The following is a 57671-nucleotide window of genomic DNA, read 5'->3' on the forward strand; positions in this document are numbered from 1 at the left end:
ATCACGCAATGTCTGGGCAGGCTGGGACTACCATGTCACGAAGAAGGTCGAACGACGCTGCTTCAGCGACGCTGAGCTGGCGCAGCTCAACGCGACGTCATGGGCGAGCCGCACGCCCTCTGCACGCACTGCAGCCGCAATCATCAATATCGCTGCCTATACAGGCATGAGACTGGGTGAGATCTGCAACCTGCGATGCGCCGATATCGAAATGATGGAAGGTGTCGCCTGTTTCCAGGTCCGCCCGCATAGCGAGACTGGTTGGTCCCCAAAGACACAGGCTGGCACACGCATCGTACCAATCCACCCTGAGCTGATTGCAAAGGGTATTCTGTCTTTCATGAAGCCCGATCAGGTCTGGCTGTTCCCGGATCTGGTCGTCACTAGGACGGGCGACCGCTCAGCGAGCTTCTCTCAGGCCTTTGCGCGCCTGCGAAGCAGAGCCGGACTCCCTAGGGCCTCACCTCCCGACGCCAGTTCGTGGCGACAGAATAAGCCTCATATCGTCTTCTATACTTTATCTCACCTAGGGAGGACGCTGTCGTCTTTTCCATATAGTCCGGATAAAAGCGCGCCGCCCCCTGGACAAATTGACTCTAGCTGTAAGGTTTTGAGCATGGCACAGGTGGTGGCCACGGCAGCGCTCAGAGTAGGTTTGAGAGTTGCCGCTTCGATTGTCGGAAGAATTGATAGCGAAGGCATCTGCACACAGGCCGAGGTAATGATCGCATCCGCCTCACGATAACGCAGATCCCGCACTATGCCCAATAGACGATCCGGATCATGACGGCCTACCGCGATATTATCCGGAATTTCGAGTGCCGCACAATCGACCACCTCGATGCCTTCCTGCTCGATATAATCTACAACGAGCTTCGTCAGGGGCTTCATGTAAGGCGCAACGAGAACGATTTTCTTTGCGCCCATCACATGCAGCGCATCGATCAACGCCCCCGCACTGGTCACCACGGCAGCAGGATGACCGTTCTCAACGGTGCGCTCCTGAAGACGCGCCTGTGAAACACGGTGATAGCCGGGGCCCATGGACATGGTTGCCACCAAACAGGCATAGCCGAGCACATCCAGTGCGGCATCGCTCAGTTCCAGCGCGCAGCGATCGGACTCACCATCCATTGCGCGCAGCTCGTCCTTATTGACCGTCTTCATGCGCATACGCGCTGAGTGGAACGTGAAACGCTCCGGTCTTATCAGCTCACGGCGCCTGAGCAGCGCAGGGATCTCCGTTTCCATCGTCACATTGGAACTCGGGACGATCTGACCAATGCGGTAGAGCATTCTCAGGCTCCTTCAGAGCTGGATGCGAGCACGGCTTCATAAAACCCCGCCTCATTATCCCAGGGGATCATGTGCCCGGCATCCTGAACATGCACAATCTCGATGGCGGGATTGAGCTGCAGGATTTCCTTTTCATCCTCAGCAGCGATCACGCCGCCTCTCGTCGCGACGACCAGACGCGTCGGCACGAGAAGATGTGGCAGATCCTGATGGATATCCTCTGTATGGAATTTTTCGAAGGTCACGCGCGTCGCCAGTTCATCGCAGGTATGCAGCCATTCCGCCCTCAACTGCCGTTGCTCCTGCGTCCAGGTCGGGCAGAAGATGCGCATGTCTTCCGCCGTCATGCCGCGCTGCGCCTGACGTATTGAATCGACATACCAGTCGAGTTTCGCCGGATACGCACGCCGCCCCGGACCACTGACCGGCGGATCGACAAGAATCAGACGCTGCAATGCCTCGGCAGAGTGCCGAGCCATCCGAATGGCGATACGGGCACCCATCGAATGCCCCAGCAGCACGACGTTCCTCAATCCAAGCCCGTCGATGAATCCACGAATATCAGCGGCATAAGTATCGAGGTCATACGCCAGATCGGCGCCCCCGGACGACAGCCCACGCCCCCGCACATCGAGCACATAGACATCATGATGGGCTGCGAGTGCCTCAGCTACAAAACCCCATGTGATCGCAGGGCTTGTGATGCCGGGAATCAGCACAAGCGGATCGCCCTTGCCCCCATAGCGCAGATAATGCTGCCTGATCCCGTTGGCAAAAAGATTGGCGCCGTAGAGTAGCCTTGTATCGGCCATGGTTCTGATCTCCGGGTCTCAGTCGTTGTGATTGGGCAGGCGGGACAGCAAAGAGTCGAAATCCATCACGTCACCGCATTTCTGCGCCATATCGAAGAGATTGGCCTCATGCGGACCGAGGGCGCGGTCGCCGACACAGTCAGAGATGATGACAGGGCGAAACCCGGCCTGCATCGCGTCGAGCACGCTCGCACGCACACAGCCAGACGTCACACAGCCTGCGATGACGATTGTCTGCACGCCATGACGGGTCAGCCATGCGGCCAACGGTGTGCCAGCAAAGGCAGAAGGCACGGTCTTGCGCACCACATATTCGCCTTCGAGCGGTGCCAGTTGCGGCACAATGGCAGAGGCCGGGTTATGCTCGGTCAATCCGAGCATCGTCGGCACCTTGAGCGAGAAGATATTGGCGTCTGAACCATCATCGGCAAAAACGATGCGTGTGTGGGCAATTTTCCAGCCCAGACGCCTCGCCGTGGCAAGAAGCGCCCTGCTGCGGTCGATGGCTTCGGGAATATTGCCACCGCCAAACGCCGCAGGATCGGCAAAACCATTGACGAAATCGATCAGCAGCAAGGCGATCCGCCCCTGGATACCGATCTCGTTGCCGAACCCCTGCTTGAGGTAACGCCCCTCATCGCGCTGTGCATCGCTCATGATCATACGGCCTCCACCAGTTTGCCACCGATCACGACGGGTGAGCCATCGAGCGCCACGGTGCAGTTGCGCATTGGAATATCGATATGGCACGCCGTGTCGCGTGTGCCGCCAGCCTCGTTATTCGGGCCGGTGGACCAGAGAAAATTGCCCGCGCAAGCTCGGGAATCCATACCGATACTGGCCTCGCGGTCATAAAAGCCGAGCACCGACCAATGGGCTCTCTTTTGCAGCCCCCAGCCGATATGCGAGATCGCATAGACCTCGGGGTCATTGAAGCTTTCCATGTAATCACGCAGATGATCCGCCTCGAACCCGCCCGAAATGGATGTCACGAAGCCATTTTCGATATCGAAGGTAATCGGCTGCTGCACATAGGCTTTCTGCGGCAGAAGAATATCCCCTGGCGCCAGAACGATCTTTCCCTGAGCGGAGCCTTCATTCGACCAGGTAGCCAGAAAGCCGCTAGGCCAATGGTCCCAGCGCCCCGGCTTGTCGACAAAGCCGTACTCCTCAAGCATCGGATATTGGCCAAGCGCGAAGGTGACATTCGTGCCGGCCTCCGATGTCACATGCATACTGCGTGCCGCCTGAAGCTTGCGAGAGGCCGCCAGCACAGTCTCGCGGTCTGCCAGTGTCGGCACCATGCGTACCAGCACTTCCGGCGGCTCGACCGCCAGAAGAATACGTCCCCCGGCCTCCAGAATGTCATGCTGCTCTGCCGAAAACAGCAAGGTCATCAGATCGAGCACGAGATCGCTCGCCTTAAGCATAGCAACGGCCGCAGGATTATTTGTGAGCGGCGTGGTACCGACAAAGGCCAGCGGGTCGCGGGACAGCGAGAGAGAGCCGTTTGTAGGCTGCACGTCCAGACGGTTGGCAACGGCACCTGCTTCTCTCACGGCAAGAATGGCGCAGCGTATAGTCTGTTCATTGCTATCCTGCGAGGTCAGGACAGTAACCGTCTGCCCCGGCCCGATTTCGCACAAGGCAAGAACCGATTTCCAAGCCTGGAACAGTTCATAATCACTTACGGGCATGAGAATATTCCTTCCTCAACGGGTGACTGGCTTTCTGTGGGGACGCGATGCGCCCTGCCGGGAGGGCACGCCTAGAAAGACGATTTCGCCCAGACCCGGCCATCAATGGCCCCCTGCCTTGCGAAGCTGGACGAGGCGTGCAGCGATGTTGCTCCAGGCTGGTTCTGCCGGTGCCATCGTCAGGCGCATCCAGGAGACGAGAGCAACGATCTGGCGATCGGACAGGATGGAGCCGAAACCCGGCATGGTGGTCGCCTGGGCGTGGGCAGGTTCGGCCACGCCATGCAGGATCACGCGCAGCAGATTATCCGGGTTCTGTGCATGGATATTGCTGTTCAGGGCCAGTTGCGGGCGCGTTCCGTACAGATGCGCGCCTTCGCCTTCATGGCAGCTGGCGCAGCTCCCACCGAAAACACGCGAACCTTCACCGCGCTCAAGTGCCTGAAGCGTGCGCGACTGCTCAAGTACCGCGTTGCGCCGCGCCTGTGCCCCCTCAGGAGCATTGCGCCCGTCAAAAGAGGCGATGTAATGGGCAATGGCCTGTACATCGGCGTCAGGCATCTCTCTCATTGCATGAACGACAGGCGCCATCGGACCTCCCGCCGGGCCGTGATTGGGGCTGTAACCGGTTCGGAGATAGGCAAATACATCGTCCTCGCTCCATGGGAGCGGCGATTTGGACAGGGTGCTCAGGGCTGGTGCTGTCCAGCCTTCTGCATCGCCTCCTGCCAGATAGGCTGACTTCCAGCGCTCGGCGCCCAGGATATTCCGGGGCGTATGACATGCCGAGCAATGGCCGAGCCCCTCGGCGAGATACGCCCCGCGATTCCATAGTTCCGATCTGGCCGGATCAGGGCTGAACGGCGCGGGGTCATGGAACATCATGTTCCACCCGGCGAGCGAGAAACGAAAATTATAAGGAAAGGCCAGCTTCGTCTCGGGCACTTTCTGTCGCACCGGCGCCTGCGCCATCAGATAGGCGTAGAGATCGCGCATGTCCTGATCGCTGGTTTTGGCGAAGGCTGTATAGGGAAATGCGGGATAGAGATGGTGTCCATCGCGGCTGATTCCGTGCCGCATTGCCCGATCAAACGCCTCGAACGACCAGCTGCCGAGCCCGGTTTCGGGATCGGGCGTCAGGTTGGTCGTGTAGATGATGCCAAACGGCGTCTCGAGCGGAAAGGCGCCCGCATTGCGTATGCCACCCGGCGCGGTATGACACACGGCACAATCGCCAGCAGCCGCCACCCTGGCGCCACGCTCGATCGCGGCAGCCGAGAAAAAGCCCGCCTCGGGAGGAGAAACCGGCGCAATCGCCGGTCTCCAAGGCAGCAATGTGACAGCAAGACTGCCCAGAGCCGCAGCCACTGCCGGCAGCGCACCGCGGCGCAAAAGAGAACTCAGACGAGACCGTGACTGGGCAGGTGCGGCCGTCTTTGCGCTTGCGAGCAGCTCCGGCATCAAAGGGACAGGCCCACCATCGAACGGACCAAGTTCTGCGTCGAGACGGGCCTTGACCTTCTCGGGTGTAAAAGGCACGTCCCGAAAACGAACCCCGGTTGCGGCATAAAGCGCATTGGCAATAGCCGCCGCGCTTGGAACGGAGGCAGACTCACCCGCGCCCAGGGGCGGCTGGTCCTGACGCTCCATCAACAGGGGTTGAATGACTGGCAGCTCTGTAAAGCCGAGAAGGGGGTAGCTGCCCCAGTCACGGCTCTCTACACCCGATTCATTAAACGTGACCTGCTCACGCAAAATGCGGCTGGTCGACTGGATGACATTGCCCTGAAGCTGATGTCTCACCCCGTCGGGATTGACCATCATGCCGGTATCCTGCCCGACCACCACACGGGTCACACTCACAGCACCCGAGGCCCGATCCACCTCGATATCAGCCACCCAGGCCGACCATGCCGCCGCTGTGCCGGGAAAGGTGCCATGCACATACTGGGCATAGGCTAGCCCCCTGCCCCGCAGGATACGTGCGGTCGGATCGGGCATCTCGATAGAAGGCCGATGCTGCCAGTCGGCGCGTCTGGCAGTTGCGTTCAGAAGCTCGGCTGCCCTTTCATCCTTGAGATAACGCAGCCGGTATTCGAGAGGATCGACACCCGCCTCTGCGGCAAGTTCGTCAATATAGCTGTCATGCGCGAAGCTGTTTGGCAGCGCAGAAACCCCGCGAAACCACGAGGCCCGCGCAATGGGCGGCATATCGAGTACGGTGACGCGCGCACTCGGATAGGCATAGGGCGGCACAGAGGTGCGATCGCCCATCTGTGCCGTGACCGGAATTTCGGCCGGAACCACGCCGGTCAGTACCAGCGCCAGAAGCGGTGAGACGTTGGACGGGTAGCTGGTATCCAGATCATAGGCGCGCGGTGCCCCGCTCTCATCCAGCCCGCCACGAACCCTGACAAGCTGGGCAGCGCCTTTCGGCTCCCACACATGCTCCTGCTCTCGAGAAAGCTGCACTCGTACCGGGCGCCCGACCGCGCGCGACAGCAAAGCTGCGTCGCCCCCGACATCGTCCGCACAATTGCGCCCATAGCAGCCGGCGGCCTCATGACGGATGATCTCGACATCCGACTGGGGCACATCCATGAGCAAGGCAATATCCGCCCGGAGCATGTGCGGGTTCTGCGTGCCCGACCAGAGCGTCAGACGCCCCTCCTCCCAGGAGGCGACCGAACAGGACGGCCCTATCGATCCATGCATCTGATAGGGCCAGAAATACTCCCGCTCGAGAACCACATGAGCCGCGGATAGCTCATCCTCGACGGCGCCGCGTTCGAGCACCACGCGTGGCGTCGAGGGATTCTGCCGCAGGGCTTCCGCCGGATCTGTCAGGTCCGGCAGGGCGACAGGCGCCCAGACGACTTTCAACGTGTGCGCGGCTTCCACGGCCTGCTCTTCGCGATCGGCCACCACACCGACAAAATCGCCCTGCACCACCACCTGCACATGACCGGGAAGATGGGCAACAGAGTCGCAATCGACAGAGAGCAGCGCGCGTCCGAGGTAGGGCCCGTGATCAAACCCCTCATAAGGGGGACGTATGACTCGCCCGTGCAGCATGCCCTCAACGCGCACATCATGCACATAGACCGCCCGACCCGTCACCTTGTCGGGAATATCGACCCGCTTCATGCTGGTGCCGACCAGGCGGTAATTCTCGCGTTTCTTGACGGCAATGGTTTCGTCCAGCGCGACCGTCAGGGATATGCCCGCAACAAGCTCTCCGAACCCGTACTCCTGATTGAGCATAGCCGTCAGGCTTGTCAGCCTGCCCGCCTCAAACCCGAGTTCTTCTACGTCATGCCCGGTAAGATCATGAGCCCGTTGAAGCAGCAGACCACGCGCCTGGGCTGCCGCCTGACGCAAAGGCCGGGCTGTAACCTGAATCGTCTCGCTCGCAATGGTCGCACCCTGATCAGGCGTCTGCCCGGTATGACCGAGCACCATCTCGACCTGATCCGGGCGAGCGTCGAGTTCCTCAGCCACGATCTGCGCGAGAGAGGTCGCAATACCCGTCCCGAGATCGACATGGCCGCAATAGGCGAAGACACGCCCCTCGCAAGTGATGCGCAGGAAAGTCTCATCCCGGGGAATGAACCCGCCGCGTGCAGCCAGCCCTTTGGGCGGCTGGGCCGCCCGAATGATGACGAGACAACCCGCTTCCGGCGCCGCGCTCAAGACTCCATTTCCTCAAGACCAGCCGCGAGACAGGCCGCCCGAAGAATTTCAACATGCGTGCCGCAGCGACAGAGATTGAACTGAAGCGCCTCCTTGAGCGCCCTGAAATCGGGATTCGGGCTGGCGTCCAGAAAAGCCCTGATCGTCATGACCATGCCATTGAGGCAATAGCCGCATTGCGCGGCCTGCGCGGCGACAAACGCCTGCTGCACGGGGTCCAGACCGTTTGCCGCCAGACCCTCGAGCGTGACGATCGCGCTGCTTCTGGCTGCCGTATCGAGACGTATGACGCAGCTGCGCGCTGCCTTGCCATCAATTAGCACTGTGCAGGCGCCGCACTCACCAAGACCGCACCCGAATTTCGGGCCATTGAGGGCCAGATCATTGCGCAGGATGGTCAATAGCGGCGTGTCATGGGCGGCCTGAGTTTCATGCCGCCTGCCATTGACCGAAAGAACCAGCCCTGTCGCCATGACGATTGCCCCTCGTATCAGGAAGTCAGTTCGATATCGTAAACATTATCGCCGTAGCACCAATAGGGGTCTTCGGGCTGGCGCAGCCATGTATTGGCATTCGAGATCGTCTGCACTCGCGTAGCGCGAGCCTTGCGACAATCGTAATAGGCACTGAAACTCCGTTCGAGATCGTCAAACCCGATCTCTGACAGACAGCGCGCCAGAACTGCCGCATCCTCGACAGCCATCGCAGCACCCTGGGCCATATGTGGCTTCATGGGATGGCAGGCATCACCAAGCAGAACCACGCGGCCGGCGTGCCAGCGAGAGAGCGGTTCACGCGTCTTGAGCGGCCATTTCGTCACTGTCTCGGCAGCATCGATATAACCCTGAACCATCGGGTGATAATCGGCGAAAGAAGCCTTGAAGGCCTCGCGCGTGGACGGAAGCTGACCCGAGGCGCTGGTCCATTCGGCAGGCTCGCCTGTCACGAGATAGAATTCGCTCTTTGCCTTGTCGAGATAATAGCAGACGATGTGCCGGTCATGGCTCCACCATTTGGCATTGACATCGGCCCCGAGAGACTGCGCTACCGCACCCGGAATAATGGCCCGGTGGGCAATCCAGCCCGTATAGACAGGGGCCTCATAGCCAAACAGTTTTTCGCGTATGACGGAGTTGATACCGTCAGCCGCAACCAGAACATCGACCTTGTCGGTGCGGCCATCTGCAAATTCGAGAGAGACGGAGGCTCCGTCATCATCGAAGTTCACAAGACGCGCGCCCCATTTCACCCGTTCGGGGTCGATCCGGTCGAGCATGGCCTGCTGCAGGTCACCACGATGAATGGTGATGTAAGGGGCACCATAACGCTGACGCTCGGCATTGAGGGGGATCTCGGCAAGAACCGTTCCATCATGGCCATTGCGGCTGACCCAGTAATCGGGGAGGCAGGAAATGGCCTCCAGCGACTGATCGAGCCCGTCGAGCCTTGCCAGAACCTTCATGACATTGGGGCCGAACTGGATGCCTGCACCGAGACGACTGAAGCCGGGTGCCTGATCATAAAGCACCACATCATGCCCCTCACGCTGCAGGAGACCTGCGGCAACGAGCCCGCCCATGCCGGCACCTACTATACCAATACGCGCTTTGCGTGACATCGCAGCTCCTCATTTCCTCCCGCAAAACAGAAAGCGAGGGAAACTCAATTTATTATGTGTACGCTATAATTTTATAAGCGGCGGTTTTTTCTGCCGTCAAGAAAATTGTGCCGATATCGATATGAGTGAGCGGCCGGGACACACGCGCCAGCACAGCAATTCCCGCCATCCCAGGATTGCATAAGCGTCTATGAGATCTAGACCCTCGAGAAGATCCGTTACGAATCGGCTGAATTAGATATTGCGCGAGACACCGGGCTAGGCGCTTATATATCGCGTATGCGCCATTAATAGAACCATGCAGGAGCCAGATGTGATCTCTCACACAGGGGCAACACGAGCCACCGTCACGGATTATGTTCCGTTTCCGTATCGTTCCATATCGATCAGGATCATCCCGTTTCTCACCCTCGGCTTTCTCGCGGCCTATATTGACCGTGTAAACGTCGGCTTCGCCAAGCTGCAGATGGCTCATGACCTGCATATGTCAGACAGCAGTTTCGGTCTGGCCGCAGGGTTGTTCTTCATCGGCTATGTACTCTGCGAAATCCCGAGCAGCCTCATCCTTGCGCGTGTCGGAGCAAGGCGCTGGCTCAGCCGCATTCTCATCAGCTGGGGCGTACTCTCAATGCTGGGGGGTCTCGTCACCAATGAAGCCGAGTTTCTTGTCTCACGTATCGCCCTTGGCGTTGCCGAAGCCGGATTCATGCCCGGCGCGCTTTTCACGCTCGCGGAGTGGATTCCCGGCGCCAGACGCTCGCGTGCTGTCGCCGCTTTCATGTTCGGCATCCCTGCAGCGAGCATCGTCGGCGCACCGCTGTCAGGCCTTATTCTCACCCATTTGAGTGGATTTCATGGCCTTTCCGGGTGGCGCTGGCTGTTCATTCTCGAGGGATTGCCGCCTGTATGCCTCGGTCTCTGGGGGTGGCTCGCCCTGCCGGACTCCCTCAGTTCGGCGGCCTGGCTGACGCCTGAAGCACGACAAGCAGCGCATGAAATCCTTGCGAACGAAGCCTCACGACAGGAGCGGGATGCAGGCGCTGCGGCGGCCTTTCGGAACCCTGCGATCTGGCTGATAGGTGCCATTGACGGGACCATTCTTCTGGGTCTCTACACAATCGCCTTCTGGCTTCCGAGCTTTCTGAAGGAACGGCTTCACGATGCGCCCGGTATCTCCTTCAGCATGGTCGGTCTGATGGTCGCCATTCCGCATATTGTGGGTGCGCTCGCCATGTTGCTGGTTGGGTGGAGCGCCGACCGCCAGCAGGAAAGACGCTGGCATCTTTTTCTGCCCCTGCTCGCCGGTGGGATCGCGCTGGCCCTCTATGCCATGCCCCTTCATGGCGTTACATGGCTGCTCGTAACAGCGTCCTGCGCCAATGCCGGGCTCCTCTCGGGCCTTCCCTCGCTCTGGGCGCTGCCATCCGGCTTCCTGAAGGGGCGCGCCGCCGCAACCGGGCTTGCCACAGCCTGTTCCTTTGCCAATCTGGCAGGCTTTGTTGCGACGAGCTTCCTGGGTGTGGCTATCGTCCATTTTGGCGGTGCGCAATCTATCATCTGGATATTTGCCCTGACCGCCATTCTTGGCGGCGCTTCGGTCTTTCTTCTTCCAGTGCCAAACAGGACAGTGCAGGCAAAGAGCCGATGCGGTGATGGTTCCGGTCATCCATCGGGAATCCTTTCCTGACCTCTACCGGAGATCTCCCATGCGCCAGAAAGAATTTCTCCTGTTGTCTGCTGCAGGCTTCGTCATGACAACGCTCTCTTTTTCTCTCCTTTCCTTACCGGCATTTGCCACCCCCTGCAGTCCCGCGCTCTTTCAGAAAATCGCGCCAAAGGGGCTGCATGTTCTTTCGGCCAACAGGGCAAGAGATCGTTGCGAAATCGAGGGGACGCTGCTTACCTCAGGGCAAGGCGCCGCCCAGGGAGAGGCGCGATTTCGTGCGCATTTTCCAGATCAATGGAACGCCGCTTTCATCATGTTCGGTGTCGGTGGTTTTGGCGGTACGCTCACCCCATCTGCAAACCCCGCGGATATGCAGCGGGCCGATCATGAAGGCTATGTGACCGCCATTACCGACACCGGCCATCTGTCGACCCAGCCCGTTCCTGCAGTGGATGGCAGTTTTGCGACACCACAACGCGGCACCGAGGCAACCGCAGCCCGGGTCGATTATGCCTGGCGGGCGACACATCAGGTCGCGATAGCGCTCAAATCGATGAGCAGCTCCTTCTACCAAAAACCGATCCAACACGCGATTTTCGATGGCTGCTCGAATGGCGGGCGACAGGGGTTGCTGGAAGCCGCGCGCTTTCCCCAGGATTTCGACGGCATCATAGCCGGTGCGCCGTTCTTCACCCTCAGGCTCATGCTGGGTGACCTGAAAGTCCAGCAGGCGTCGCTTCGGGCTCCGGGGGCACAACTCAATGCCCAGGATCTTTCACTCGCTGACAGCTTTGCCCTGCATGAATGCAGGCCACCAGGCCAGGCGGAGAAAGAGGCGCTCGACACGCGCAGCTGTCACCCGCACTGGGCAAAGCTGGCCTGCAAGGGCGAAACGTCGACCAAGGAGGCCAGAACATGCCTGCCTTCGGCAAAAATCGACACGCTTCAGGCTTTTTTCACAGACACGCTCGACCCCCACGGTGCGCTGGTCTATCCGGGTTTTCTACCGGGATATCTTGCGGTCACGCATGCGCTCGAGCTCCAATTTGCGGACCCTCAGGCCACGCCAGCGATATCGTCGCAGGGATGGTCTCTGCATCATGGCCCGATCGAGTACCAGTTCGACGAACAGGTTTTCCGTTTCTTCATCCCCGGCGATCCTGAGCGCCCCTTCCTGAGCCCGGCCTGGTCAAGTCAGGGTGTCGTCCCGTCGGGCAGTCTCGCTGCCTATGATGAAGCCACCGCAGATGCCACCCTTCAAGACCCCGCGACAGTGCGGTACTACCTCGCGCATGGCGGCCATCTCCTGCTGTATCATGGCCTAGGCGATCCTGCGATTTCCCCTCGCAGCACGATGGCGCTCTATGACGCGGTTGGGGCAAGTGACCACATGCGGCTCTTTCTCATACCCGGCATGGGTCATTGCGGCGGCGGTGCAGGACCACGGTCGCTCGATATCCTGGGCAGTCTGGAAAGCTGGATGACGAGCGAACGAGCCCCTAAGGCCCTGACAGAGCCTGACACAGCATCCATAGCCGCCTCACCCTGAACTACCAGCAACCTCTCTTACTTCTTCGCCCCGGAGGCTCTCTTCGAAGGTTTCCGACCCGGGGCGTTAGATGGCCATTCGACATTACGTGACGACTTGAGCATCCCTGAGAAAACATTGCAGCGCCGCATCTGAAAGACGAAAAAGCCTCATCCCTGATTATAAATCGCGTATGCGCTACTTTTACGTTGCTTTTGCGGAACGTTACGATTTAGCTTTCGAATCGAGCAGAGGGTGATGTGTCACCTTCCTAGCGCCCCTTTCCTTGCAATCCGGCCCGAACTGGAGATGGATATGAACAAGCGTCTCTTTCTCGCCTCGCTTCTTTCATCCACACTTACGCCCATTTGTAGCGCATACGCGGCAAATGCCCATCATGCCAAAACCCACCAGAGCACTGCCGGAACCTCAGGGGGACAGCCGCAAGCGCCGCACGCGACACCGCGCAGAAAAGCGGCATCTCATCAGGCCCCTTCGCGACCGGAGGAAATGAGCATTATCGGTCACGGCTCGACACGTCAGGTTCAGACCCTGTCTGCCTCGATGATGAGCCAGGCCGTTCCGGGCACGAGCCCGCTGAAACTCGTTGGCGCCTTGCCGGGTATCGCTTTCAACTCCGGCGATCCACTGGGTATCGATCTGTGGTCTCAGAGCCTGTACATGCGCGGCTTCTTCTCGAACCAGCTCGGCTTCACGCTGGATGGGATGCCGCTCGGTATCCAGACCTATGGAAGCCCCCAGGGCCTGAATGTGATGAATGCCATTTCTCAGCAGAATATCCGCAAGGTGGATGTCTCGCAGGGGGCCGGTTCGGTCGACACGCCGTCTTCCAGCAATCTTGGCGGTGTGCTCCAGTTCTCCTCGATCGACCCTTCGGATCGGCGCGGCGGCAAAACCTCGCAGACTTTTGGCAGTAATGACAGCTTCATGACGTTTATCCGGCTTGAGAGTGGCAAGCTCAACCGGACCGGAACCAAGTTCTACGTCTCGTATAACCGCGGAGAAGAGAGCAAATGGAAGGGTTCGGGAAGCCAGTTCATCCAGCAGGTCAACGCAAAACTGGTGCAGCCTCTGGGCGAAAAGACCACTTTGAAGGCTTTCTTCAATTGGGACCAGGTATCAGCTGACACCTATGGCGATCTCTCTCTCGACGGATTGCACAAGCTCGGCTCCCGCCTCGATTACTACAAACCCAATTACGCTGCGGCCTATCGCACCGCGCTCTATGCGGCGGGCTTGCCTGGAGGCGCGCTGCCTGCGGGTTATAGCGTCCTCAACGACCCGGTCGACGCATCCTATTATGACGGTCCGGCCACAAGCCATGACTATTTCGGCGGGGCCTCTCTCGACACGCATCTCACCTCGCAACTCGACTGGAAAACGACCCTTTACGGGCACGGCAAGGGTTTCAATGCGTATTGGACCAATGCCTATGTCCCATCGCCCAGCGGCGCGCCGCTTGCCGAGCAGAATGAAGGCAGCGTATCGCAGCGCGGCGGTTTGACCTCAGCCATGACCTACAAGATCGCGCACCATGTCATCAACGCGGGCATCTGGTACGAATATGGTGAATACACGCCTTTTTACGATTTCTATAACGAGCCCGTGCTCGGACAGGGAGCGCCCCTCGACCCCAAAAAATCGCTCCCGGCTCCTTTTGCCGAGGCCTGGCGCCTGCATTACAACAACAACACGATACAGACCCATCTGCAGGATACGTACAGCATTCTGCCCAATCTCAAGATCAATGCCGGTTTCCGCTCCCTGTTCTTCAAGGGCAGCAACACGGTTCTTAGCAATAATCCGGAATATTCCGGTGGCACTCCGCCCTCGGGCACGATGCGCAATGACGCAGCTTTTCTGCCTCAGTTCAGCATCAACTATCAGATCACCCACAGAAACGAGCTCTTCTTCGATTTCTCGAAAAACATGCGCATCTTCCCTGAATCAGGCTATAATCAGGCCTCTCCCTGGGGTGTCGCCACCCAGGCCCTGTTCGAAAACGAGAAGCAGACTCTCAAACCTGAGACCGACTATGTTTTCGAAGGCGGCTACCGTTATAACTCGCCTCGTATCACCGGATTGCTGACAGCCTATCATACCGATTTCCGCAACAGGCTCGCGACTCTGACGGAAGGTAATCTGGTTGATGCCGAGAGCGTTCTCGCCAATGTCGGCAATGTCGATATGAATGGTGTCGATGCCCAGCTTGTCATACGGCCAATCGATGGACTCAGCCTGAGCAATAACGTCAGCTATAACAGCTCTAAATATCAGTCCAACCTGACACAGGAAGGCGTGCTTTATACGCTCAAGGGCAAGCAGGAGGTCAACTACCCGAAATTCATGTGGAAGACCAATCTCTCATATGAATACAAAGGGGCTTTTGCCCATATCGACGTGATGTATATGGGGAAGCGCTATCTCAGCTATAATAACGACACGAAGCTCCCGGGCTATTGGCTTGCCAATTTCGGATCTGGCTATCATTTCGGCAATCTCAGCGTGCTTCGCGATGTCACGGTCAGCTTCAATATCTATAATCTCTTCAACACGACCTATATTTCCAACTCCGGTGAATCCGGCAATCCTCTTTCGGGCGACTACCAATCCTTCCAGATCGGCGCGCCCCGTCAATTCTTTGGCACGATCAGCGCCGGTTTCTGACGCACCCTTCTGATCGGCGCACCTTTGACCATGTCGGTCGAGGCGGTGCCGGTCTTCACAAACGACACGCCTGATCACAGAGAAACCGGAAAGAGAAAAAGCCATGCCCCCCATCGTTCTCGTCCATGGCTCGTGGCATTGGGCAGGATGCTTCACCAAACTGCAGAACGAGCTTCACGCACGTGGCCATAAAAGCCTTGCTGTGGATAACGCGTCGCATGGAGAAAGCACGATATCCTGGTCTTCCATCGCGACGATGGAAGATTATGCCCGTCCGGTCATGGATCTGCTTCAGGCGCAGGACGAGGCAGTCATCCTTGTCGGGCATTCGATGGGCGGGGCGACCTTGTCCTATCTGGCGGAAATCATGCCAGAGCGTATCGCTGCCCTGGTCTACCTTTCGGGTTTCATGACCGGCGACGGGGTATCGGCCATGGACCAGATCGGCAAATACCATGCCCACGAAGCCTGTGCTCCGCTTTTTGAGGCAACGGCAATCCTGCCTGAGTCAACAGGCATCAAATTGCATCTGGACCGACAGCAATCGATCCGCGACGCATTCTATGGCGACTGTACGGAGGAGGATATCGCCTTTGCCAGTCATCATGTCTGCGAAATCAATACGATCGTCCCCAATCTCTACACTCCCAGGGCCAACCGCGAACTTGAGCGGCATTACATCACGTGCTCGCAGGACCGCGCCATTCCTCTTGCCTCGCAGCAGGACATGATCGCCCGTTTTCCCAGTACCGTCACTCACCGGCTCGAGACGTCGCATTCACCCTATTTTTCGGCAGCCTCTGCACTGGCGGATATTCTTGCTGCCATCACTTCAAGGCCACGCGAATACGCCTCATGACAGGCATTTCCACCCTCTGAATGCATAATAACGCGTCTTTGGAACGACACTTTCCCTACCGCCCTTTTTTGCGATAGAATTAGGGCGGAAGGGCAGTAACAATGAGCAAATCAACAGGTCGACCCGGTGGTTCTGCCAAGTCAGCCAAGCATAAGGTGGCTCTGGTCGAGGACAAGCCGGATGAGTATGTCCTTTCTGAGCAGATCGGCCATTTGTTACGCAGGGCCTATCAGCGCCATACGTCCATTTTTCAGGTGGCAATACCTGATGAAAAGCTGACATCGGTCCAGTTCGCCGTACTCACGACCGTGCGCGATAATCCGAATTCTCCCCTCGTCCATATCGGTCGGCTTACCGCCATCGATCATGCAACGCTTCGCGACATTGTCTCCCGACTCAAAAGGCGGGGTCTTGTCACGATGAAGACAGGAGCGGAGGACAAGCGTCAGCGGATCGTTTCGCTGACCGCTGAGGGGGAAGAGCTGGTGCGGGACATCATACCCGAAGCCAGAAACATCACCGAGCTTACGCTCAAGAATCTCGATGCCTGCGAGCGTGTTGCCGCGCTCGCCATTCTGAAAAAACTCTCACAGGACTGAACAAGGAGAGCGGGGCCGCTGACCCCGCATCCCCTGTCCAGTTCGCCAGGTGCTCGCGATCTTCAAGGAACATCATGGCACCGTTTCGTGCCAGAGCCTGGGTTGGCGCGCTGGTATTGCCGCTGACCGGCTCGGGCATGATCGAGGCATCAATCACGCGCAGGCCTGTCACGCCCCTCACGCGCAGGCGTCCATCCACTACTGAATGCTCGTCATCGCCCATGCGGCATGTTCCGACGGGATGCCACATGGTGTTCACGACCTTCTTTATCCAGGCAGCGATTTCCTCATCCGATTGCTGATCTGCACCGGGTTCCAGTTCCTCCTCGATCACCGCTCTGAAAGCAGGCTGCTGCAGGATGCTCCTTCCCGCCCTGACGGCCTCGACAGCAAGGGCGAGATCGTCTTCATGGCCCATGAAATTCGGGTTAATCAGAGGCATGGCTGCAGGATCCTTGCCAGCAAGCCTGACCCAGCCCCGGCTTTTGGGCTGAAGCAGAACCAGTTCGAGCGTCACTCCAGACCGGGACCCGGTGGGCACGAGGCCATCTTCGGAAATTACCGGCACATGGTAGCACTGCACTGTTGGGCGCCCGGCGAGATCCCTGGGGTCCCAGTGCGAAACGGTTTCGATGCAGTTGCCTGCGGCAGGACCGTCCTTTGTCAGCAGGTAGCGTAAACCGATCCGGGCGGCACCAAGCCCTTTTGATATTTTCTGGTAACCCAGATCGCCTTTGACATAGGCGCGCAGACAGAAAATAGGGTGATCCTGCAGGTTCTCTCCGACTTCTTCAGATGCCACTTTGACCGGAATGTCATTCGAACGCAGCGCATCGGCAGGCCCTATCCCCGAATGCATCAGAATTCTCGGAGATTGAATTGCCCCGGCACTCAGGATCACCTCATCTGCATGAAGCGTGAGCGTGTTGCCCGCTCTCTGCACCTCAACGCCTGAAGCCCTGCTTCCCTCGAAAAGCACCTTCGTGGCGAAGGCATTGGTGATCAGGGTAACCCGCCCAGAGCGGATATGCTCGCGCAGATAGGCATCTACGGCGCTGCATCGACGCCCGTCATGAATATTGACCTGCACAGGCGATACGCCGCGTTGCGACGCGCCATTGTAATCATCGTTGAATGGCAGGCCGTATTCCTGAAAAGCGCGAACGCATAAAGCGTTCAGATCGCTGATCATCGGCGTGAGCCGCGTTTTCAGGGGGCCTTCGGTACCATGGTATGGCCCGCCACGCAGGTCATTCCCTTCCTGCGCCAGGAAATGAGGCAGCATATCGCGATACGACCATGCCGCCTCCTTTCCCGCGACAGCCTGCCATGCGTCATAATCTTCTGGCTGGCCGCGCACATAACACATGGCGTTGACGGAGGTGCCACCCCCGAGGATCTTGCCCGAGCGATAGGCGCGTCGTGCGCCATGGACAGGCACTGTCTCGTATCGCCACATGAATTTGTCGTGCTGAAGAATTTTTGCAAACCCAGCGGGAAGCTTGACCAGCGGATTGCCATCCATGCCACCTGCCTCGATCAGCGCGACACGCAGGGCGCTGTTTTCAGCAATATGCGAGGCGACAACGCATCCTGCAGCCCCTGAGCCGACCACAATGACATCGTAACGCGTCTGGTCCTGAGCAATCTTCTTCATTCTTTCCTCGACAAATCCAGTCCCGCTGAGGCTCTGCAGGTCAATGACCGAGCCAGGGCGGAGACGTCACAGTGCTTTTACGCGAAGAAAACAGAGCAGAATCAGGCTCAGAGTGCCGCGCAGACCGACTTGATCTCGGTGAACATCCGGATGGCCTCGAACCCACCTTCGCGCCCCCAGCCGGATTGCTTCATGCCCCCGAAAGGTAACGATGGATCGAACAGGTTATGGGTATTGATCCAGACATTGCCGGCTTTGAGACGCTTCGCCAGACGATGGGCGAGGCTGAGATCTCAGGTCCAGATACTGGCTGCCAGACCGAACTCTGTTGCGTTGGCTGCTGCACAGACGCTGTCGAGATCGTTGTCGGGATAGCGCATCACCGTCAGGACGGGTCCGAAGATTTCTTCCCTGACGCAGGACATTGCCGGATCGACATCGGCAAGGATCGTGGGCGCCATGAAAAACCCGTCACTGCCGACCCTGTGACCGCCCGTAACGACACGCGCGCCCTGCTGACGCGCCTCCTCTACATAGCCCATGACACGATCAAGCTGGGCCTTTGAAACGAGCGGCCCCAATGACGTTCCCTCGGCAAGCCCATGCCCGATGACCAAAGCCTCTACAGCTGGCACCAAAGCCTCCAGAACCCGGTCATGCAGCGATTCAGGCAGATAAAGACGAGAACCTGCCGTGCATACCTGCCCTTGATGGAAGAAGATGCCGCGTATGATCCCGGTAACCAGTTGGTCAATATCGACGTCTGGCAGGACGATCATCGGTGACTTGCCGCCAAGCTCAAGGGTGACCCTTTTGAAATTGCCTTGTGCTGCCGCGCAGGCAATCAGACGCCCAACCGGGGTCGACCCTGTGAAAGCGATCTTGTCGACATCCGGATGATCCACCAGAGCCGCGCCAGCTTCGGTACCGTAGCCTGTCACGACATTGATGACCCCGTCAGGGATACCGCTTTCCTTGGCAATCTGTGCCAGTCTGAGCGTGCTGAGTGACGTATTCTCGGCAGGTTTGATCACGACCGTGCATCCGGCAGCGAGTGCCGGCGCGAGCTTGTAGGCCAGCAGCACCATAGGGAAATTCCACGGCACGATCAGACCAGCTACGCCAACAGGCTCTCTCACTGTATAGGCAAGAGTATCGACATGACCGACAAGGGGTGCAGACTCACCCGCAATCCGGGTCGTCCAGCCTACCATGTAGTGATATGTATTTGATGTAAGCACCATATCGGCGTGGCGGGCATAAGCCAGAGGCTTGCCAGCATCCACCGCTTCGATCTCGGCCAGTTCGTCCGCACACGCCTCGATCATGGCTGAAAACCGAAACAGCAGACGGGAGCGCTCGACAGGCGATAGACTGCCCCAGGGGCCAATTGCCAGAGCTTCTCGTGCAGCTTTCACCGCCCTGTCGATATCGGCTTCAGTTGCTGCAGCCAAAGTGCTGATAACCTGACCTGTTCCGGGGTCCACCACCTCTATCCGGCTCTGCCCGGATGCTTCGCACTCACTGCCAGCAATCCAGAGTCCGTGTTTTCGCGCGAAAAATGCACTTAACTTATCCGAATATGAAGCCAACATTGGAGACCCTCAAATTGCCCTGAGTCCGTGCATCGCCCATACGGCTTCCACACAGGTTGCGTGCAACGAACCAGCCCAAACATTCCGATTCTGTTCCTATATCGTATCGACCGATCGTTCCGGTCGCAATTAAAATGATGTATGCACGACAATATTGCGCTCAGGGCTATTGCTCCCGATATCGCCGATCGCTCGGTCCCTCGGGACTGGCTGGCCCGAAACCAACGCCTCTCTCACTGGTGCAGTCTGGTAAAATACGACCAGCCCAGCAATAGAACCCGAATTTGCGAACCTATAGATCGGTCATGAGGGTGACTGGTGTAACCCGGCCTTAAACTTTCCCAATCTTGGCACTTATCCGTGTTTTTGCGAATGATTTGCATGTAGTGACGCCGCGAATTGACGCTGCGGCCTTGCCTTCACCCTTCGCACAAGAGGCGTAAAGGCCGCACGGCGTCTCGTGCGGAGTGTCATGAAAAAATACTGTTTCCCCTTGCTCTCTCTGGGCACCATGCCTTTTGCCGTCATGGCAGCGCCCCTGGCATATGAGCCTCCCAAGACCGCAAAAGCCGCGGCCGCGCCGGTCCGCCAGCAGAGCGCCCCGGCCCCGGCACACGCCTCCCCAGTTCCGACACAGCAAAAACCGGATGAGCTGATTACCGTCACAGGGCGTGCGACACCCCCGCCGGAAATTACCGACACACGCTATCTTCCGACGCCCGACGCATCGACCCTGCGCACGACCACATCGGTGCTGAATATTCCTCAGGTGGTCAATATCGTGTCGCAGCAGGTGATCCGCGATCAGGAACCGCGCAATCTCGATGATGCCCTCATCAACGTCAGCGGCATCACCCAGGGCAATACGCTGGCCGGCACGCAGGACACCATCATGAAGCGTGGCTTTGGCGGCAATCGTGACGGCTCGATCATGCATAACGGCATGCCGCTGGTACAGGGTCGCGGTTTCAACGCCGCGGCGAATAGTGTGGAGGTGCTTAAAGGCCCGTCTTCCCTGCTCTACGGCATCATGGATCCGGGCGGGGTGATCAACATCGTCAGCAAGAAGCCGCGTCTTCAGGCCAGGACCATCGCTTCGGTCATGGGCTCGACCTATGGACGAGGCAAGGACGGCTTTGAAGGCATGCTCGACTCAACCGGACCGATCGGCAAGGGCAAGCTGGCCTATCGTCTGGTGCTCGACCGTATTGCCGAAGATTACTGGCGCAATTTCGGTATGCATCAGGAAACACTCATTGCGCCATCGCTGGCATGGCTCGGTAAAAAGACCCAGATTACCGCCTGGTATGAGTTTCGCGATTTTCTTTACCCCTTTGACCGCGGTACTGCGCTTGATCCGCGCACCGGACGCCCGCTTGCCATTCCGGCCACCCGCCGTCTGGACGAAAACTTCAATCGCATGACCGGTCAGAGCCATCTGGGCCAGATATCGCTCGATCATCGCTTCGGCGCCGGTTGGTCGGCCCATGTCAATTTCAGCTATAATCAGGAAACCTATGACGCCAATCAGCTGCGGGTTACAGGCGTCAACGTGACCAAAGGCACGTTGAGCCGCAGCAATGACGCCACCCATGGTGCTTTCAGTTCGGACACCTATGGCACGGCCTATCTCGACGGCCCGATCAGGATCGGCAATTTCAAGCAAACGATCCAGATCGGTATGGATGGCGAATACCGGCTGATTTACCGCAAGGATCTGCTGCGTCAGTCGAGCAAATATACATTCAGCTATCTCAAGCCGGTTTACGGGCTGGAGAACCCGTCATCCACCGTGTCGGCAAGCGACAGCGATCAGACCGATAATCTGCATGATTATTCCGGTTTTCTGCGCGATACATTCAAGCTCGGCGAGCGCTGGGTCGTGGTCGGTGGTGTGCGTTATCTCAGCTATCGTCAGATTGCCGGTCGCGGGCGCCCCTTCAAGGCGAATACCGATATCGGCGACGGCGCCTTTCTTCCTCAGGCAGGGCTGGTTTATCGTGTTGCGCCTGCGTGGTCGCTCTATGCCAGCTATACGCAGTCGCTCAAACCGGCCTCGACCATCGCCCCTCTCTCCAGCGGTCTTGTGCTGGGCTCAGGCTTCCAGCCGGAAAAAGGCCGCTCCTACGAGTTCGGTGCAAAAATGGCGCTGCATGATCGCCTGACTGGCACGCTTGCCTTTTACGACATCCACAAGCGCGATGTGCTCGTTTCGCAATATAACGATGCCACCAAGCAGACCGATTATCGTACGGCCGGCGCCGCACGCTCGCGAGGCATAGAACTCGATCTGGCCGGTCGGGTCACGAAGCGCCTGAGCATGATCGGCAGCTATGCCTATCTCGACGGGGCCACCACCAAGGACCCGCTCTACGCCGGCAAGCAACTCTGGAATGCAGCGCGCCATACCGCCTCTATGGGGCTGGCCTATGATCTCGGCCCGGTCTTTGGCGAAGACAAGCTGCGCTTTGGCGGCGACGCGCATTATGTCGGACGCAGGGCGGGCGACTCAGCCAACAGCTTCTTCCTGCCCGGTTATGTTACCGGCGATCTGTTTGCCACCTATGACAGCGTGATCGCGCGACACGATGTCAATTTCCAGTTCAACATCAAGAACCTCTCGAATGCCGTCTATTATCCGTCTGCCGTGAACAGCTATTTCGTCTCACTTGGCGAAGCACGACGCTTCTCCCTGCGCACCATGGTGGCCTTCTGATGAAGATCTCAGTCGTTTTCCCTCTGGCCTTGGGCATCCTGACAATCGTGACGCCACGGCCTGCCCAGGCAGCAGCCCTGAAAAGCATTGCCTATCTCTGCAAGCTGGAAGGGCCCAATCGCGCGGTCGATGATGCCGCCATCGCCCATATCACCAGCCTTGGTTATAGCGTCCATGCGCTCGGCGAGGCGACCCGACCGGAAGAGGTAAAAGAGGATATGGTCGTTCTTTCCTCAACTGTTTCGGGCAAGAACGTCAGTCCTGCCTGGCGCTTTGCCCCCAAACCGCTTCTGACCTGGGAGAACGACAGTCTCGATGACCTTGCCATGACTGGCAAACGTCATGATGTCGATTTCGGCGAAACGGAGAAAGAACGCTATCTCTGGCTCGTCAACGCCCCTCACCCCATGAGCGGCGGCCTTCCGCCCGGCATTGCGAATGTCTATGCAAAGCAGAACCCGATGAGCTGGGGCAAGCCGGGGCTCGGCGCAACCATTATCGCTACGGTCTATGGACAGCCTGAAAAAGCCGCGATTTTCGGCTACGAAAAAGGGGCAACCATGGATTATGAATCTCTCGCACCGGCGCGACGAACCATGGTCTTTCTCGATAACGCGACTTTCAACGCGCTCTCACCCCAGGGCCTCTGCCTTTTCGACTCTGCCCTTCTCTGGACAGGATACCGGACCGAGCAGGCGGCCTCATGCGTCATCAGTCAGAACAGCGGCGCCAGACATCCCTGATCTCATCCTCACGAAACTGTAGCGTCGCACCACGGCAGAAAGTCGGCACGCTTATCGAACCGTCGCAATACCGAGGGCCATGCCTGTAGCATACAGGCGTGGTATCGGACGATTCCCAAATAAGAAGCCTTCCGGAAACAGGATTCTACTACTGGAAAATGCTCTTCTCTCTCGGCTGCGCAAGATTCTTTACCGCGCAGAGTGCGCAAAAATACTCCTCCTCCTTCATTTCAAATTAAGCTTTCCCAATCTTGGTGCTAATCATTTGCTCGGAAACAGAAAGACACATAGCAATTGCGACGCGTTCTCACCATGTAGGTTGCCATGCTATCCGTTTCCCGCCCGGTATTTTTCGTTACCCGATCCTTCGTCGCGCTTTGTTTGATCACGACGGCGCTTTCACCATCAGTCCATGCCGCGGCCGCATTGGCAGACATGACTTCTCAGCCCGCGAGCAAGCCGAAAAACGGGGGTGCAGCGAAAGCCCAGCAAGGCGCGAAGGCTGCCAATTACGAAGCCGGGAAAGAAAAAGCCGGTCAGGAGCATCTTACCGTCATCGGGAAATCGCATCCCCTCCTCACGGGGCCTTCCCCAAACCGTAAATTCACGGCCTCGCTGCTCGACACACCCCGCTCGGTTTCGGTTGTGACCAAAGAGCAGATGAAGCTGGTCAATGCGACCTCATTCGAAGACGCCATGCGCACCGTGCCAGGGGTCAGTTTTCGTGGCGGCGATGCCTATGCCATTCCAGGCGGCAATTACCCTGTCATTCGCGGCTTTGGCTCATACAGCAACATGTTCATCGATGGGCTGCGCGATAGTGGCGTGAGCCAGCGTGAAGTCTTTGATGTTGAAGAGATGGAGGTGCTCAAGGGACCGGGCTCAGTCTATGGCGGTCGCGGCGGTCTGGGTGGGCAGATCAATATCACCAGCAAGAAGGCCCAGCTTGGCAATCTGACCTCTGGGCAGATCGGCTTCGGCACAGCCGCCTACAAGCGTGGCACGATCGACATCAACCGCCAGATCGGTTCATCAACCGCGTTTCGTCTCAATGCGATGGGTGCCGATGGTGACACGGCGGGACGTGCGCCGATCGGCGGGCATAAATGGGGCGTTTCCCCCTCACTCGCTTTCGGCCTTGGCACGAAGACGCGCCTGACACTTGGCTATTACCATCTCTATTCTTTCGACATGCCGGACTATTCCGCGCCCTATAGCAAGATCACCCATGAGCCGCTGAAAATTCCCCGCAGCACTGTTCTCGGGCTGGAAGATCGCGATTTTGAGCGCAGCACCACCGATCTCGGCCAGATCATCCTCGAACGCGACCTGTTCAAGGACTTCGTGTTCAGGAACACGCTGCAATGGACCAGCACGCAATACGATTATATCGCCACCAACCCGCAATGGCAGAGCACAGCCGTCAACAACCAGACCATCCTTCTCGAAGCCAAATCCGGAAAGTTCCATACGGATAATTTTCAGGAACAGGCGATGGTCTCAGGCACAGTCGACACGGGGCCGATCCATCATGCCATCAATACCGGCATTGAACTCTCGCGCGAACGTCTCACACGCAATGAATATTATGTGGTCGATTCAGGCGGGCATAATCTGCGCAATGGGGGCCCCTGCGCCATCGCCTATAATTGTATCTCAGCCACCAGTCTCGGCAGCTGGAGCGCCCATAACCCCTGGCTCGGCTCCTATACGCTTGGCGAACCGGGCATTGCGCCGCTCAACACGAACGTCACCACCGGCTCGGCCTATGCCTTTGATACGATGAGCATGTTGCGCGACCATCTGCTCATCAATGGCGGCGTGCGTTTCGACCGGTTCATGACCTCTGCGGTTCAGGGCAATGTCGGGCTCAGCAATAACCAGAGCTTCATCAATTATCAGGCGGGCGCGGTCTATAAGCCGATCAAGCCGGTCAGCCTGTATTTTTCCTATGCCACAGCCTCCAATCCCGTCGGGGTGGATGCCGGGGCCGATGGCCAGATCGCGCTCTCGACCGCAAACAACAAACTCGCCCCGCAAAATGGCAAGAATATCGAGGTGGGCGCCAAGGCCGATCTGTTCAACGGGCGCTTTTCCATCACCGGTTCTCTGTTCGACGGCAAGATGACCAATGCACAGGTGTCGGATGGCTATGGCAACCAGATCGATGCTGGAACGCAGCGTGTTCGTGGTGCTGAAATCAACGTTGCGGGCAGCATCACCCCGAAATGGGAGATGTTCGGTGGCTGGACCTATCTAGACAGCACCGTCATCAATGGCGGCCCGACCAGGGCCAATGTCGGCAAGCGCTTTCCCTATACACCGGGCAATTCAATTGCGTTGTGGAGCACTTACAAGATCCTGCCACGCCTCAAGGCAGGTGGCGGCCTGACCTATATGAGCAAGCGCTACACCAATGTGAACAACCAGACCTGGGTGCCTGGCTATGTCCGGCTCGACATGGTGGCCGATTATCAAATCACGCGAACACTCGATCTGCAGGCAAATCTGCAGAACCTGACCAATAAACGCTATTACGACCGTGTGTACGTGAATTACTCACGTATTGCGGCCGGTCGCGCCGTGACCTTCCAGTTGACGCTCAGGATGTAGGCTGCAGCGGCAGACGCACCACGCATCGCAGACCGGGGCCATTATCCTCCAGCGTAATTGCCCCGCCATGCAGTTGCGCCACCGCACGCACAAGACTCAGACCAATCCCGTTGCCAGGCACATGCCGACTGGCATCAAGACGCAGCATTTTTTCGAAGACACGTTCTCGATCTTCTGGTGCAATGCCCGGCCCCGTATCGCTGACCAGAATAACGGCCTCGTCGCCCTCCGGAGCCGCTGAGAGCGTAATGCAGCTTCCAACCGGCGCGTGCAGCATGGCGTTTTCGAGCAGATTGGAGACCATCTGCGTCAGCAACACCCGATTGCCATGAACCCTCATCGGCTGACCGGCCAGGGAATGACGCCAGATCTGGCCGTTCTGCTCGATTGTCGGGCCATAAAGCCCGGCAAGCATGTGCAGGACCTGCGCCAGATCGACCAACTGCCCATCAGGGATCTGTCTGTAAGCCTCGAGCTGCGCTAGTTTGAGCAGTGACGCGAAAATCTCCAGCGCCTCATCGAGGCTGGCACGGGCCAGATCGAGCGCTGCCCCTGCTTCCGGCACCGTTACCGCCGCTTGCGCCACGTCGAGATGGCGTCCCAGATGCGCCAGAGGACGGCGCATGTCATGCGCGATGTCATCCGTCACCTGTCTCACACGCGCTACAAGGGCCTCGTTGCGGTCGAGCATGGCATTGAGACTGGCTGACAGATGATTGAACTCGTCATCCATCTCGGTCAGGGGAAGGCGCCGGGAAAGATCGCCCTGCATGATCTCGCGCGCCGTGTGGCTGATCAGGTCGATCCGTCGCAGCAGCAAGCGGCTCATCGCAAAGCCGCCTGCCACGCCGATGACCAGAAACCCCGTGCCGCACCAGAGCAGCGTCATGAAAAACCCATGGCGCAGGGTCTGAAGCGGTGTGCCCTCCATCCCGACGAAAAGATAGCCGCCATCGTCGAGCAAGGTGCCGTAGCCAAGCACAGGGCGGCGATCGGGGGGCGAGGTGCGATGCGTCCATGAGAGCATGCGCCATCCCGGATGCGGCCGCAGATGGAACATGTTCCCTACAGCCACGCCCTGCTTCGCATCCTGAAGAAGGTAATAGAACCCCGGCTCGCTTTGTACGAAATCACGCATGACCGGCACGAGATGCGGCACATCCTGATGCCTGGCATCGGCCAGCGCCTCGTTACGCTCGTTCATCACGGTCTCTCGCATCTGCCGGTCAAGTTGGCTGATGCCACGCGTGCCCGACCAGATCACCCCGGCGAGACCGCAGACAACCAGGCACCCGGCAAAGGAGGCAATGATACGAAAGGACGAGCTTTTCAGAACCGAAAGCGGCCTGTGCCCCGGCTCGGGCTTGCCGGGTTCAGCCATGCCCGCGCAGGACATAACCCTGCCCCTTCACCGTATGAAGCAATGCGGGCGCCTCACGCCCCAGTCGTTCACGCAGCCGGCTGACATGAGTCTCGACGAGATTGGTATGCACCGGAAAATCAATGCCCCAGACATGCTGCAACAGCATGGCACGGGAGATGACGATCAAGGGATGCCGCATGAAATATTCCAGAAGCCTCAGCTCCTGTGACTGGATGTAGAGCTTCACACCACGACGGAAGACCTCGCGCCTGACCAGATCCAGCTCCAGATCGGCAAAAATGAGCCGCGCCGTGTTGAGCGGCTGCTCGGCACGACGCAGAAGGGTCTCTATGCGGGCTTTGAGTTCGGGAAGGGCGAAAGGCTTGACCAGATAGTCATCGGCCCCGCTGCGCAGGCCCTCGACCCTGTCTCTCACCCCATCCATGGTGGTGAGAAACAGGACCGGACACTCGAGCCCTGACAGCCTGATCTCTTTCAGAATGGACAGACCGTCGACCCCGGGAAGGCGCCGATCGAGCACGATGCAATCCCACCCGCCTTCGAGCGCCAGCGCCTTGCCTCTGAGCCCCTCTTCAGCACACGTCACCTGCAGCCCCCAGCCAGCCATCGCCTCACTGGCATAGATGGCCAGAGCCCTGTCATCCTCGGCAAACAGGACACGCCTTGCAGGAGAGGCACCTTGTAGAGACGATGCGCAGGGGGGCTGAGACAAGGCTTCACTCACTTGATGACAACGCGCTGCCAGTAAAGGACAAAACCAGACAGGGCAGCGAGGCGATCTTACCTCTTCTTCCGGGGTCATACCTAGAAGTCATGGCAAGTTCGAACAAAGAGTTACCTCGCCGTTACGTGCCCTTGTCGTCTGGCGATTGTCAGCCGGGTGATGGCAGCTTGCCCGCACGCATCGCAGCGATAACCCCGCCATCGATCAGCAGATCGCTACCTGTGATGAATCCGGCATCATACCCAAGAAGAAAGCTCGCCGCTATGGCGATTTCATCGGGTGGTGCCATGCGCCCTGAAGGCGATGCAGCCACCATGGCGCGATAGATATCGCCGGTAGGCGAGGCAAGCTCGTGCGCGGCCAGAGGGGTAACGATAATGCCTGGGCTGATCGCGTTCACACGTGCACCGCGTGCCCCCCAGTGAACCGCTTCGGTCTGTACGCGCAGGATATTGGCGCGCTTGGAAACCATATAGGCCACCATCGGGTCACCCACCGCCTCTTTCTGCAGGCAGGGCAACGCCAAAAGCGCGTCTGCAGGCATCAGGGCCAACTGGCGCTCGTCCTCCTCCGGCAGGGGACGCATCATGTGACCGGCCATGCTGGACACGAGCAGACCGGATCCGCCCCGCGCCATGACATGACGAAACACCTCGAATACTACTGCAGAACCGTAGAGATCGATCTCGAGAATTTTCTCGACCGGGGCCATGTTGGGTGACACGCCAGCCGTATTGGCCAGTTGCATGACCGGCCCCAAAGCGAGCGCCGCCTCGGCCAGCGCCTGAACCGAGGCACGCGAGGCAACATCGACATGACGCGTCTCGACCGTATAGCTGGCAGCACGCAGCGTCTCCGCCGCCTCATTCATTGTTTTATCGTTATAATCCGCCAGAAGAATGGTTTTACCGATCCCCTGACGGCGGGCGATGGCCTGACCTATCCCTCCGGCCCCTATAACGACAATGACTTCAGAAACCATTGAAATGCCCCTTATTGAATCAGGCGTTAACGGGCAAAGCAAACCCGAACATCCATCATACCGGGGCAGCGCATCAGGATTAGCCGCTCAGTTGCATATGAACCTATGCCGGAAATTCATGAGTAGGAGTGACTGGGGCCGAACATCCTCCAAAATCGGGAAAAGACGAAACGGATCACCCTTCCCGGTCGTACACCTTCACAAATTCGTCGAGGGACAGGATCTTGGTATCGAGGTCATAACAGGTCGCGTTTACGTCCTCCGTCATGGCCATGTTGTCGCCCGCTACTTTGTTGATTGATGAGATCGTCCGGTTGATATCCTCAATATGGTCGACCTGCTTTATGGTCGTGGAGTGAATCCGGGTGATCAGACTGTCTACAGCGCTGACCTGAGTAGCAATTTTCTCGAGACCGCCTTCAACATCCTCGACCAGCTGGACTCCTCGTTTCATCGACACACTGGACTCAGTGACCAGATTGCCGATGATTTTCGCAGCCTCTGACGAACGCACCGCCAGAGACCGTATCTCGTCAGCCACCACCCCGAAGCCTTTCCCCTCCTGCCCCGCATGGGCGGCTTCAACAGCCGCGTTGAAGGAGAGAAGCCGCGTCTGAAGGCTGATATCCTGAATCACGCCGAGGCTCTCGACCATTTCCTGATAGCTCGAAACAATACCCGAAATGGCTTCGACTGTGCTCGTGACGACAAGTTTGAAGCTGTTGGCGTCTTCATTGACTTCCGCAACGAGATCTCTGGCCCGTTCCACATTCTTTGCCGTGTCGGAAACGGCAGTGTTGATCTCCTCCACGCTTGCCGCAGCCTCGACGATATCGCGCGCCTGTGCCTGGGTTCTGCCTGAGAGGGCAATGCTTCCGTCCCGGATCGTTGCTGAAACCTGGCAGACAGCATCGACATTCGACGAGATTTCCGAAATGACCTTTTTGAGATTTTCGGTCGTCTTGTGAGCCTGCTGCGCCGCGGCCTCGCTCTGCTGCCGCGCTGCCCGCACGAGAGACAATGTCGACCCGGCGCCGATATAGCGACCGTCACGGGTGATCAGAAAACCACGATAGAGATCATTCGTGTCCTTGCTGAGAATGTTCTGCGTGAAATCAGCGATCAGCATATCATGGGGAACAATGATCGGAGCCTGCTGGATCAGAAGCCGGACAGGGCGTCTGGTATAGAGCGCACGCCCGAACCGCCCGGCCATCAGGCCGAAAAAGAACTGCCTGTCTACCAGGCCCTGGGGCCGCTGCTGCTCATCGACGATCGCAATCATCATGATGTTCGCATCACGCGAGAAGAGCTCGTGGACACTTGCCCCTACATCATGGGGTAAAAGGCTAGGGATCGTGTCTGCAATATCTTCCATGATCACAGGAATATTCTCATGAATATCCTGCAAACAATCCTCACGGATTTCTGCAACCTCAACTGCTGCCATCAGTGAATAGCCTCTGATAATATGACATTTTTATTACACAAAGCGTAAAAAATAGGATCATCTATCTGAGAGAGACTATGCCGTTGTTGTAACCACCTCAAGCGCTTCGGGGAAAAGCGTTCATTAAATCTTCGGTCATGTACGATCGCAGGTGCTTTCAGGCAGTCAACATGCGGCGATGTGTTTTCCCCTGACCGATTATCGTGCGGTCAGGGGAAAGATGTCAGTGTTCTAGTTTAAACAAAGCGACACGTTCCCTGAGAACGGAAGCCGCCTTGTCGAGAGAGGCAATCGCTGCGGTATTTTCTTCAACCATCGCCGCATTCTGCTGCGTCGATTTAGTCATTTCACCAACCGCAAGATTGATTTCCTGAATTGCCGAGAACTGCCCTGTGGCCGACTGAGCAATTTCAGCGACGAGCTTGTCGATTTCGGAGACTTGCCCGAGGATGATGCCAAGAGCACCACCAGCCTCACGCACCAGACGCACACCATCCGTCACATAATCGCTCGAACTCGACACCATTTCCTTGACGCGGCGCGCCCCTTCGGTAGAGCGCTGGGCCAGGGTGCGCACCTCTGTTGCCACCACGGCGAAACCCCTGCCAGCATCTCCAGCACGCGCCGCCTCGATCCCTGCATTCAGTGCCAGCAAATTGGTCTGGAAGGCAATTTCGTCAATGAGGCCGATAACCTGACTGATCTGGGAGAAACTGCTCTCGATCTGGCTCATCGCGCTGACCGCCTTATGCACCATAGACCCGGATTTTTCCGCACCGGTGCGTGTTTCATCGGTCACCGTTGCCGCCTTGCGCGCACTATCCGCCGAGTCACGCAACATGCTCACCACGCGTTCGATAGCCGCCGAGGATTGCTCGATACTCGCCGCCTGCTGTTCGGTGCGGCGTGACATATCGTTGGAAGCGACCGAAATTTCGCCGGTTCCTGAGCCAATCGCCATGACACTCTGCTGAATCACGGCAAAAGTCTGATTGAGGCGTTCGAATGAATCATTGAAATCCGTCTTCATGACCTGAAGACGCTGCGGTAGCTGCGCCTCGATACGATAGACAAGATTGCCATCCGACGCTGCAGCGAGCCCTTTGCGAATGGCTTCGACGGCGCGCGATTCCTCCTCAAGTTCCCTGGCAACACGCTCGGCATTGGCGGCACGTTCCTTGGCAACCACTTCGCGTTCGGCAGCCTGCTCCGCCTCCAGAAGACGTGCTTTCTGCAAACCGCTCTGGATCGTACTGAGCGCTTTGGCCATATCGCCCACCTCGTCGCCGCGCTCGACACAGGGAATGGTGCCGTCAAGAGCGCCTTCGGCAATACCCAGCATACGGTCGCGCACCAAAAGTAGGGGCGCCACAATCGTTCTCTGGCTCATGATCAGGGTCGCGACAAGAATAAGGATCTGAACGATGATTAAACCGATGACACAGTTGCGGATCGAGGCATTGGCGGCATCAGCCTGCTTTTTTGCGGCGTTCGCGACATGGGTGATTCTCTGACCGGTGATCGCGCCAATATCGATCGCCAAATGAACACCATCCTGATCAGATGCCTGCATGATGGTACGCATATGCGGCACGTCACCCTTGTTCAGGGCGGTCAGTATTTCATTGAGCTGACCTTCGAACCTGTCGTATCGCGTCAGTAGCGGCACCAATATCGCCTCCAGACGGGGATCTGTCCGATTTGCCTCCGAGAACAGATCGCGAGTACCCCGCATATCCTTCTGGAAGCGTGTGACGACCTCTCCCACAAACGGGCTCTGAGCCTGATCGGTCAGAAGATGAGAGGCATAAAGAAGCGCATTCAACTTGTCGGAGATACGCGCAAGAATAATCGTGCCATGATCATCCTGGTTGATGAAAGCACGATAGCGGGCATCTGTCGCGATCTGGTTCTGAACCAGAAACGCCGTGCCAATGAACGTCACCAGTGTCAAAGTGATTGCAACAAGCGCAATCTTGGTCTTGAAACGAAGAACACTAAACATGGAAGGGAGAGCCTTATCTCAAGGTGCCCCCAAATGGTCAGAGATAAACATTAAAAAATCATCTCTAAGCACCACCGCTCGTTACGGAGGAAAAAAGGTAACACCCGTCCTCCATACTTGGAAGCAATAGCGAAAAATTTACTTTACATATTATTTTTACTTATTGGACCGAAAACAGCAAAGATGAAAGAACGCGCAGGCAATACGACTAGGAGGATTTATCCTGATGACTAGCATGCTGGCGCTTAACCCTCAAAACGAGGTAGGTCATCAAGCCACAAATAATAAGGAAGACCGAAATCATCGCTCCCAGATCACATATGGCCGCCCCGGATGAAAAATCACCAAGTAACACCCCCTGATCCGAGAGCCATTCGCCGGTTGCCGACAAAATGTGAGAGAATATCGTCTCGATCAGGCCGAGAACTGCGAGTACGAATATTATTTTCGCTATCATAATACCTATCTGGTCTGCTACCCCGAAAACAGGCCCGAGCCTAGGCACCAAACATTAAGAGAAAATTCGCCCTCTCGGGGAAAATCGATTAAAAATGAATGAATTATGCGCTTTATATCGCTTTGAGGCGTTCGTGGATGGTCACCCCGCCCAAAAGCCTCCTCATAAGACGAAGTACCGCCTCTTCTGCCTCCCGAAGGGGAGGCACATCACGAAAAAAATCCGCATAAAAACCACAAAGCAATAGCGGTTCACACTATTGGCACGCGAAGATTTTTTATTCAATCAATACACGCGTAATCGAGATAGAATTTACATAGACAGGAAATGCAAACAGTTCATCAACACTGTATGGAGACCCGATTTCCGAGATCAGAAGGGCAGCACGCTATCCATGATCTGCTGCCCATAACGTGCAGACTGCACCTTGGTCAGCTGACCACGACCGCCATAGGAAATACGCGCTTCCGCGATGCGGTCATGAGTAACGATGTTGCCTTCGGTGATGTCCTGCGGACGTACGACACCGCTGACCATCAACTGACGCAACTCACCATTCACGCGTACCTCCTGTCTCGCAACGATCACGAAATTACCGTTCGGAAGCACCTGAGTGATTGTTCCTGCAAGAGCAAGCGTGACGATTTCATTGCGACGTATGATACCGCTTCCAGTATTCGCGCTTGCACTACTTGTATCGAGCGCACTCGAACTTGAGAGTATCTTTCCCTGCGCCCCAAAGAAGCTTGGTATACCGAAGGTCTGAGACCCGCTCCCTGCAACGGTCGTGTTGTCGTTGACGGCAGCGTTGTCGGAAATATTGACGTTGATTGTGATGAGGTCGCCAACCTGCGAGGCACGCTGGTCCTTGAAAAACGCTCTGCTCCCCGGACGCCACAAGCTGCCCACTTCGGTTGGCGGCGGCTGAAGGGGTGGCATAGGCATGGTGATTGGCCGATAATCGGGAGCCTGGGTCGGGTCAGAGGTCTGTGTCATCCGCGGTGGATGACCCATTTCCGTAAGATCGGCGAGCGAGGTACAGGCGCTCAATGACGTCAGCAAGGCCAGAGAACCGATCAGAAAAGGGCGTTTCATCGTCCTGACCTTTGAAGTGAATCGAGAGCAGATCATGGCATCGTGCTACGCGTCGACATTGCCAGACGTCTGGCCGTATTGGGGTCGGAAGGAACCGGATGGCTGCTGAGTTCAACCGAGATATTGGAACCATCCATAACCCGACCGCTCACGATCATGCCGCTGGCCTCGTTCAGCGCCCTGATCTGCTGCCTGACACCACCATCTTCCATCGCACGCCCTGCAATAGTGAGCCTCAGCCCCGGAGCCTCGTAGCTTATCATTACCGGATCGCCCTTATGCATGACGACCGTGCGCTGAAGATCCTGCGCCATGACGGCAGCCCCCGCCACAACACCACGACTGACACTCAACCCGTCGATTTCGCTCTCATTGACGACAGCCTTGGCAGGAAGATGGCCCGAATAGGAGTCGTCCGTCCGTACATCTGCGGCACTGATGACGCTGCCAGCCGGAAGCGCGCGCGTGTAAACAAGTACACGCTGGGTCGCGTGGATAATGCCCGTCAGCATGAAGGAATCGGAAGCCAGATCGCCGGTCGGATGAGCGCGATAGACAGTCGACGAAAACCAGCCGCTGCGCTGATCCCATTTGACATCGGAGAGAACAACCGGCTCAGGCTCATCGGTCGAGACGGTCAGCGGATGAAAATCACGCAGGGCAATGGAAATCGGCCCCTCACCAAGTTCAGGCAGATTTTTCCGGATCAAGGCATCGAAATAGGCTTCATCGAGAATACGACCAGCCCGCATGATCGTCATGGAGGCAGAAGCCGATTGATCTTCCCATTCGACGCCGTATTGATCGGCAATGGCAATCAATTGCTGTCCGCTGACTTCGATCATCCCTCCCGGCGCGGGTCCCGGCCCAAGAATACGATCCTGCCCCTGCTCCAGCCCCGAAAAGATATCGGAAAGGCGTACGCTGTCAGAGGAGACCGTCGTGGCATGGCGCAGGGTCGCTGCACTTGCTGTTGACGAGCTGACTATCAGTGCAAGCGCGGTCGAAAGAGCCGGAAGGAGCCAGCGCATAAGGACATTACCGTAGATTGGTGAGCGTCTGAAGCATCTCGTTGGAAGCTGTAATGACCTTGCTGTTCATCTCATAAGCACGCTGGGCCGTAATCAGCGACGTGATTTCAGTCACGACATTTACAGAAGATTCCTCAACAAATCCTTGACGCACGGAGCCATATCCCTCGCTTTGCGGAGTGCTGAGATTGGCTGTGCCCGAAGAGGTCGTCTCGGTGAAGAGATTCTGCCCCATGGCGGCAAGACCGTTTTCGTTCTGGAATGTTGCCAGCTGCATCTGCCCTGCCACCTGCGCCGTGGTCTGGCCGGAGAGCGTATACTGAACCTGTCCGGACTGATCGATCGTTATGTTTTCAGCATTATTCGGCACGGCAATATTCGGTGAAAGCGGATAGCCATCAGCCGAGACAATGGTGCCATCCTGCGAGAGAGAAAAAGTACCGTCGCGAGTGTAGGCATATTCGCCGGAAGGAAGGGTCACGCGAAAATAGCCACGCCCTTCGATGGCCAGGTCGAGCGAATTGCCCGTCTGCTCCAGCGTGCCTTGCTCATTGATACGGTAAATGCCTGCCGTACGAACACCGAGACCGACCTGTGCACCTGCCGGTACAAGATCACCGGTGTCCGAGCTCATGGTCCCGGCGCGGCGCAGATCCTGATAGATAAGATCCTGAAATTCTGCACGACGACGCTTGTAACCGGTCGTCGTCATGTTAGCGATATTATTGGAGATCGTCTCGACATTTGTCGTCTGAGCCTGCATGCCCGTATTCGCAATATCAAGCGATCGCATCATTTTAAGACGTGCTCCTGATGCTCAGAATCAAAGCATCTCTTTTTGAATGGTGTAACAGTGCAGAAATCACAGCAGATCGCGAGCGCGTCCCGCATCGTGTCAAATAGCAGTAGTGATAATTCCTTTTGGAAGCGTAAATCGCCGGACGGCTTTGGCACCGCCTCGCGTGATCACGAACCGGTTACAGCCTACAACGTTCCGTTTCACAATGCGAGCATCGTATCGGGAACTTTTCCAGATTTTTTCAAACAGCTTCTGCCTGGGCCTGCATGTGCTCTTCGCGGAACACGGCAAGAGCTTCCTTTATGGAGAGAACCGGCCCGCTCCAGTCGAGCGGCGCGCTCTGCTGGAAGATCCTCACTGACTCATACCAGGGAGACTCCGTGCGCCCCGATAACCATCGCCAGCACTGATCATAGCGGGAGAGAAGCCAGGTCGGCTTGCCGAGCGCCGCGGCAACATGACAGGTCGAGGTATCGACGGCAATAACCAGATCGAGCTCTCCGACCAGCGCTGCAGTATCGCTGAAATCATGCAGGAAACCTGTATGATCAATCAGGCGCATACCAGCAGGTGGGGTGCTCGCCTGAGACGCTTTTTCGCCGACCTGGAGGCTATAGAACACGACGTCTGGTATCGACGCCAGAGTCCCGAAGGTCGACAGATCGGTCGAACGTCGCCTGTCAGCCAGAAAGGCCGCCTGTATCTCCGGATGAGGCGCCCCGGCCCAGACGAGGCCGACGCGCAGGCATTTACCCTCACCTTGCAGCCTATCGTCAGCAAGTTTCTGCTTCCAGAATGCCTGCTTATCAGGATCGAGAACGAGATAGCCCTCGGCGTGCGGAATTGTCTCAAGTGTTGTCCCCAGTGCCATGGGAAGGCTGAGCACCGGACATTCCAGATCATGCGCCGGGATCGCGTCGTCTTCGCTTGAAACCGTGTGGTCCGGGAAGGAAGCCTGAAGAAGCGACACCAGTTCCGGCCGAACGTGCAGGATGACACGGCCCACACGTTGGGCTGCCTGGTCGATAAATCGCGAAAACTGGATGACGTCGCCGAATCCGCCCTCTGTGGATATCAGCAGAGTCTGCTCTGGCGCTGATGACCCTGTCCAGCGCGGTTTTTTCAGATCGAAGCTTCGATGATTCTGGGCGGTCCAGCGGTGTTCATATTCCCTGAAACCTTCCAGATACTGACCACTCTGCAGGAGAGAGACGGCAAGATTGGTTCGGCTATAGGCGTTCTCAGGCGCAGCTGTGATTGCGAGACGATGAAATTGAAGCGCCAGCGCATGATCGCCCCTATGATCAAGGGCGACACCCATATTGCTCAGCGCCAGAGCATGGGCGCAGTCAAGCTGGATGCTGTTGCGGTAGCACGCAATCGCGTTCTCATACTGACTGAGATGCAGAAAGCTGTTACCCAGGTTGGACCAGCCATCAGCAAGATCAGGATCGATCTGAACTGCTCGTGTCAGAAAGGCCGTCGCCTCGTTGAAACGGTTCAGGAGATTCAGAAGACCACCATAATTGCACAGGGTTTTCGAATCGCTGGGATCGGCCTTTATCCGTGCTTCATAAGCGTGCCGTGCTTCGTCCAGACGACCGGCTAGTTGCAGGGACTCAGCACTTCCTTCCGGATGCACGATCAAAGGTAATCCGCCAGCGTCATGCCCTTCATGTTCGAAATGAGTATGTAAGACGCGTTGAGGCTCGTTTTGATATTCGATGCGTTCGTCGCAACGGTCGCCATATCGGCATTGCGCGCGTTACCAAGCTGTGTCTCAAGCATAGTATTGACCCCATTCAGCAACGTCGTCTGGGCTGTCAAGCTGTTTTGCGTGCCGCCCACGGCGCCTTCCTGCTCGGTCAATTGGCTGATGGTCGTGCCAAGTGACGTATAAATCTGTTTGGCAAGATCGGAAAATCCAGGCGTCTCGGACGACATTCCATTCATGGCAGACACCGCCATAAGGTCACGCATGAGATCGCGTATGGGCGAGCCGGTCGAGGTGGAAGACGCAGCCGAAGTTGTCGACGCTTGCGTGGCGACCATCCCGATAGACGTCGGGCTGTTTGTGCCAGTCATGATGGAACGCTGTCCGCTCACAGCCTGAGAAGCCGAAACAGAAAGTGCAGAAGAGAAAACCGAGACTGAGGGATCGTTTGAAGCCGCCAGGCCAGTAATCTGCGTGAGGACGCTGCTCGCCCCTGTGCTGGACACCGATTTGACGCTGGCAGCAATCTGCTGAGCCAGGGACGTATCAGAAAGCGCCGTCTGCCCTTTCACGGGCGAAGTCGTCGAATCGGTGCCGGCAAACACGTAATTGGTGCCATCGCTCGTGTTCAGAAGCGTCTTCATGCTCGCCAGCGCAGCTTGCGCTGCAGCCGACGCCGCAGCAACCTGGCTCGTGGTTGCTGTACCCGAAACCCCGAGCAGGTTCGTCGACAGGGTCTGAGCCTGGGAGACCAGCTGGTTCAGCGACGTGGCGGTCACAGAGAGCGTTGTCTGCGCATTCGAGATGTTCGACTGCCAGGACTGCACCTGGGTGATCTTGGGCGTGAGGTCCAGAACTGTGGCCCGGGACGAGCCAAGATCGGCATAGGTTGCCGCGACGATCCCGGTGCTGCTCTGCCAGGTCGCCGTTTCCTGCTGCGCGGTCAACTCCTTCACACCCGCTTCGAGAATGAGCGAGAGAGCGGACCCACCATATTGATTTATCGCGTTGCTCATCGCTCGCTCCGGGAGAAATTACTGAATCGCGCTCAGAAGCGCATTGAACATGGTCTGCACAGTCGAGATGACCTTTGCATTGGCCGTGTAAGCGTTCTGAAGCGCTACGGTCTTGGCCATCTCGTCATTGACATTCACCCCGGACACGTCGGCAACCTTTGTCTGGAGCAGGGTCAGCACAGCGGAACTCGAGGTCACTCCCGAACTTGCGGCAGCGATCGTCGCGCCCTGATTGGACGTCAGCGCCGTGGAAAGTGCCAGCAATCCCTGCCCACCGGTATACCCCGTAGAGAGCATGCCATTCGCACCCAAACCCGACGATGGCGCCGAAAGTGCGCCGCTCACATCGTCAGGGTCTGAGCCGAACCCGACTGAAAGCACATTGCTGATGACACTCGTATCGCCCGAATTGGTCGTGCCGTCACTATTGGTCGTGGTTGTCAGAAGCGACGGAGTGGCCTTGTATGTGGCGCTTACGCTCAGGCTTGATGACAGACCGACGATCCCGTCAGGGACGGGCTTCGTGAAATCGGACGACTGCAGATTGCTCGACCCGCCCGCACTGGTCGTGAAAAGAGAGAGCCCGGCACTGCTGAAACGATTCATGACTGTGTACGATAACGAGTCGAGCTGCGCCTGCATCTGCGGATAAACGGTATCGCGCAGTGCAATATTGGCGCCGAGATTACCTCCCGTCAGACTTCCCGTAATATCCTGCCCCGCAAGAGTGATCGCCGGAATAGACGTATCGCTGTCCTGAGGGCTATAGTAGGAGCTGCTGGAGAGCGTGACACTGGATGTCGTCAGAGGCCAAGTTTCACTTGGCAGGGTCTGTGTGCTGTTATCAAGCCCCATCTGATCGGGCCGCGTCGGCAACTGGGTGCCATTCGCTGTGCGCACAACCATGTCGCCATTGCTGCTGGTGGTGAAAGAGACATCCAGACTGCTGGACAGATCGGCCATCACGCCCAGACGCTGATTCTCAAGGTCAGCCGTATTTTGCCCCAACCCCTTAAATTTCATGATCTGCTGGGAAAGTGCGCCGATCTGCGTCAGATCCGAATTGACAGACGAAACGGTTGAAACAACGCTATCCGCAGCGCCCTGCCGCTGTGTGGCATAGGTCGATGCGAGAGTGTGAATCGTGTCCGTCAAAGCGGATGCCTTGTTCACCACCGCAGTCTGCGACGCACTTTGCGACGGCGTAGACGTGAGCGAGATCAGGGCGCTCTGCAAATTGCCGAGTTGATCAGTGAGCGTCGCGGTGCTGCCCGAATCAGCCGACGTCGATCCCTGCACCGCAGAGAGCGCCGCCAGTGAGTTGCTCATTGTCGTATAGGAAGACGACGCTGCGTTCTGTCGATAGAGCGACGATTGAAGAGCCTGGTTGATTGAGAGCTGAGTGCCGCCCAGCCGCACTCCGGCTCCGATCCCACCCGCAACGGAGGAGAGGGTTGCAACCGTCTCTTTCACATAACCGGTCGTGCTGGCGTTGGCGACATTATTGGCCGTGACGGCGTATTGCGCCTCGATAACGTTCAGACTGCCAGACGCTATGGAGAGAGAAGCCAGCAGGTTCATCTTTATCCGTTCCGCATGAAAATACGACCGCGCACGGCCAGATCGACTGGTAGGCCTGCCTTACCGAACAGGATGAAGCGGGCTTACCGATCGGCTCTAATGTGAAATGGTTTCGGAAAGGTTTCGCTGGCAGCCCCCTTCGGGAGAGTCGTACCCTCCCTTTTTCTCGCCACCATGCGGCAGGGCGTCACGCCTTTAATGCAATGACAGCTCGGCGGACATCAGTTCATTGGAGAGAGTGAATTCCCCTACGAGCCCCCTGAGACGCCCGGCTTCGCCTTCAAGGCTGTTCGCAGCCGCCGTTGCCTCTTCCACCATCGCCGCATTCTGCTGTGTCACACGGTCCAACTGGCCGACTGCCTCATTGACCCGGCCCAGACCCTCGGCCTGCTCGACCGAGCCATGAGCAATCTCGGAGAGAACCGTATCGATATCGGAAATCTGCCCAACGATGCCGGATAATGCGCTTCCGGCATCGACAATCAACTGAGCGCCCCGATCTGAATGCGCCGTCCCTTCAGCAATCAGTACACGGATCTCCTTCGAGGCCTTTGCGGAGCGCTCAGCCAACGCACGCACTTCAGTTGCAACGACGGAAAACCCGCGACCAGCCTCACCGGCACGGGCTGCCTCGACAGCCGCATTGAGAGCGAGAAGATTGGTTTGAAAAGCGATCTGCTCGATCATGCCCGTAATCTGCGAGATCGCCTTGGAACCCTCTTTCATCTTTTCCATTGCCGCTACGGCTTCATTGACGACTTCATGGGCCTTGAGCGCATCGACCCGGGCCATTGATGCAGAGTGAGCGGCATTTTTGGCACTCCCTGCGCTGCGAGCGACACGCGCCGTAATGTCGTCTAGAGTCGCTGCTGTACGCTCGAGGTTGCCCGCCTGCAATTCCGTGCGCTGAGCCAGGTCATTGGAAGCGACAACAATCTCGTTGGCGCCATTCGCCACGGTCCCGACTGCCGCCCAGACCCCGCCGAGTGTCACATCCAGCCTGGCGATAGCCCGATTGAAATCCTCACGCAGCTTCTCATAGGTCGGGTCGATACCGCCATTCATCCTGAAGCTCAGGATATTGTCGGCCAGCTTCGCCAACCCTCTCCCTATACTGTCGATTGCCTGAACACGCCCTGTAATAACGGTGGCATATTTAACCACTTTGACGACGTGACCATACATGTCGAAAATCGGATTATAAGAGGCCTGCAGCCAGACATGATTACCGTTCTTATCCAGCCGTTTGCACTCGAGCGGAACGTAGCCCCCTTCACGGAGCTTGTCCCAGAATGCCGCGTAGTCAGCGCTTAGCGCAATGGGCGGATCTATGAAGATTCTATGATTCTTTCCGACGATTTCTTCGAGCGTATAAGACATCGCTTCAAGAAAATTTTCGTTCGCCGTCAAAATTGTGCCATCCGGCAGAAATTCTATAACCGCCTGTGCGCGCGAAATGGCGTCGAGCTTGCCCTTTGTGTCGGCACGCAACATAGCGGCCTCTGTCACCACAGCCGCAACCTTGACGATTTTATACACTCTTCCGGTTATGTCGCGCACCGGGTTGTAACTCGCTTGCAGCAACACTTCGTTACCATTTTTGGTAAGCCTAATGCATTCCTGGGAGTAAGCTTCTCCAGACGAGAGCTTGACCCAAAAATCGGCGTATTCGCGTGTGATCCTGAATTTTTCGTCGACAAAAAGCGAATGGTGCCGCCCAACGATCTCGTCCAGCCTATAACCCATAGCCGCACAAAAATTCTCGTTGGCGTCAAGAATCTGGCCCTTGAGATCGAATTCGATAAAGGCGAGCGCACGCTCTAGCGCTCCAAGTTTCGCCTTGGAATCCGCCCAGCCACCAGGCCACGACTTCAGCATCTGCTTTATTCTCCAAATTCCAGTGTTCAGATCCGCGATCTGCCTGGCACTTTAAGTTTTGCATAAGCGGGACAAGCCGAAAAAAGATCCCACTCTTGAACATTTTCATTTTGTAAGGAAAACAAAATAAACCAAGGAAAATCGCGCCTTCAGGCGGTGCCAGCAAGCGAAATACCCCCGGCTGGATGAAGACCAAACGTTCCATCCTCGCCATTGACCACGCGATGACGATACCGACAATCGAACGCCCACTCGCCTTAACGAAGGCTCAGAGCGTCGATCCCCTCAAGTCAATCGCAATCTCATGTGGAGCCAATACTGATTAACAGAAAGTTTTCATAAGTCTATTTTTTAAAAGTTAGAAAAAAAATATTGTAGTAATTTAACGTTATATTATCGCCTCTCTACGAACGCGATTGACCCAAAGCGCGCGCGCCACAACGTAACAACGCTTGCTTTTCCCTCCATGCGTGCTACCCATGGGTCTCGCCAGGCTTCATGTCGCATAGGGAACGTTAATCATCTCTTTGGTGAAGAGACTGACTACCATCCTGACCCACGTGTGGGCGGGCATTTTTTGAGTGATAACCCTTCATTTCATCTTCGGATGTTTCGCGATTTTTATCCCCTTCGGGTAGGCGGAGCACCCTGCGGCGCACCAGTCGAGGATACCAAATGTCAGTTTTCAACGCCCTTACGACCGCTGTCAGTGGCATTAACGCACAATCGACAGCCTTCACCAATTTGAGCAACAACATCGCGAACAGCCAGACCGTCGGTTACAAGGCTGATACAACCTCATTCCAGAATTTTGTCGCCGGTTCCCTGATCGGCAGCACGGCGTCGGCAGATATCTCAGATTCCGTTTCGGCCGTGACGGTGCAGCACGTCGACAATCAGGGCACCCCGACAAGCACAAGCAACAGTCTCGCTTCAGCCATATCCGGCAATGGCCTGTTCGTCGTATCGAAGCCGACTGGCATCAGCAATACCAGCACAACACACTTCCAGAACCGCAGCTATTTTACACGAAATGGGGAATTTTCCCAAAATAACCAGGGTTATCTGGTCAATACAAGCGGGTACTATCTCAACGGCTACATGGTCGACCCCACAACAGGGCAGCTGGGTACAACACTCAGTCCTATCAACGTCGATAATATCAGCTATCGCCCCCCCCAGACAAACACGATCAGCCTGACGGCCACGGTTGGCACCATGCCAGCAGACGCCTCGAAATATACCGCGTCAGATGCGCAAACATACACGACGGCGCCCGTGACGGTGTATGATACCAACGCGACAGAGCATCATGTTGCCCTAACCTGGCAACAGAGCACGACCAATCCCTTGGTCTGGACCGCGAGCGCCTATGATGCCGACGGCACAGGCGATATCGATCAAGCCAGCAACACCTATAATGTCACGTTCAACAGCAACGGCACGCTGGCCAGTGTTACGAACTCGAGCGGAGCCACTGTCGGCTCGACCACGAGCGGCGCTGCCGTTACCCTGCCAATCACAGCATCCTATGGGACCAACACTACCCAGACGATGAATCTCTCTCTTGGTACCATCGGCGGGACCAGTGGCACCATCATGGCGGCCTCGACTGGCACAGCGAGCAAAAGCGCCATAACGAGCCTGACCCTCAACACGACCAATCAGACCGCGACCGAGAACAGCGCCCAGATCGGCACGACGACAGGCTCGAACCAGAGCTACATGACGTCGCCGGTGGCTATACCGACTACAGCTGGATCAGCCTCATCCACCATCCCTGTTTCGGTACTTTGGTCGCAAACTTCCGCCTCTCCGCCTACTTGGAATGTCTCGGCAGTTAATGCCTCAACCGGTGAAGTCCTGAGCGGCGTCAGCTCTGTCACTTTCAACGCCCAAGGCGTAGCGACATCAACTCCTGTCCCCACCTCTTTGTCGATCACGGGCTCGGACTACACCATCACGCTCCCTTCTCTGACAAATGGCAGTAATCCCCTGCTTTCCACTTCCAGCACGCTTGGATTGGATACGACCGCCCTCACCTCCGATAGCGTCAATTCGGGTAGCTACGAAGGTGTTCAGATCCAAAGCGATGGATCGGTCATGGCACAATTCGGCAATGGCGCATCGCAGCTCGTCGGTAAGATCGCCCTGGCCAATTTCGCCAACGTCAATGGCCTGAATGCCGTTGACGGCCAAGCCTACACGGCAACCACGGCCTCCGGGAATCCAACAATCGGTGTCGTTGGCGAAAACGGTACGGGCACTTTGTCGGTCGGCTATACGGAATCTTCAACGACAAACCTGACGAGCGATCTGTCAGCGCTTATCGTTGCGCAGGAAGCCTATTCCGCCAATACGAAGGTCGTTACCACAGCTGACACGCTGTTGCAGACCACAATCGCCATGAAGCAATAATCCGACCAGAAAAACAACTTACGCAAGCCGGCTCTCCAGGAGAGTCGGCTGCATTGACAAGATGTTAATCCGGGCGGTCTAGTTTGCCTTGTGGCAGATATCAACCTGATATTCCCAATCTAAAAATGTCTCCATCTCACTGGAAAAACTCCCAGATTTTCCTGCTGCGAGAGTTTATTCTTTCTTCGGCAAACTTTTTTCGAGCTTCTATCCCATGAGTGAATCCCAATTCGATGACGCCCTCGACATCAATCCTGTCGACGACGACCGACTGGGTAAGGTTGCCCACCCGAAAAAAAAGCGATTCGCCATTATTGCTGGCATTCTTGCCATCGGCCTTCTGGGAGGCAGTACCTATTTGGCTATCCATAAAGGATGGATCTTTGGGCAGAACAAATCTGCGAGTTCAACGATGGCTTCGATCGCCCCGCAGCATACGACTTTTCTGACAATACCTGCGGTTATTTCGAGCCTCGACAACGGCGACAGCCGCCCTGTCTATGTAAAAATGGCTACGAAACTGGAAATCGAAGGCAAGGAGAGCGAAGCGTCGCTAAAGCGCTTCATCCCGGAAATCCAGGATATCTTCCAAACCTATCTGCACGAAACCCGCCCTCAGGAAATTCGGGGAAATGGCATATATCGTCTGCGTGAAACTCTGCTGCGTCGCCTGAGGGTTCAGGTTGCCCCCCTTAAGGTCACCAATTTCTATATCACCGAGTTTTTGATCCAGTAGGCGTTTCCAGGTCGGGGTATTTTGGACTTCTATTTGGGCAGAGTCACATAATGAATAAAGAAAACGCGCCTTTTTCCAGGGAGAACGGAGATTTTGATCGGGAATTTCTTAATTCCGAACATGACGATGCCCAGAATGACGAGGCGTTTGCAACGGGCGATACCCTTCACGAAATGCTCGATCAGTCCGAGATCGATAATCTTCTGGGTGGCGCCTTCAGTGACCTACCGGAGCGTCATGAATCGGGTATGGAGCGCATCATCAGGGCGGGATTTGTCGCCTATGAGCGCATGCCCATGCTCGAAATCGTTCTGGATCGGCTTGTACGCCTACTGACAACCGGCCTGCGCAATTTCACGAATGACAACGTTGAGATTACCATGGAGTACACACGCTCCATGTGCTTTGGCGACTACGTGAACAGTGTTCCGTCTTCTTCCCTGTTTGCCGTATTTAAGGCGGTGCAATGGGAGAATTTCGGCCTTGTTGTCATCGATTCGGCCTTGGCTTACTCGATCATCGATATCCTCATGGGGGGGCAGCGTGGCAGGGGCCATTCGGGGATCGAGGGGCGCCCGCATACCGCCATAGAGCGTGCGCTGATTGAAAAGCTGGTTTCTCTCGCCCTGAGAGAGCTCTCCGCTGCGTTCAGCCCCGTATGCGAGGTCGAGCTGATTTTCGAACGACTGGAAGTCAGCTCCCGTTTCGCCGCCATCGCCCGTGCCTCGAATGCTGTCGTCACCTCGAAAATGCATATCGATATGGAAGACAGAACCGGGAACATGGATCTCGTCATTCCCTATGCAACGCTCGAACCGGTGCGAGACCTCCTTTCCCAGCAATTCATGGGCGAGCGTTTCGGTCGTGACTCCGTATGGGAAGATCATCTGATTTCCGAGATCATGGAAACAGATGCAGAAGTCCTCGCCGTTCTGGAAGAGCAGTCGATTTCCCTTGCTCAGCTTCTCGACATGAAGCCCGGCATGCAGATCCTTTTCCCGCAAAAGGCCAAGGGCTCGTTTCCTGTAACCCTGCAATGCAACCAGACCTCCCTGTTCGAGGGGCATCTCGGTCAGATCAGCGGAAGAGCCGCAGTGAAGATCGATCAAAGACTGGTTCCGGATGACAGCCCGCATACCCACAGCCCAAGCGAGCCAACTCCCTATGATTGAGGGGCAGAAAAGTGCATCATGTCGCCCGTTTCAGGGCCGATCGTGAGAAGGATGACCCACAATGCTGGCGCAGGCACAAATATTCATAGAGATCGCTCTCTCTGCCCTTCTCTTGCTGGGCATCGCCTTCAATTTTCATATCAGCAAAAGTCTCTCTTCGCTGAAGAATGATCGGGCCAGCCTTCTCAAACTCATTGAAAAACTAGAAACGAGCATCAAGAACGCCCATGACGGGGTGGAAAAACTTCGCGTTGCGGGACAGGTGAGCGGGCGCCCTCTAACGCGCACCATCGAACAGGCGAAGATCGTCAGCTCCGAGCTCGACACGCTGGTTGATCGCGCGGACTCAAAGGCTGAGAAACTGACCGAACTGACAGGAAAAGCCTCAACACGCGAGCAGGCGCTCGGAAAACTTCTCGACGATGCAGCAGATCTAAAACTCGATATTCTTCGTAAAATCGAATCACCGCTTATTGACGAACCGACCGACGATGCAGATTCCGCTTCATTTTCCGTCGAGATAGAGGCGCCCCCAGCCGGGGTTTCTGCAGCTGCGAAGCCTTCTGCGCCATCCAAGTCAAATCCGACCGATGAGAGTAAGCGCAAGCCTTCAGCTCAAGAAAGCAGGCCTTTACACAAGTCGAAGCAACGGTTCGAGAATACCTTCCTTGGAGGGCCGACCCGCTAGGAGATCCTTACCAATAGGCTCCACTGACATAACGAGGCTGGGTCGCCCCAGGATCGGCCCTGTGTGACCAAGCGCTCCAATCCCATAAGGCTGTATCGCGTCTGTTCTCTGCCGACATTTCCGGGATAGGCGGAACATTCCTGATCGGCTTGTGACGGCCATTCACCACTTTGCTCGAATTCACCAGATAGGCATAGGCGACGTCGGTTCCCATATAGACGCAGCCGCACCCAATGGGATCCGCATAAAGATAGACCAGCCCCGAAGGTGACTCACGATACGTCATCACGCCTGGCGGCAACGTGTTCATCATCGCGTAACGCGCCGTCGTGTCGGCGGGGTGCGCAATGAACCCGGCCTCGGCAATACGCCGCCCCATATCAAGATAGGGCTTTGCAGGAGACTGGCACGCCGCAAGAAGCACCAAAGGGAGCGCCGCGACGAGAGAACGTCCAGGGACGCTCATACGTCACTACTGAGGGTCAGCCCCCCTCCCTGCGTAGCGGTCGACGCATAATGCCCGCTGGCACCATAGCCCTTCGCCGCTTCCTCATCTGCATTGCTGACTATAAGCTGGATGAACTGCGTCTGCGCCTCGACAGAAGACTCAAGCAACGCCTGATTCTCGTTGATCAGTTCGCCAAATTCGGCGATGGCCGCTTCCAGCCTTTGCCTGTCTCCTCCGGCCCCGGCGAAACGACGCAGGGCCTCGTCCAGAGCATCGATATTCTGCGTTTTTTCTGCCAGAAGCGCCGCAACGATTTCAGGTTTTCCAGCCCGCAATGCCGCATTTTCAGCCTCGAGCGTGGCCTTGAGTTTTGCAACGGCACGGATCGAGCGAATGGCTTCCTTCTCGGGATCAGCACTCATGAGGATGCCTTCTCCTGCATCGCCAGTATCTGACGATAGACGCTGTCAGCAATGCCGACACCGCCCCCTTTGGCGATCTCCTTGCCCATCTCAAGCACCTGCAGCGAGCGATACTGCTTTTCCGCAGCGCCACCGCCAAATACGTTGTCGGACGTATCGGCCGTGTCGAACATCGGCTGGAGCAATTCCCCCAGGGTGATACCTTCGAAGGAGACGGCGGTTTCACGTGCCTTGTCCAGGCGCGCCTGATCGGCAGCCTGTCGCGCGGCATTCTGCGCGATATCGCGACTGGATGAGGCAGCGCCGAGTGCCGAAACTGAATCGCTCATAATTCTATCGAACCTCCAGATCCGCCTGCAACGCGCCATCGGCCTTGATTGCCTGCAGAATGCTGATCATGTCACGCGGCCCCATACCCAGCGCATTAAGCCCGGAAACGAGACTTGCGAGGGTTGGTCCCTCGCGCAGAATACCCAAGCGGTGAGAACTGTCTGTGCTCGCATCGATCTGGGTTCGCGGCACGATGGCTGTCGTCCCGTTCGAGAAAGGAGCAGGCTGTGCGATGAGCGGCGTCTCAGTGACCTGAATTGTCAGATTGCCCTGGGCAATCGCTACCGTACTGATCCGCACATTGTCTCCCATCACGATCGTTCCGCTCGCTTCGTCCACAATGACTTTCGCCATGGTGTCCGGTTCGACCATCAGATCACCTATGCGATAAAGCAGAGAAGGCGCATCACGCCCTGCCATATTGACGGCGATTGTACGTGGATCATCCATGCGCGCCATGCCACGTCCGATCGAGCGGTTGATGGCGTTGACGATCCGGTTGGCTGTCGTGAAATTCGGATTACGCAGCGACAGGTGAATGATGCCACCATTGCCCAGCACAACCGGCACTTCGCGTTCCACCACGGCGCCATTGGCGATATGTCCGGTCGTCGGAATATTGCGGGTCGCGGAAGCAGCAGCCCCACCGACCGCGAAGGCGTTGGTCACCAGCGATCCCTGTGCAACGGCATAGACTTCACCATCGGCAGCCTGAAGGGGCGTCACCAGCAACGTGCCGCCTGCAAGATCGCGGGAATCACCCACGGCCGATACCGTCACGTCGATACGCCCGCCCCCATGCGAGAAAGGAGGGAGCGTTGCCGTGACCATGACCGCGGCCACGTCATGCGTCTGAAGCTGCACCTCGCGATCACGGATATTCACGCCCAAACGGTTAAGCATGCTGATCAGTGTTTCACGGGTGAAAATGGTATTTGTCAGACGGTCGCCTGTGCCTCTGAGGCCAACCACAAGGCCATAACCGACCAGTTGGTTGTCCCGGACGCCTTCGTAATCGACAATATCTTTCACACGCACCGATGTTGCGCATGAGGCCGGTGCGTAACCCAATACGGGAACTGCCACTGCAAGAAACAGCGCAAATCCGAGCCAGCGCTTAGCCAAAATGACCCCCATCCATATTATCTCTTGAAATTGGCACCGTCTGGACGGGTACCCGGACGATAATGCTGCTTATGACAATTAATTCTATACAATTGGATAATGTGCAGCGCCTCGGTGCAATGCGCTCCCTTGCCGCGTGTTGGCGGAACCTACGATACGTGTTTGCAACTTTCAACAGTTTCGAGACGAGAGCCCTGCTGCTGGTTCCATAATTTCATACGTTTTTTACACACGACATGCGATACAGATTGTCAGGTCGCGTCATGATCCTGTAACGGTGCATTGCATCTTCACCGGGTCGGCACGAGACGCCGTCTGGAAAACAGATTTTGCGCTCTCCGAGTTCAGCCGTAGCAACGCGGAATCCCATTTCTGATTGTCGCCGGAATTATGCGATCTTTTTTTAAATGCCGCTTTCTGAGCCTGATTTTGGTTGCACAACCATCTCTTTCCCACGCCCTCGCTCAAGGTGTGGAAAGCGAGCGTTGCCGCGACGCTGCCAGTCAGGCCGAACGCGCCTATCATATTCCGGATGGGTTCCTCTATGCCATCAGCCGGGTCGAAAGCGGCAAGACAGAACCTGACGGTCGTCTTTCCGCCTGGCCGTGGACGATCATGGCCAATGGTACCGGGCATTATTACGCAAGCAAGGCCGAAGCCATCATCGCCGCAACGGAATTCAGAAATCAGGGAATTGCCTCGATCGATGTCGGCTGCATGCAGGTCAATCTGCAGCAGCATCCTGATGCTTTCGGATCGCTCGATCAGGCGTTCGACCCTGTCAGCAATGCCCTCTATGCCGGGCGGTTCCTCATCCAGATGCACGACAAGATGGGGAGCTGGCCTCGTGCAGCAGCAGCCTATCACTCACAGACACCGGGTATCGGAACTCCCTATCAGTGGAAGGTGCTCGAAACCTGGGCCATCCCCGACGATGAAAAGGTGAAAACACCTCCTCCCGTCAGGAGCCCCCCCAAAGCGATTTCAAACCCGGTCAAAAAACCGGAGGACAACACCCTTATCGCGGCTGATGGCCCGGCTGCGCCTTCTGTCAGGAATTTTCATCCCTTCATGGGTCTCTCTCACTTCACGCAGCCCGCGCCGCATCATTCAGGCATGACAGGCATGCGTGGGCGCAGCCTCGCTTCCTATCGAAGCGCGCCCACGCCCCTCGCCCGCCCGACAGGCTAGGTTTCCCGCGGTCGCCACATATCGACCCAAAGGCGCAGCGCCTTTCCAACCTCCTGCAAAATGGGCCCAAAGCTTCGCTCCTGGGAGCGAAAGATACGCATCGTCGGATACCAGGGGCTTCCCTGCCCCTCATCTCCCCAGCGCCAGCATGCGTCCCACCGACTGATGAGCCATACAGGGCGCCCGAGCGCGCCTGCAAGATGGACCGGCGACGTATCGACCGATATTACGAGGTCGAGATTCTGCATGATGGCTGCCGTATCGGCCATATCGGACACTTCGCCCATTGGGTCCGATATGGGCTGGCCCTTCCAGTCTTTCAGAGCATCGCGCGCCGCACCGAACTGAAGGTTCACAATATCGGCCTCGATCGGAAGCAGGGCAGCCACCATATCTTCGAAACTGATCGAACGCCGCATATCTGCCAGAGCGAATTCGGAACGTCCCCGGCGCTCGCCCGCCCAGACCAGACCGATGCGCGGCCTGCCCGGCGGCAGACACGCCTTGAAACGGGTAATGTCCCCCTCGCTGGCGCGAAGATAGGGCACATTGACAGGGATATCCTGGACCGCACACATGCCGGTCAGATAAGGCAGATCCGGAATCGGCGCGACATAATCGAAGCTGTCGAGATCGGGCATTACCTTTGGCTCGACAACGGTCAGGTTGTCGCAGGACAGGCTTATCAGCCGGGAAATGCTGCCGGGCACATGCACACTGACCTCAGCCCCCCGCTCGACCAGAACCGATGCGTGACGTATGAATTGCAACGTGTCGCCAAGCCCCTGCTCCTGAAACAACAGGACGCGCTTCCCCGCCAGATCGCTTTCCGCTCTCAGCCGTTGCCGCCCACGCAGGCTTTCCTGCCAGGCGCTCACCTGTAGTGCACGATTGAAATACACAGGCCAACCGCGTGCGAACTGCCCTGCCTTGATCAGCGAACAGGCATAGCCGAAAGCAACCTCCTGCGAATGAGGATTGATCTTAAGCGCCTGCTCATAAAGCGCCAGCGCCTCGGTCGATCGGTTGAGCCGCTCCAGTGCGCACCCGGCATTGTTCAACAGCGAGACACTGACGTCTCCTGCCCGGAGGAGCGACATCGTGACATTGAGCGCCTCGGCAGGATAACCCACTTCCAACAGCGACATCGAGACGAATTCGCCGATCTCAATTCTCTGTCCGGGATATCGGCTCATAAGCGTGGCGAAATGCGCGCAACCTTCAGCCAGACCGCCCTTTACGATGCAAAGATGTGCCGTAAAGCAGTGGGCAACGACATTATCCGGCAGGAGACGCAGCACATTCTTCAGCAGAAGATCGACGATATCGTAACGAACAGAATGCCGCAGAACGAGGATCGCCCCCGAAAGCGACAAAAGCGCCTCATCCTGATGAACGGCAAGTGTCTCAAGAATACGCTGAAGCCCGAGATTGCCATTCTTGGAAAGGAACAGCTCTTCGCATGACTGCGAAAACCTTGCGGCGTCAGGCGGTGAGCCGGGAATTTTCCACCACCCCGCTTCTTCGGGCGAGGGGGCGGCAGCCAAAAGCGACGATGGAAGCTCATGCCCATTCACGCTGTTCATGTCCTGTCTCATTGGATCACCCATCGCTCTAAAAAACCCGAGTTCCTGTAAGCAAATGATTAGGCGTCGCACGCTTAATATCTTGCTTCACTCAGGAACTCGGGATACCTCTCTTTTTGAATTTGCGTCCCGGTCAAGGCGCACACGGCCCCACCAGACATAAAATAATCCAGCTGCGCGCGTTCATCGCCCCCCTGAGATTCGCCCTCAACCCAGGAAAGGGAAACGGATATCTTGGACACCGCGAAAGGCTCTTCCGGCCCCGGACCCGGCGCCCTCAAGCCATATCCCGGCAAAGCTGTCACGACCAAGCTTTTTTCAGCTCTTTCCAGTCAGGCTACGCGCGCTTCGGAATCCTGGCGAAGCGGCAGTTACAAATCCTCATGGCGTGCAGCCATTCCAGGCACCGATGTGGGACTCGCCATTGGCGTGTTGCTGCTGCTGTCGATTCTGATCATTCCACTTCCGACATTCATTCTCGATCTCGGGCTTTCTCTGTCGATCACCTCATCCGTACTCGTCCTGATGGTGTCGCTGTTTCTGGAACGCCCGATCGAATTCACCTCCTTTCCGACCCTTCTGCTTCTCACGACCCTGCTGCGCCTGTCGCTGGAGATTGCCACCACGCGCCTTATTCTGAGCCATGGCAGTGAGGGTACCTATGCTGCAGGCCATGTGGTGGCCGCATTCGGCGGCTTCCTCATGGGAGGAGATGTCGTCATCGGCGGCATTGTTTTCAGCATTCTCCTCGTCGTAAATTTCATGGTCATCACAAAAGGGTCCGGCCGTATTGCAGAAGTCGCCGCACGCTTCTTTCTCGACTCGATGCCTGGCAAGCAGATGGCGATCGATGCCGAACTCTCTTCCGGCGCCATCAACGATCGCACGGCCCGCCTGCGCCGCAAGGAGCTTGAAGATGAAAGCTCATTTTACGGCGCGATGGATGGCGCGGCTAAATTCGTGAGAGGCGATGCCATCGCTGCCCTCATCATCACGGCCATCAATATCGTGGGCGGGCTTGCCATCGGCGTACTTCGTCATGGCATGCCGATTGCCGATGCGGCCAGCACCTTTACCACTCTGACGGTCGGTGACGGGCTTGTCTCCCAGATTCCGGCACTTCTTGTCTCGACTGCCTCGGGTATTGTCGTCACCAAGGGGGGAACGGCAGGCTCGGCCGACGTCACTCTGGTGCGTCAGCTTGGTGGCAATCCCAAGCCAATGGCGATGGCCGCCGTGCTCTCAGGGTGCTTCGCTCTGATGCCGGGTTTGCCTGCGCTGCCATTCCTGGCGATTTCAGGCTTGGCGGGCGCAGCGGCGTGGTGGCGCTGGAAGGTACCCGTGCAGGACCCTTCAGAAGACAATGTCACGGAAAATGCGCCGCCGCCGAGCGCAACCCCGATTTCGGAAGTGCTCAAGCTCGATCTTTTGCGCCTCGAACTCGGCTTCGGTCTCTTGCCCATGACCAATGGCGACAATGCACAGCTCACCGAACAGATCAAAGCCCTCAGACGCACCATAGCTTCCGAAATGGGCTTCATTACGCCCCCGATCCGCATTCAGGACAATATCCTTCTGCCCTCTGAGCGCTATGTCATCAAACTTAAGGAGATCACGATCGGTTCCGGTGAGGTTCGTCCGGGCCGCCTGATGGCCATGACGCCCTCGGGCGGCATTCCGGATCTGGAAGGTGACCGCACAACCGAACCGGCCTTCGGTCTGCCCGCTGTCTGGATCGCCCCTGCTCTCAAGCCACGAGCCGTGGCTATGAAATGCACGGTAGTCGATCCGGCGAGCGTGCTCGTCACTCATCTCAGTGAACTGGTCAGGCAAAATCTGCCCGATTTGCTGACCTATGTGGCAACACAGGCCCTGCTCGATGAATTGCCCCGGGACCAGCAGAAGCTGGTAAGCGATCTGATCCCCTCGCAAGTGACGCTCAGCACGTTGCAGCGTGTGCTGCAGTCGCTTCTGGCCGAACGGGTATCGATACGCGATCTGCCGACCATTCTAGAAAGCATCCAGGAAGGTAGCGGGCTGGGCCTGCGCGGCATACAGGCACTGACCGGTCATGTCCGTATACGCCTCTCACGACAGATCTGCAGCGGACTTGAAGGACCTGGTGGTTACATTCCGATGATCACCCTCTCACCGGAATGGGAGAACGATTTCGCGACCCATATCGCAGGCCAAGGAGATGAAAGACGTCTGGCCATGCCGCCATCGATGCTGAACCGTTTCGTCGGCAAATTGCGCGACGCCTTCAATGCCGTGTCGGCAAGTGGCGAGGTACCGGTCATCGTTGTTTCCTCCACGGTAAGAGACTCCATGCGGTCCATTGTCGAGCGCGTACGTCCGACCGTGCCGGTGCTTTCACAGGCGGAAATCTATCCGCGCGCGCGCATCAAGACGATCGAGACCATCACCTGATCCGCAGCTTTCTCGTGATCGCAAGGGGCGCATTCTCTGGGGAGTTTTTCCTATCCGGAAACCTCTTGGTAACCTTCTTGCCTTAATCCTGTCTGGGATCAGCATGCGTCAATGGGTTGCACAACAGGCGGCACCGCACCCCTCACCACAAAGAAACGCGTTGTCCTTTTCCAGAGATGGAAGCATGAGGCATCCCCCAACGCTCGGCCACACCTGAACGGGCAGAAATTCGAGGATTAGTCGAATGGCCATCACGAACGTCTCTCCTGTCGCGAGCTATCTTTCCGCGATAAAGGACGAGAGCCTGGCCGCATCGAACTACGCGAAAACCGATATCGTAACGAAGCAGGCTGTGGCGGCCTTCGAGAAAAAAGCCTCCGGCATTACCTCTGCCGATGCGCTTCTGAAAGATTACTCGTCCCTTCAGATCGTTCTCGGCGCATTCGGGATGAGTCAGTACAGCAACGCCACAGCACTCATAAAAGACCTTCTCACCCAGGACCCGACCTCAAGCACCTCTCTGGCGCGCACGTCGCAGAATGCGACATGGCTTGCCTTCGCCGATGCGTTCGCGGTCTGGGGAAAGAACAAGGGCAGTTCGTCGCAGACGACTTTCATCAATGGAAGTGGCTCTACCGCGCTGAGCACGACCTACACGCCGACAAACACACTGACGATGGCGGCGACCCTCCCATCGGCCAACGCAAAAGGGCAGAGCTACACGTCGCCCAGTGTCACGGCCTATGACGATCTCTCTGCGCCGCATCAGGTTGCACTCAAATGGCTGCAAAGCAGCTCGGACCCTCTGAGCTGGAGTGTGTCCGCCTACGATGCCGACGGTAATGCTCTCGTCGCTACCAATGCATTTCAGGTCACGTTCAACAGTGACGGCACGTTGGCCTCGGCTACCAATACGCTGACCGGCAAGGCAATCGCCGCCAGCGCCTCGGGTGGGCTCTCACTTCCCATCACACTGAATGACGCCGAGGGAAGCGGCCAATCGGTCTCGGTTGCCATCGGGACAGTTGGCACTGCGAGCGGCGTCGCCATGGCAGGCAACAGCTATCAGACGAGCAGCAGCAGTGAGGCCGTCAGCTTGCAGAACGTCAATTCGTCCATCACGACGCTGACCATGCCATCCGCCACGCTTGGTACGCTCGGCGGGACCGGACAAACCTATGTCACTGCGCCATTCGACCCTGCCCAGTCGACCAACGATGCCAATAATGTCTCGCTCGGTCGCACCTATCTCTCTGTGAAATGGGCTCAGGATCCTTCCTCACCGGATAGCTGGAACGCTTATATCATTGACCCCTATGGTTCGAATGTCAGCAGCACACTGATTTCTGTGGGATTCGACGATTCGGGTAATCTTCTGCAGGTCAACGGCCAATACTCGCACGATATCCCCACGCTCAAAGCGACGGTCAACGGCGTACAATATGCCGTCTCAATCCAGCCGCCCCAGCTCTCCACGAGCAGTCAACCGGCACAAACCGTTCTGATGACAGACAGCACGGTCAAGAGCACGGTCAATGGCGTTTCCGTTGCCCAGATCGTCTCGGATTATGAGAAACAGCAATTCGAGACGAATGACGACAACACAGATAATGGCGTCGGCAATGCGCTCTACTTCACGAGAAAAATGGCGAGTGTCACCTCAATCAACCAATTGATGTCAGACAGCACATTATTGAAGGTGGTCGAGACGGTATCTGGATACGATCCATCCACCTTTGGAGCACTGGATTACAATCAGCAGCTTCGCATGCTCACGAGCAAGATAGATTTCACCAAACTGAAAACACCTGCCCAGATCCAGAAATATGCTGAGCAATATCTCACAATGCTGCAAATCAATCCCCAACCAGTCGATACGCCCTCGAACATGCTTGATCTCTTTGGTGGCGACACGTCGAAACAGGGCATTCTGGCGCTCTTCGATGACAATTCCTCCTCATCGTCAGCAAGTGTCTATTCGGCCCTGTTTTGATATCCCCCCAGGACGGCACAGCCTCTCTCGATATGATGTCATCCCTTGACCCCCACGCGCCCGAGGGGGGCTTTTTAACCGACATGATAGCGGGACTCCGCGCCATTATCGACGGCACGCATGTCTCGCTCGAAGATCTCCCCATCGCGACTCTTGAAGGGCGCATTGCAGGCGTCATCGGACTTTCCGTCACGCTTGAGGGAATGAGCCATTTCACCGGCATCGGTGATCGGGTCGCTCTCCTCGGCCTGGATGGCAGAAGTACCGACGCGGAAATCATCGGCTTTCGTGGTGAACGCGCAATAGCGATGCCTTTCGGTCCGCTCGACGGGCTTGGTGCTGGATGCCGCGCGCTGTTTCATATCCATGCAACCAATCACAGGCAGCTGAAAACCGGCGCTACACTCACCCTCAATGATGGGCTGATAGGCCGCGTCATCGACCCTATGGGCCGTCCGATCGATGGAAAGGCGCCACTTTCACCGAAAGGCATCGATTGCAATCTGAGGGCCAAACCGCCAGAGGCCGCATTGCGCGCCCGGCTGGGGCCGCGCCTGACACTCGGCGTCAGTGCCCTCGATCTCTTTGCCACCTGCCGCCAGGGGCAGAGACTGGGACTTTTTGCCGGATCGGGTGTCGGAAAATCGACCCTCATGGGCATGCTCGCCCGCAACAGTGACTGCGACGTCGCTGTAATCGCCCTGGTTGGCGAACGCGGACGAGAGGTGCGCGAGTTTCTCGAAGACGATCTTGGCCCAGAAGGGCTTGCAAAAGCCGTCGTCGTCGTCGCCACGTCTGACTCTCCGCCACTCATGCGACGTGAAGCCGCCTATACGGCAACGACGATCGCCGAATATTTTCGCGATCAGGGCAAGTCCGTCCTTATCCTGATGGATAGTGTCACGCGCTTCTGCCACGCGCTGCGCGAAATCGGTCTGTCTTCAGGCGAACCTCCGGCAACGCGCGGTTATCCCCCCAGTGTGTTCGCTGAACTTCCTCGTCTCCTCGAAAGAGCAGGGCCCGGCCTCCCCCTCAAGGACAAGCCTGCGGGCCAGATAACAGCGATCTACTCGGTGCTGGTTGAGGGGGACGACCATAACGAGCCCGTAGCCGACGCTGTGCGTGGCATACTCGACGGTCATGTCGTTATGGACAGACGAATTGCCGAATCGGGCCGTTATCCTGCCATCAACGTCCTGCGCTCTCTCTCCCGAACCGCGTCCGGCTGTAATTCCC

At 57.2% G+C, this 57671-nt stretch carries 41 protein-coding genes and 2 pseudogenes (1 of these 43 running past the window's edge); 17 read left to right on the plus strand and 26 right to left on the minus strand.

The annotated features are described in order from the left end of the window. Positions 1–76 precede the first annotated feature (76 nt). Positions 77–439 (plus strand): annotated as a pseudogene (locus AA105894_RS16025) (tyrosine-type recombinase/integrase); the annotation flags it as partial. A gap of 83 nt (positions 440–522) precedes the next feature. On the opposite strand, the gene AA105894_RS13020 reads toward AA105894_RS16025, so the two are convergent. The 7 genes from AA105894_RS13020 to AA105894_RS13050 all read right to left on the minus strand — a co-directional run bounded on the left by AA105894_RS13020 (position 523) and on the right by AA105894_RS13050 (position 9116). Further along, positions 523–1296, minus strand: a complete 774-nt coding sequence (locus AA105894_RS13020) for a maleate cis-trans isomerase family protein (RefSeq protein WP_304500474.1) — start codon at positions 1294–1296, stop codon at positions 523–525. Positions 1297–1298: 2 nt separating this feature from the next. Continuing rightward, positions 1299–2108 carry an alpha/beta fold hydrolase gene (locus tag AA105894_RS13025; protein WP_267312133.1) on the minus strand — a complete coding sequence of 270 codons (810 nt, stop codon included), beginning with the start codon at positions 2106–2108 and terminating at the stop codon, positions 1299–1301. An 18-nt stretch (positions 2109–2126) separates the two neighbouring features. Then, positions 2127–2765: an isochorismatase family protein gene (locus AA105894_RS13030; RefSeq protein ID WP_373316783.1), complete on the minus strand. Its 639-nt coding sequence runs from the start codon at positions 2763–2765 to the stop codon at positions 2127–2129. 2 nt (positions 2766–2767) lie between these two features. After that, positions 2768–3805: a 2,5-dihydroxypyridine 5,6-dioxygenase gene (locus tag AA105894_RS13035; protein WP_267312134.1), complete on the minus strand. Its 1038-nt coding sequence runs from the start codon at positions 3803–3805 to the stop codon at positions 2768–2770. A gap of 102 nt (positions 3806–3907) precedes the next feature. Continuing rightward, positions 3908–7498 (minus strand): molybdopterin cofactor-binding domain-containing protein, encoded by a 3591-nt coding sequence (locus tag AA105894_RS13040; protein WP_267312135.1) that lies wholly within the window; start codon positions 7496–7498, stop codon positions 3908–3910. Then, positions 7495–7971, minus strand: coding sequence for a (2Fe-2S)-binding protein (locus AA105894_RS13045; protein ID WP_267312136.1), 477 nt, complete (start codon positions 7969–7971; stop codon positions 7495–7497). Before AA105894_RS13045 ends, AA105894_RS13040 begins: the two co-directional genes overlap by 4 nt. A gap of 17 nt (positions 7972–7988) precedes the next feature. Beyond that, positions 7989–9116 (minus strand): FAD-dependent monooxygenase, encoded by a 1128-nt coding sequence (locus AA105894_RS13050; protein ID WP_267312137.1) that lies wholly within the window; start codon positions 9114–9116, stop codon positions 7989–7991. Positions 9117–9429: 313 nt separating this feature from the next. On the opposite strand from AA105894_RS13050, the gene AA105894_RS13055 reads away from it, so the two are divergent. From AA105894_RS13055 to AA105894_RS13075, 5 genes are all read left to right on the plus strand, one after another. Further along, a complete protein-coding gene (locus AA105894_RS13055) occupies positions 9430–10803 on the plus strand; it encodes an MFS transporter (RefSeq protein WP_267312138.1) in 1374 nt (457 codons plus the stop codon). Between the two features lie 19 nt (positions 10804–10822). Beyond that, on the plus strand, positions 10823–12331 hold the full coding sequence (locus AA105894_RS13060) for a tannase/feruloyl esterase family alpha/beta hydrolase (RefSeq protein ID WP_267312139.1): 1509 nt from the start codon (positions 10823–10825) through the stop codon (positions 12329–12331). A gap of 489 nt (positions 12332–12820) precedes the next feature. Next, positions 12821–14998, plus strand: coding sequence for a TonB-dependent receptor (locus tag AA105894_RS13065; RefSeq protein WP_267312140.1), 2178 nt, complete (start codon positions 12821–12823; stop codon positions 14996–14998). 103 nt (positions 14999–15101) lie between these two features. Next, positions 15102–15857 (plus strand): alpha/beta fold hydrolase, encoded by a 756-nt coding sequence (locus AA105894_RS13070; protein ID WP_267312141.1) that lies wholly within the window; start codon positions 15102–15104, stop codon positions 15855–15857. A 101-nt stretch (positions 15858–15958) separates the two neighbouring features. Beyond that, positions 15959–16456 (plus strand): MarR family winged helix-turn-helix transcriptional regulator, encoded by a 498-nt coding sequence (locus AA105894_RS13075; RefSeq protein WP_267312142.1) that lies wholly within the window; start codon positions 15959–15961, stop codon positions 16454–16456. On the opposite strand, the gene AA105894_RS13080 is transcribed toward AA105894_RS13075, so the two are convergent. Continuing rightward, positions 16389–18113 (minus strand): GMC family oxidoreductase, encoded by a 1725-nt coding sequence (locus AA105894_RS13080; protein WP_267312143.1) that lies wholly within the window; start codon positions 18111–18113, stop codon positions 16389–16391. The genes AA105894_RS13075 and AA105894_RS13080 overlap by 68 nt on opposite strands. A 107-nt stretch (positions 18114–18220) precedes the next feature. Continuing rightward, positions 18221–19708: pseudogene (locus AA105894_RS13085) on the minus strand (aldehyde dehydrogenase family protein). Between the two features lie 472 nt (positions 19709–20180). Here AA105894_RS13085 and AA105894_RS13090 point away from each other — a divergent pair. The 3 genes from AA105894_RS13090 (at position 20181) to AA105894_RS13100 (ending at position 25780) form a co-directional block, all read left to right on the plus strand. Then, on the plus strand, positions 20181–22424 hold the full coding sequence (locus AA105894_RS13090) for a TonB-dependent siderophore receptor (protein ID WP_267312144.1): 2244 nt from the start codon (positions 20181–20183) through the stop codon (positions 22422–22424). Continuing rightward, positions 22424–23167 (plus strand): hypothetical protein, encoded by a 744-nt coding sequence (locus AA105894_RS13095; RefSeq protein ID WP_267312145.1) that lies wholly within the window; start codon positions 22424–22426, stop codon positions 23165–23167. Before AA105894_RS13090 ends, AA105894_RS13095 begins: the two co-directional genes overlap by 1 nt. A gap of 435 nt (positions 23168–23602) precedes the next feature. Beyond that, positions 23603–25780 carry a TonB-dependent receptor gene (locus AA105894_RS13100; protein ID WP_267312146.1) on the plus strand — a complete coding sequence of 726 codons (2178 nt, stop codon included), beginning with the start codon at positions 23603–23605 and terminating at the stop codon, positions 25778–25780. Here the strand turns inward: AA105894_RS13100 and AA105894_RS13105 are convergent. From AA105894_RS13105 to AA105894_RS13160, 12 genes are all read right to left on the minus strand, one after another. Then, entirely contained in the window at positions 25770–27176 is a 1407-nt protein-coding gene (locus AA105894_RS13105; RefSeq protein WP_267312147.1) for a sensor histidine kinase, read from the minus strand. The two genes, AA105894_RS13100 and AA105894_RS13105, sit on opposite strands and share 11 nt — an antisense overlap. Then, on the minus strand, positions 27154–27876 hold the full coding sequence (locus AA105894_RS13110) for a response regulator transcription factor (protein WP_267312148.1): 723 nt from the start codon (positions 27874–27876) through the stop codon (positions 27154–27156). The genes AA105894_RS13105 and AA105894_RS13110 overlap by 23 nt, the downstream gene beginning before the upstream one ends. 160 nt (positions 27877–28036) lie before the next feature. Continuing rightward, positions 28037–28870 (minus strand): SDR family oxidoreductase, encoded by an 834-nt coding sequence (locus AA105894_RS13115; protein ID WP_267312149.1) that lies wholly within the window; start codon positions 28868–28870, stop codon positions 28037–28039. Positions 28871–29045: 175 nt separating this feature from the next. Next, on the minus strand, positions 29046–30320 hold the full coding sequence (locus AA105894_RS13120) for a methyl-accepting chemotaxis protein (protein ID WP_267312150.1): 1275 nt from the start codon (positions 30318–30320) through the stop codon (positions 29046–29048). Positions 30321–30543: 223 nt separating this feature from the next. Then, positions 30544–32325: a methyl-accepting chemotaxis protein gene (locus AA105894_RS13125; protein WP_267312151.1), complete on the minus strand. Its 1782-nt coding sequence runs from the start codon at positions 32323–32325 to the stop codon at positions 30544–30546. 829 nt (positions 32326–33154) lie between these two features. Further along, complete coding sequence (flgH, locus tag AA105894_RS13130) at positions 33155–33877, minus strand: flagellar basal body L-ring protein FlgH (protein ID WP_267312152.1); 723 nt, start codon at positions 33875–33877, stop codon at positions 33155–33157. A 32-nt stretch (positions 33878–33909) separates the two neighbouring features. Further along, the gene (flgA, locus tag AA105894_RS13135) at positions 33910–34908 is read right to left on the minus strand and encodes a flagellar basal body P-ring formation chaperone FlgA (RefSeq protein ID WP_267312153.1); all 999 of its coding nucleotides are present in this window, start codon (positions 34906–34908) and stop codon (positions 33910–33912) included. Positions 34909–34915: 7 nt separating this feature from the next. After that, positions 34916–35701 carry a flagellar basal-body rod protein FlgG gene (gene flgG, locus AA105894_RS13140; RefSeq protein ID WP_267312193.1) on the minus strand — a complete coding sequence of 262 codons (786 nt, stop codon included), beginning with the start codon at positions 35699–35701 and terminating at the stop codon, positions 34916–34918. A 247-nt stretch (positions 35702–35948) separates the two neighbouring features. Next, positions 35949–37349: a tetratricopeptide repeat protein gene (locus tag AA105894_RS13145; protein WP_267312194.1), complete on the minus strand. Its 1401-nt coding sequence runs from the start codon at positions 37347–37349 to the stop codon at positions 35949–35951. Positions 37350–37351: 2 nt separating this feature from the next. Next, positions 37352–38437, minus strand: coding sequence for a flagellin (locus AA105894_RS13150; protein ID WP_267312154.1), 1086 nt, complete (start codon positions 38435–38437; stop codon positions 37352–37354). An 18-nt stretch (positions 38438–38455) separates the two neighbouring features. Continuing rightward, positions 38456–40018, minus strand: coding sequence for a flagellar hook-associated protein FlgK (gene flgK, locus AA105894_RS13155; protein ID WP_267312155.1), 1563 nt, complete (start codon positions 40016–40018; stop codon positions 38456–38458). A 195-nt stretch (positions 40019–40213) separates the two neighbouring features. Further along, entirely contained in the window at positions 40214–41896 is a 1683-nt protein-coding gene (locus AA105894_RS13160) for a methyl-accepting chemotaxis protein (RefSeq protein WP_267312156.1), read from the minus strand. A 675-nt stretch (positions 41897–42571) separates the two neighbouring features. On the opposite strand from AA105894_RS13160, the gene AA105894_RS13165 reads away from it, so the two are divergent. From AA105894_RS13165 to AA105894_RS13180, 4 genes are all read left to right on the plus strand, one after another. Then, positions 42572–44314: a flagellar hook-basal body complex protein gene (locus AA105894_RS13165; protein ID WP_267312157.1), complete on the plus strand. Its 1743-nt coding sequence runs from the start codon at positions 42572–42574 to the stop codon at positions 44312–44314. 214 nt (positions 44315–44528) lie between these two features. Then, positions 44529–45050, plus strand: coding sequence for a flagellar basal body-associated FliL family protein (locus tag AA105894_RS13170; RefSeq protein WP_267312158.1), 522 nt, complete (start codon positions 44529–44531; stop codon positions 45048–45050). A gap of 50 nt (positions 45051–45100) precedes the next feature. Beyond that, on the plus strand, positions 45101–46222 hold the full coding sequence (fliM, locus tag AA105894_RS13175; RefSeq protein WP_267312159.1) for a flagellar motor switch protein FliM: 1122 nt from the start codon (positions 45101–45103) through the stop codon (positions 46220–46222). A gap of 61 nt (positions 46223–46283) precedes the next feature. Next, positions 46284–46910 carry a DUF6468 domain-containing protein gene (locus AA105894_RS13180; RefSeq protein WP_267312160.1) on the plus strand — a complete coding sequence of 209 codons (627 nt, stop codon included), beginning with the start codon at positions 46284–46286 and terminating at the stop codon, positions 46908–46910. A gap of 7 nt (positions 46911–46917) precedes the next feature. Here AA105894_RS13180 and AA105894_RS13185 read toward each other — a convergent pair whose 3' ends face one another. Genes AA105894_RS13185 through AA105894_RS13200 form a run of 4 tightly spaced genes read right to left on the minus strand, consistent with a single transcriptional unit; the run spans position 46918 to position 49247 of the window. Next, positions 46918–47376, minus strand: a complete 459-nt coding sequence (locus AA105894_RS13185; protein WP_267312161.1) for a hypothetical protein — start codon at positions 47374–47376, stop codon at positions 46918–46920. Further along, on the minus strand, positions 47373–47780 hold the full coding sequence (locus AA105894_RS13190) for a hypothetical protein (protein WP_267312162.1): 408 nt from the start codon (positions 47778–47780) through the stop codon (positions 47373–47375). The genes AA105894_RS13185 and AA105894_RS13190 overlap by 4 nt, the downstream gene beginning before the upstream one ends. Then, a complete protein-coding gene (locus AA105894_RS13195; protein WP_267312163.1) occupies positions 47777–48109 on the minus strand; it encodes a rod-binding protein in 333 nt (110 codons plus the stop codon). The genes AA105894_RS13190 and AA105894_RS13195 overlap by 4 nt, the downstream gene beginning before the upstream one ends. A gap of 4 nt (positions 48110–48113) precedes the next feature. Next, positions 48114–49247, minus strand: coding sequence for a flagellar basal body P-ring protein FlgI (locus AA105894_RS13200; RefSeq protein WP_188424446.1), 1134 nt, complete (start codon positions 49245–49247; stop codon positions 48114–48116). Positions 49248–49625: 378 nt separating this feature from the next. On the opposite strand from AA105894_RS13200, the gene AA105894_RS13205 reads away from it, so the two are divergent. Further along, positions 49626–50426 (plus strand): transglycosylase SLT domain-containing protein, encoded by an 801-nt coding sequence (locus tag AA105894_RS13205; RefSeq protein ID WP_267312164.1) that lies wholly within the window; start codon positions 49626–49628, stop codon positions 50424–50426. Here the strand turns inward: AA105894_RS13205 and AA105894_RS13210 are convergent. Beyond that, the gene (locus AA105894_RS13210; protein WP_267312165.1) at positions 50423–52012 is read right to left on the minus strand and encodes a tetratricopeptide repeat protein; all 1590 of its coding nucleotides are present in this window, start codon (positions 52010–52012) and stop codon (positions 50423–50425) included. The genes AA105894_RS13205 and AA105894_RS13210 overlap by 4 nt on opposite strands. A gap of 396 nt (positions 52013–52408) precedes the next feature. On the opposite strand from AA105894_RS13210, the gene flhA reads away from it, so the two are divergent. The 3 genes from flhA to AA105894_RS13225 form a co-directional block, all read left to right on the plus strand. Further along, positions 52409–54442, plus strand: a complete 2034-nt coding sequence (gene flhA, locus AA105894_RS13215; protein WP_267312196.1) for a flagellar biosynthesis protein FlhA — start codon at positions 52409–52411, stop codon at positions 54440–54442. 244 nt (positions 54443–54686) lie between these two features. Beyond that, on the plus strand, positions 54687–56435 hold the full coding sequence (locus AA105894_RS13220) for a DUF1217 domain-containing protein (RefSeq protein WP_267312166.1): 1749 nt from the start codon (positions 54687–54689) through the stop codon (positions 56433–56435). An 83-nt stretch (positions 56436–56518) separates the two neighbouring features. Continuing rightward, on the plus strand, positions 56519–57671 hold the 5' portion of the coding sequence (locus tag AA105894_RS13225; RefSeq protein ID WP_267312167.1) for a FliI/YscN family ATPase. The gene runs 239 nt beyond the window's last position; only the first 1153 of its 1392 coding nucleotides appear in the window; the start codon lies at positions 56519–56521; its stop codon lies beyond the right edge, outside the window.

The organism is Asaia spathodeae NBRC 105894 (genome assembly GCF_025994195.1).
GTDB classification, from domain to species: Bacteria; Pseudomonadota; Alphaproteobacteria; order Acetobacterales; family Acetobacteraceae; genus Asaia; species Asaia siamensis.

Bases quoted from the DNA above. Each gene is read 5' to 3' on its own strand.
- fliM (WP_267312159.1), top strand. From the start codon at position 45,101: ATGAATAAAGAAAACGCGCCTTTTTCCAGGGAGAACGGAGATTTTGAT.
- AA105894_RS13200 (WP_188424446.1), bottom strand. From the start codon at position 49,247: ATGGGGGTCATTTTGGCTAAGCGCTGGCTCGGATTTGCGCTGTTTCTT.
- AA105894_RS13100 (WP_267312146.1), top strand. From the start codon at position 23,603: ATGACTTCTCAGCCCGCGAGCAAGCCGAAAAACGGGGGTGCAGCGAAA.
- flgA (WP_267312153.1), bottom strand. From the start codon at position 34,908: ATGCGCTGGCTCCTTCCGGCTCTTTCGACCGCGCTTGCACTGATAGTC.
- AA105894_RS13170 (WP_267312158.1), top strand. From the start codon at position 44,529: ATGAGTGAATCCCAATTCGATGACGCCCTCGACATCAATCCTGTCGAC.
- AA105894_RS13065 (WP_267312140.1), top strand. From the start codon at position 12,821: ATGAGCATTATCGGTCACGGCTCGACACGTCAGGTTCAGACCCTGTCT.
- AA105894_RS13025 (WP_267312133.1), bottom strand. From the start codon at position 2,108: ATGGCCGATACAAGGCTACTCTACGGCGCCAATCTTTTTGCCAACGGG.
- AA105894_RS13070 (WP_267312141.1), top strand. From the start codon at position 15,102: ATGCCCCCCATCGTTCTCGTCCATGGCTCGTGGCATTGGGCAGGATGC.
- AA105894_RS13045 (WP_267312136.1), bottom strand. From the start codon at position 7,971: ATGGCGACAGGGCTGGTTCTTTCGGTCAATGGCAGGCGGCATGAAACT.
- AA105894_RS13220 (WP_267312166.1), top strand. From the start codon at position 54,687: ATGGCCATCACGAACGTCTCTCCTGTCGCGAGCTATCTTTCCGCGATA.
- flgG (WP_267312193.1), bottom strand. From the start codon at position 35,701: ATGCGATCGCTTGATATTGCGAATACGGGCATGCAGGCTCAGACGACA.
- AA105894_RS13150 (WP_267312154.1), bottom strand. From the start codon at position 38,437: ATGAGCAACGCGATAAATCAATATGGTGGGTCCGCTCTCTCGCTCATT.
- AA105894_RS13020 (WP_304500474.1), bottom strand. From the start codon at position 1,296: ATGCTCTACCGCATTGGTCAGATCGTCCCGAGTTCCAATGTGACGATG.
- AA105894_RS13030 (WP_373316783.1), bottom strand. From the start codon at position 2,765: ATGAGCGATGCACAGCGCGATGAGGGGCGTTACCTCAAGCAGGGGTTC.
- AA105894_RS13080 (WP_267312143.1), bottom strand. From the start codon at position 18,113: ATGAAGAAGATTGCTCAGGACCAGACGCGTTACGATGTCATTGTGGTC.
- flgK (WP_267312155.1), bottom strand. From the start codon at position 40,018: ATGAACCTGCTGGCTTCTCTCTCCATAGCGTCTGGCAGTCTGAACGTT.
- AA105894_RS13165 (WP_267312157.1), top strand. From the start codon at position 42,572: ATGTCAGTTTTCAACGCCCTTACGACCGCTGTCAGTGGCATTAACGCA.
- AA105894_RS13160 (WP_267312156.1), bottom strand. From the start codon at position 41,896: ATGCTGAAGTCGTGGCCTGGTGGCTGGGCGGATTCCAAGGCGAAACTT.
- AA105894_RS13115 (WP_267312149.1), bottom strand. From the start codon at position 28,870: ATGGTTTCTGAAGTCATTGTCGTTATAGGGGCCGGAGGGATAGGTCAG.
- AA105894_RS13205 (WP_267312164.1), top strand. From the start codon at position 49,626: ATGCGATCTTTTTTTAAATGCCGCTTTCTGAGCCTGATTTTGGTTGCA.
- AA105894_RS13050 (WP_267312137.1), bottom strand. From the start codon at position 9,116: ATGTCACGCAAAGCGCGTATTGGTATAGTAGGTGCCGGCATGGGCGGG.
- AA105894_RS13210 (WP_267312165.1), bottom strand. From the start codon at position 52,012: ATGAACAGCGTGAATGGGCATGAGCTTCCATCGTCGCTTTTGGCTGCC.
- AA105894_RS13060 (WP_267312139.1), top strand. From the start codon at position 10,823: ATGCGCCAGAAAGAATTTCTCCTGTTGTCTGCTGCAGGCTTCGTCATG.
- AA105894_RS13075 (WP_267312142.1), top strand. From the start codon at position 15,959: ATGAGCAAATCAACAGGTCGACCCGGTGGTTCTGCCAAGTCAGCCAAG.
- AA105894_RS13035 (WP_267312134.1), bottom strand. From the start codon at position 3,805: ATGCCCGTAAGTGATTATGAACTGTTCCAGGCTTGGAAATCGGTTCTT.
- AA105894_RS13125 (WP_267312151.1), bottom strand. From the start codon at position 32,325: ATGTTTAGTGTTCTTCGTTTCAAGACCAAGATTGCGCTTGTTGCAATC.
- AA105894_RS13120 (WP_267312150.1), bottom strand. From the start codon at position 30,320: ATGGCAGCAGTTGAGGTTGCAGAAATCCGTGAGGATTGTTTGCAGGAT.
- AA105894_RS13185 (WP_267312161.1), bottom strand. From the start codon at position 47,376: ATGAGCGTCCCTGGACGTTCTCTCGTCGCGGCGCTCCCTTTGGTGCTT.
- AA105894_RS13195 (WP_267312163.1), bottom strand. From the start codon at position 48,109: ATGAGCGATTCAGTTTCGGCACTCGGCGCTGCCTCATCCAGTCGCGAT.
- AA105894_RS13095 (WP_267312145.1), top strand. From the start codon at position 22,424: ATGAAGATCTCAGTCGTTTTCCCTCTGGCCTTGGGCATCCTGACAATC.
- AA105894_RS13105 (WP_267312147.1), bottom strand. From the start codon at position 27,176: ATGTCCTGCGCGGGCATGGCTGAACCCGGCAAGCCCGAGCCGGGGCAC.
- AA105894_RS13090 (WP_267312144.1), top strand. From the start codon at position 20,181: ATGAAAAAATACTGTTTCCCCTTGCTCTCTCTGGGCACCATGCCTTTT.
- flgH (WP_267312152.1), bottom strand. From the start codon at position 33,877: ATGAAACGCCCTTTTCTGATCGGTTCTCTGGCCTTGCTGACGTCATTG.
- AA105894_RS13180 (WP_267312160.1), top strand. From the start codon at position 46,284: ATGCTGGCGCAGGCACAAATATTCATAGAGATCGCTCTCTCTGCCCTT.
- AA105894_RS13190 (WP_267312162.1), bottom strand. From the start codon at position 47,780: ATGAGTGCTGATCCCGAGAAGGAAGCCATTCGCTCGATCCGTGCCGTT.